Below are 43,682 nucleotides of genomic sequence, written 5' to 3' on the forward strand. Positions count from 1 at the left end.
GCGGGGGCCGGGCTCGACGGCGCCCTGTTCGGGGCGGGGACGAGCCCGCGCTTCGTCGCCGGGCCGCGGCTGTCGGACGTCGCCGGCCTGTCCTCGACCGAGGGCGATCCGGTGCCGCGCGTCTACGGCCGGGCGAAGCTGGGCGGCACCCTGATCTGGGCGACGCGGCCGCTCGAGGTCGCCAACACGGCCGTCGAGCGGGCGTCCTCCCCGGCGAAGGGCGGCGGCGGGCAGAAGACCGTGCGGACGCGCTACGCCTACTTCGCCAACCTCGCGGTCGGCCTGTGCGAGGGCGAGATCGCCCTCGTCCGGCGGATCTGGGCGGACGGGATCGAGCTCGACCGCACCGCGATCACCTGCCGGGTCCATGCCGGCGCGGCCGACCAGGCGCCCGATCCGCTGATCGTCGCCAAGGAGGGCGCCGACGCGCCGGCCTATCGCGGCCTCGCCTACGTGGTGTTCGAGGGGCTGCCCCTGGCCGATTACGGCAACCGCATCCCGCAATTCGCCTTCGAGGTGGTGCGGCCGGTCAACGGCGTCGCGCCGCTGATCCGCGCGGTGAACCTGATCCCCGGCGCGTCCGAGTTCGGCCTCGACCCGATGCCGGTCACGGTCGATCTCGGCCTCGGCCGGACGCGGGCCGCCAACCGGTTCCAGCTCCAGGCGGCGACCGACGTGGTCGCGTCGCTCGACGCGCTGCAGGCGTTGTGCCCGAACCTCGCCCGCATCGCGGTGGTGGTGGCGTGGTTCGGCGACGACCTGCGCGCCGGGCACTGCACGGTCGCGCCCCGCGTCGAGATCCGCGACAAGGCGACCACCGGCGACGGCTGGCTCGTGGCCGGCCTCGGCCGCACGCAGGTCGCGCCCGTCTCCGCCGCGCCGGACGGCACGCCGGCCTATGGCGGCACGCCCTCCGATGCCGGCCTCAGCCGCCTGATGGCGGAGCTGGCCCGGCGCGGCCTCGCGGTGGTGCTCTACCCGTTCGTGATGATGGACGTCGCCGCCGGCAACGCGCTGCCCGATCCCTACGCGCCCGGCAGCGTCGGCCAGCCGGCCTACCCCTGGCGCGGCCGCATCACCTGCGATCCCGCCCCCGGCCAGCCCGGCAGCCCGGACGGGACGGCGGCGGCCGAGGCGCAGGTGCTGGCCTACTTCGCCGGCGCGCAGGGCTATCGCCGGCAGGTGCTGCACTATGCCGACCTCGCGGCCGGCTGGGCGGCCGCCGGCACGCTGCTCTCCGGCTTCGTCCTCGCCAGCGAGCTCGTCGGCCTCACCCGCGTGCGCGGCGCGGGCGAGACCTGCCCGGCGGCAACGGCGCTGATCGACCTCGCCCGAACGGTGCGCCGGAGGCTCGGGCCGTCGGTGAAGCTCGTCTACGCCGCCGACTGGACCGAGTACGGCGCCCAGGTCCGCGACGGCGGCGCCAGCGTGCGCTTCCCCCTCGACGCGCTGTTTTCCGACCCGAGCATCGACGCGGTCGGGATCGACTATTATCCGCCGATCTCGGACTTTCGCGACACGCCCGCGCAGGCCGACCTCGCCGAGACCGACACGATCTACGACCGCGGCTTCCTCAAGGCCCGGCTCGGCGGCGGCGAGGCGTTCGACTGGTACTACGCCGACGACGAGGCCCGCGCCGCGCAGCGCCGCAGTCCGATCACCGACGGCGCCTACGGGAAGCCGTGGACGTTCCGGCCCAAGGACCTCGTCGGCTGGTGGTCGAGCGCGCACGTCGAGCGGGCGGGCGGGGTCGAGACCCGCGCCACGGCCTGGGTGCCGCGCGGGAAGCCGATCTGGCTCACCGAGATCGGCGTGCCGGCGGTCGACAAGGGCACCAACGGACCCAACGTCTTCCCCGACCCGAAATCCTCCGAGAGCGCCTTTCCGCCCGCCTCGCGCGGCCTGCGCGACGAGCTGATCCAGCTGCGCGGCCTGGAGGCGATCCTGTCGCGGTTCGATCCCGTCGCGGCGGGCTTCGCGGCCGCCGACAACCCGCTCTCGCCCGTCTACGGCGGGCCGATGGTCGACCCGGGCGCGGTCTTCGTCTGGGCCTGGGACGCGCGGCCCTACCCGGCCTTTCCCGACCAGGGCTCGGTCTGGGCCGATGCCGGCAACTGGCGGGTCGGCCACTGGATCACCGGCCGGATCGAGGGCTGCGACCTCGACCGGCTGATCGAGCGGATCCTGTCCGACCTCGGCGTCGCCGTGCCGATCGCGATCGAGGCCGCCGCCTACCTCGACGGCGCGGTGATCGACCGGCCGCTCTCGGCCCGCGCCGCCCTGGAGCCGCTGGCGCAGCTCTACGGCCTCGACGTGTCGGCGGTCGCCGGCACCCTGCAGCTGCGCGGGCCGCGGCGCGAGGCGGCGGTGATCATCGCCGACGACGACCTCGTGCGCGTCTCCGAGGACGAGGCGCCGCTGCGCCGGGTGCGCGCCGAGGAGAGCGGCCTGCCGCGCTCGATCGAGATCGGCTTCACCGATTCCGAGAACCCGGACTATCGCCGCGCGTCCGCCGCCGCGATCCGGCCGGCCGGCGGCCGGCGGCGCGAGACCCGGATCGAGGCGGCGGTCGTCACCCGGCGCGAGACCGCAGAAAACCTTGCCGAGGCGCTCCTCGACCGGGCCATCGCGGGCCGCGACACCGCCGGCTTGACGCTCAGCCCGCGCCGCCTCGATCTCGAGCCCGGCGACCTGCTGGCGACGCCGGCCGGCCTTCAGCGCATCGTGCGCATCGACGACGGGCCGGCCGGCCGCCGGCTCGAGACCCGCGGCGTGCCGCTGCACGGGCCGGGCACGCGGCCGGCGCGCCACGCGTCGACGACCCGGCCCGTCCGGCCTCCGCTGCTCGCCGGCGCCCCGTTCGCGCTCGCCCTCGACCTGCCCGCCGACCGCGGAACCCCGACCGCGCTGCAGTACCTCGCCGCGACCGCCGAGCCGTGGCCCGGTGCGCTGGCGATCTGGCGCTCGGACGGCGCGGGCGCGCCGCTGGCGCTCCACGGCACCGCCGACTACCCGGCCTGCCTCGGGCGGACGCTGACGGCGCTGCCCCCGGGGCCCCTCTGGCGTCTCGACCGCGCGACGCGCCTCGATGCGACCCTGCGCAACGCCGGCGCGCTCGGCAGCCTCGACCTGCCGGCGATGCTGGCCGGCGGCAACCTGTTCGCGGTGATCGCGCCGGACGGCAGCGTGGAGATGATCGCGGCGCAGGAGGCCGTGCTCGTCGGGCCCGAAACGTTCCGTCTCGGCCGGTTGCTGCGCGGGCTCGCCGGCAGCGAGGCGGCGGCCTCGCGCCCGGCCCCGGCCGGAAGCCTGATCGTGCGCCTCGACGACGGCGCGGTGATTCCCCTCGTCGACCGGCTCGACGAGGCCGGGCGCCGGTTCCGCTACCGGATCGGCCCGGCCTCGCGCGATCCCGGCGACCCGTGCTTCGTCGAGATCTTCGCCGCCGCCGGCCTCGCGGCGCTGGCGCCGTCGAGCCCGGTCCACCTCCGCGCCCGGCGCGAGCCCGGCGGCGTGCGCCTGTCGTGGATCCGCCGGGCGCGCCGCGACGCCGACAGCTGGGACGTCGCGGACATTCCCCTCGACGAGGCGGTGGAAGCCTACGCCGTCACCGTCTTCGCCGCCGACGGCCACGGGCTGCGCAGCCTCGCCGCCGCCGGGCCGAGCTTGCTCTACGCCGACGAGGCCGCGGATTTCGGCGGCCCGCAGGCGGTGCTCGACATCGCCGTCGCGCAGGTCGGGGCGGTGTTCGGGCCGGGCCCGGCCACCCGCGCGCGCGTCGCCGTGCGCCGGGGCTGACACCTCGATCCCTCGACGGAGCCCGCCGATGCCGGACACCACGCAGAACCTCGCGCTGCCGCTGATCGCGGCCAACCAGGCGCAGAAGCACGTCACCCACAACGAGGCCCTGGTGCAGCTCGACGCGCTGGTGCAGCTCGCCTGCCTCGACAAGGACCTCGCCGCGCCGCCGGCCGCCCCGGCCGAGGGCGACCGCTACCTTGTCGTCGCGGCCGCGCCCACCGGGGCCTGGGCCGGGCTGTCGGGCCAGGTCGCCTGCTTCCGGGACGGGGTCTGGGTCGGGCTCGCGCCCCGACCGGGCTGGCTCGCCTTCGTGGCCGACGAGGGCGACCTCTACATCTTCACCGGCAGCGCCTGGACGAGCTTCCGCGCCACCCTGGCGAGCCTCCAGAACCTCGCCCGCCTCGGGATCGGCACCGCGGCCGACGCCGTGAACCGGCTGGCGGTGAAGTCCGAGGCCGCTCTGCTCTCCTGGGACGACGCGACGCCGGGCTCGGGCAGCGTGCGGCTCACCCTCAACAAGCAGGCGGCGGCGCGCGATGCCGGCCTGGCGTTCCAGACCGGGTTCTCGACGCGGGCGCTGCTCGGCACCTTCGGCGCCGACGACGTGGCCCTGAAGGTGAGCCCGGACGGCGCGAGCTTCTCGACCGCGCTCTCGGTCTCGGCGGCGACCGGCCGGCTCGCCCTCGGGCGGATCGCCGGGCCGGTGGAGATCGGCACCCATGCCGGCGCGCTTCCCGACGCGCCGCCCCAGACGGTGCTGCGGGTCTCCGGCGCCGACGGGACGACGCCGCGGCTCGTCCTCGACGGATACGGCGCCAACGCCGCGGGACACCTCGCCTTCCGGGCCGCGGCCGGGAGCGCCGCCGCGCCGGCTGCCCTGCCGCCGGATGCCGCGATCGGGCAGCTCTCCGCATACGGCTACGGCGCCTCCGGCTACGCGTCGGCGCCGCGGGTGCAGGTCGCCTTCCTGGCCTCGGAGGCGTGGTCGGACGCGTCGCAGCCGACGCGGATCAGCCTGCGCACCACGCCGGCCGGCACCACGGCCACGGCCGAGGCGTTCGCCGTCGAGGCCAGCGGGGCGGTGCGCCTCGCGCCGCTGGCCGCCGACCCGACGACGGGGCTCGCGCAAGGGCAGCTCTACGCCGACAGCACCGCGACCGCGCTCAAGTGGTACACCGGCACGGGCTGGGCGCGGATCAGCAATTTCGCCAAGGCGGCGGCGACCACGAGCTTCGACAACTACGTCCCGGCCGGCGCCTGGACGAAGGTGCAGTTCAACATCGCCGACAGCAACGACCAGGGCGCGTTCGCGGCCGCGACGAACCGCTTCACCGCCCCCGAGGCCGGCCTCTATCGGGTCTCGGCCATGCTCACCTACAAGCGCAACAACGCGAGCGCGCCGACGGCCTTCGAGGTCCAGCTCTACCGGAACGGCGCCCCCGCCGGGCGCGGCCGCGCCGCCGCGACCGGTGCGCTGGTGGACGGGGTCACCGCCCTGTCGCTCGCCACGACCCTGAAGCTCGCGGCCGGCGACGGCGTCGAGGTCTGGGTGCGGTTCACGGGGGCCGACGGCTACGTGGCCGCGGCCGATGCGTCCTTCGGCGCGCAGCAGCTGGGCTGAGGCCGGGCGCCCGCCGCACCGACCGCCGTTCCCCGCCCCGGAGATCCCCATGAATCTCACCCTTATCGGCGAGGCGTGCCTCATCGCGCGCGAGGGACGGCGGCTGACGGCCTACCGCGATTCCGTCGGCGTCTGGACCATCGGCGTCGGCCACACCTCCGCGGCGGGGCGCCCCCGCGTCGTCCCCGGCCTCGCGATCACCGCGGCCGAGTGCGACGCGATCTTCGCGCGCGACGTCGCGACCTACGTCGCCGCGGTCCGCGACGGCCTGACGGCGGCGGTCGGGCCGCACGCCTTCGATGCCCTCGTCTCGCTCTGCTACAACATCGGCCCGGCGGCCTTCGCCGGCTCGACCGTCCTGAGACGGATCAACGCCGGCGACGCGGCCGGTGCCGCCGACGCGCTGCTGCTGTGGCGCAAGCCCGCGGCGATCCTGCCCCGCCGCCGCGCCGAGGCCGAGCAGCTCGTCACCGCCTACGCCGTCGCCCTGCCGCGCCCGACCGTGAACGCCGCGCGGCTCCGGATCGCGGCCCCCGTCGCCGCGGTCACGGACCCGGGCGTCGCGACCCCGGTCCTGGTGCCGACCGTGCCGCGGCCGGGTCGGCTCGCGCGGCTGCGGCACCGAATCGAGGCCTGGCTCGCCGCGGCCGCCGCGCCGGCGAAGGCCCGGGCCTGATCCGCCGCGCCCGATCCCAGATCCCGTGCCGGCCGGGTCCAGCCGCGCAACCCCAGCCGAAGGATTCGACCATGTCCCGCTTCTCCGCGGCGCCGGCGCTCGCCGGTGCCCTCTCGATCGGCCTCGCGGCCCCGCCCGCCCTCGCCGCGGCGGGGGGCGCCGTCGTGCTGCCCTGGGGCGACTGGATCGTCGGCTTCGCCACGACGGCGCAGGCGGTGCTGACGCCGCTCCTCGTCGCCCTGGCGACCGGGCTGATCGCCCGGTTCGCGCCGCTGCTCGGCTACGTCCTGTCGAAGTCCGTCGTGGAGGGCATGGTCCGCCGGGTCACCGACTACGCGCTCAACGCGGTGGCCGGCGCCGCCAAGGGGCAGGTGCTCACCGTGCCGGTCGGCTCGGCCGTCATCGCCGCGGCGGTGCAGCGGGCGTCCGACCAGGTGCCGGGCTTCGTCGTGAAGGCCGCCGGAGGCCTGCCCGGCATCGCCGAGAAGGTGTTCCGCCGCCTCGCGTTGGAAGACCGCGCGACCGCCGCCAACACGCTCGCGCCGGCCCTCGCCGCCGCCGGCCTCGCGGCGCGATAGCGCCGGAGCGACGGCCCCGTCCGCGGCCGGGACGCCCGTGCGGGTGCTCGAACGACACGCTGGCATCCGCGGAGGGACGGCATGGACGCGACACCACGAAGCCCGGCGGAGCGCGACCCCGCCTGCCGCCGGGCGGCCCTCGCGGCGATCGGCGAGGGCGTCGGCCGGGTGCTGCCGCCCCCCGACGACGGCCTCGGCGAGACCCTGATCCGCCGCGCCTACGCCGAGCGGGCCGCGACCGAGCCGGACGTAGACCGGCTGGTCGTCCGGTTCGGCACCGAGTGGCGCAGCTTCATCCGGCACCAGACGCCGGACCGCCTCGCCGCCCTCGACGCGGTGATCGACGACCGGATCGAGCGGCGGGCGCTGGCCCGGTACTACCGGCGGATGAAGCATGCGGCGGTCGCCGTCGCCGTCACGGCCTTCGCGCTGGCGCAGTTCGGGATCGACCGGCTGCCGCTCGTCCGCCAGATTTGGCGGCTGTTCCGGGGAGATCTGCGATGAGCGCCGCCCTCGACCGCTGGCTCACCCGGCTCTACCACGCGGTCGGCGGGAGCCTGTTCCTCGCGCTGTGCGCCTTCGTCTCCTACACCGCCGGCGACTGGCACGGGCCCTACCGCGTCCGCTCGACGGACCTGCTGACGCCCGAGGTCGCGCCCGGCGGCGCCCTGCGCCAGACGCGGGTGATCGCCTACGGCGCCGAATGCGCGCTGCACGTCACGTGGCGCCTGCAGAGCCTCGGCGCCGACGGGCGCCGGGTGATGCTCCCCGAGATCGCCTTCGATGCGCCGCCCTGGGACCGCGACGGCCGGCCCCAGACCATCGAGACCGAGATCCCGGCCGACTTCCCCTGCGGCCCCGCGATCCTGGTCGAGAGCCCGTCGGCCGCCTGCAACTGGCTTCAGCGCACCGTCTTCCGCCAGCGCCAGCCGGACGCGATCCCCCCCTTCCGGGTGACCTGCGGCGGGGTCACAGGTCCAGCATTCCGGGCGACGGCGCGTGCACCGTGAAGGCTGCCCCCTCGTGAACCCAGCTGCCGCCGGCCTGGGCCTTCTCGAAGGCCGCCGTCTCGGCGGTGCCGGCCGTGTAGTGGTGCTCGCCGGTCGCGGTGTCGAGGAAGCGCTGCACCGTCAGCGCGTCGGCGCCGGCCAGCGCCGGGTCGGCATAGGCCTGGAACGCCACGCCCTCGTCGTGGAAGCTCGGCATCATCGCGTCGATGTGGGCGCGCTCCGTGGGGCTCGCCGTATAGAAGTGCTCGCCCGTCCGCGTATCGACGAAGCGGAACACGTCCACCGTGTCCGCACTCGTGGCGGGCGCCATCCAGGCCACGCCCTCCGCGGTGTAGGACGGCAGGTTCTGCGCGACGTAGGCCCGTTCGCTCGCGCTCGTCGTGTAGAGGTCGTCGCCGGTGCTCGCGTCGCGGAAGTGGAAGGTGTCGCTCGGCGACGCCGCGGTCGGCGCGCTCGCATAGGCCCGGATGTAATCGATCGTCATCTGCGCCGACGCCGCGTCCGGGTCGCCGGCCCAGGCCCCGCCGACGGCGAGGTTGGCGATCAGGTACATCGGCTTGTTGAGATCGGCCGGCGTGGCGGCCTGGAAGGTCGGGTGCCCGTCGTAGTACCAGGTGATGGTGTCGGGCTCCCAGTCGACGCCGTAGGTGTGGAAGCCCGACGTCATGTCCGGCACGGCGACGTTCGCCTCGTCCAGGTAATGCGTCGCGTCGACCCGCTGGCTGCCCGAGACCTGGCTGTGGACGGTGTTGCGCAGGGTGTTCGGGTCGCCGCCGACCATCTCCATCACGTCGAGCTCCGGCGGCCAGCTCCCGTCCGCGGGCAGCATCCAGAACGCCGGCCACATTCCGTGGGCCGCGGGGAGCTGCGCGCGGATCTCGAAGTAGCCGTAGGTCTGGCTGAAGCTGTGGTAGGTGTTGATCATCCCCGACGTGTAGGTCTGCCCCTCGATCGAACCCTGGATGTCGGGGGCGGCCGGCGCGGCGGAGATCGTCAGCGCGCCGTCGGAGACCTGGAACGGGTCGGGCAGGCCGGCCGTGCCGCCCGCGGCGCCGTCCGCGCCGGCGACGTAATATTGCAATTCATCGTTGTATGGCATCGTCCCGGTCGCGCGGACCTTCGTCGACCATTGCGGCGCCCCGACCGTGTCGAGGCCCGTCGTGCCGTTCCACGGCGTGAACGCGTCGAACTCCTCGGCGAAGGTCAGCGTCGCGGTCTGCGACAGGTGGTTCGGATCGATCGCCATGACGGGTCCCGCCTCACGCGGGCGGCCGAAGCCGCCGCGCATGATGAATACAACTCAAAATAGAATAATCGGTTTACAAACTTGGTTCCGCGGTGCGCTGGGTCGTTTGCGGTCTTCGGCCGCCGCTTCGGGCGCCATCTGCGTCTTCGTTGGGCGGGTTCGCGTATAAACTACCGACGGCCTCGGCGTTCGACAGTCGTCGCGCGTGGCCTCTTCGTCGCCGATCCTCGCTCCGTCCGGCGGCGGCCGGACGCGCATCCCCGTGGATCGCACGGGGCGCGATGGAACCGCTGCGGTTCTCGGCCGTAACGCTTCGCAGCTTCCCACGGACCTTCGATGAGACCCGCCGCCGCCCGAGCCACCCTCCGCCCGCACGGCCCCGGCCATGGGTCCGCGGCCGGCGGCATTCAGGGCGCATTCAGTGCCTCGGGCCGACAGTCCCTCCCCATGCGCTACCCCCTCGCCCTCGCAGCGATCTGCCTGACCGCCGCGGCCCTTGCGGCGGGCGGCCTCGGCATATCGGCGGAGGAGACCCGCGAGGCGGCCCCGGCCGTCGCCGCGCCCGGCCCGCCGCAGCTGCGGGTCGAGGAGTGCCTGTCGCCCGCCGACATGCGCGAGGAGGTGTCCGAGCGCCGGGTGATCGCGCCGGTGACGGCGATCAAGGCCGCGCGCACGGTGATCCCGCGGGCCGAGATCCAGCGGGCGAGCCTGTGCCGCCACGCCGACGGCCTCGTCTACATGCTGACCGCCTTGCGTCGGGACGGCCACTTCGTGCACGTGATGGTCGACGCCAAGACCGGCCAGGTGGCGGGCCAGTACTGACGGCCGGGAAGGCCGTCGCTCGAGGGAGGGTGATCCGTGCGTCTGCTCGTGGTCGAGGATGACCGGGACATCAACCGGCAGGTGGTCAGCGCGCTGGAGGAGGCGGGCTACGTCGCCGACAAGGCCTTCGACGGCGAGGAGGGCGGCTACCTCGGCGAGAGCGAGCCCTACGACGCGATCATCCTCGACATGGGGCTGCCCAAGGCCGACGGCGTCAGCGTCCTGCAGAAGTGGCGCCGCGCCGGGATCAAGACCCCCGTCATCATCCTCACCGCGCGCGACCGCTGGTCCGACAAGGTCGACGGGTTCGATGCCGGCGCCGACGACTACGTCACCAAGCCGTTCCACATGGAGGAGCTGATGGCGCGCGTCCGCGCGCTGCTTCGCCGCGCCGCCGGCCACGCCACCAGCCAGATCGCCTGCGGCCCCGTCACCCTCGACACCCGCTCGGGGCGGGTGTTCGTCGACGGCAACCCGATCAAGCTGACGAGCCACGAATACCGGCTGCTCTCCTACCTGATGCACCACACCGGCCGCGTCGTCTCCCGCGCCGAGCTGACCGAGCATCTCTACGACCAGGATTTCGACCGCGATTCGAACACCATCGAGGTGTTCGTCGGCCGCCTGCGGAAGAAGCTCGCGGTGGACCTGATCCAGACGGTGCGCGGGCTGGGCTACCTGGTCGACCCGAGCCAGCCGCCGGCACGGGTGTGACGGAGCGGGCTACGACCGAGCGCGACCGTCATGTCGGCTCGAGGGGAAGCCTTCCCGCCGAGCCGGATCACGGTATCCCACCCGGCGGTCGGTCCCGCCGCCCGTGCCGCAGCATGCGCCACCCATGAACGCCGTCCTCAGCCTGTTCTCGCTCCGCCGTCGCTCGATCGCCGTGCGGCTCGCCGTCTCGGCGCTGCTCGCCAGCTCCGCGATCCTGCTGATCGCCGCCTGGATCCTGACGACGCTGTATCGCGAGACCACGGAGCGGGCCTTCGACAGCCGGCTGCTGGTCTTCGCCAACAACCTCGCCACCGACCTCGTCACCCCGAGCGACACCGAGAGCCGGGCCTTCACGCTCGGCGACCCCCGCTTCGACCTGCCGCTGTCGGGCTGGTACTGGCAGGTCGGCAAGCCCGACGCCCGGCCGCGGGACCTGCGCACCTCGCGCTCCCTGGTCGGCGTGCCCCTGAAGCCCGCCACCGATCCCGACGGCAAGGCGGGGGTCGGGCAGATCCGCCAGGGCTACGGGCGGGCGCAGGACGACCGGCTGCTCCGCATCATCGAGCGCGACGTCGACCTCGGCGAGGACGGGCGCTACACCGTGCGCGTCGCCGGCCCCGCCGACGAGATCGTCAACGACGTCGAGCGCTTCCGAAATTCCCTGTTCATGACCTTCGGCCTGCTCGGCCTGTCGCTCGCGCTGACGACCCTGCTGCAGATCCGCTTCGGCCTGGCGCCGCTGAAGAAGATGCGCGCGGCCTTGGGCGCGATCCGGCGCGGCGAGGCCGACCGGATCACCGGCACCTATCCGCGCGACATCGCCCCGCTCACCGGCGAGGTGAACCTCCTGATCGAGACCAACCGCGAGATCCTGGAGCGCGCCCGCACCCAGGTCGGCAACCTCGCCCACGCGCTCAAGACGCCGCTCTCGATCATCGTCAACGAGGTCGGCGCCTCCGACGCCCCGGCCGACCTCGCCGAGAAGATCCGCGAGCAGGCGGCGGTGATGCGCGACCAGGTGAACTACCACCTCGACCGGGCGCGCGCCGCCGCGCTCGCCGGCACGCTCGGGACCTCGACCGACGTCGAGCCGGCGCTCGCCGGCCTGGTGCGGACCTTCGGGAAGATCTATCGCGACAAGGACATCGCCTACGAGGTCCATGTGCCGCCGGGCCTGCGCTTCCGCGGCGAGCGCCAGGATTTCGAGGAGATGGTCGGCAACCTCGTCGACAACGCCTCGAAATGGGCAGCCGGCCGCGTCGCGATCCGGGCTGAGGCGGTGGATGCCCACGATTATCCCCACCTTCTCGTGGCGATCGAGGACGACGGCCCCGGCCTGCCGGAGGAGGCGCGCTCGGCGGTGCTCGGGCGCGGGCGGCGGATGGACGAATCGAAGCCCGGCTCCGGCCTCGGCCTCTCGATCGTCGCCGACCTCGCCACGCTCTATCGCGGCCGCTTCCGCCTCGAGCAGGCGGCGCTCGGCGGCCTGCGCGCCGTGCTCGAGGTGCCGGGCGACGTGCCCAAGGGCGCCGCCGGGCATTGAGCCCTGCGGCCGTGGCGGCGGCCGCCCCCGCCCCGTCGCTCCCGTCCCGTCGCCCTTGCCCTGTCTGCTCTCGTCCCGTCCGCCCTTGTCATCGCGAAAAACTTGCGTGACACCGTGACGCCGAGGGCGGGCATCGTGCCGCCCGTGCCCGCTCTCTACCATCGGCGGCACGGCCATTCGGCTCCAGCGGGGGCCGTCTTATCAATCGAAGGGATGGAGCTGCCGCGGCCTCGCCTTGCGCGAACCGGGACCGCTTCGAAGGTGCGATGACGGCGATCTGGTTCATTCTGGCGGCCATGACCGCCGCGGCCGTCCTGGCCCTGCTCTGGCCGATGTCGCGCCGCGTCGCCATCGTCCCCGATGCGGCCGGCACCGTCACCGAGACGGCGTTCTACGAGGACCAGCTCGCCGAGATCGAGCGCGACCTCGATCGTGGGCTGATCGCCCCGGCGGAGGCGGAATCCGCTCGCACCGAGGCCGCCCGCCGGCTCCTGCGCGCGAGCCGCGCGCCGGCCCCCGGAGAGGCGAGCGTGGCCGAGCCGCGCCTGCGCCAGCGCCGCGCGGCCTCGGCCTTCGCGCTCTCGACGATCCCCCTGGTCGCCCTGCTCGCCTACGGCCTCTACGGCTCGCCCGACCTGCCGGCCCAGACGCCGGCCGACCGCCAGGCGGTGCAGTCGGGCGCGCAGGACCTGATGAAGGCCGTCGGCCAGATCGAGGCGCGGCTGGCCGCCGACCCGAACGACGCGCGGGGCTGGGCCGTGCTGGCGCCGGTCTACATGCGGCTCGGGCGGTTCGAGGATGCCGCGCGGGCCTACGCGGCGATCGTCCGGATCAAGGGCGAGACCGCCGAATCCCTGTCCGACTGGGGCGAGGCGATGGTCGCGGCCGGCAACGGCATCGTGCCCGAGGAGGCCAAGGCCGCCCTCACCCGCGCCCTCGCCCTCGACCCGAAGGCGCCCAAGCCCCGCTTCTACCTCGCCCGTGCCGCCGAGCAGAACGGCGACACGGCCGAAGCGATCCGCCAGCTCACCGCCCTGAACGACACGAGCCCGGCCGACGCGCCCTGGCTCGGGCTGGTGCGCGAGAACCTAGCGCGGCTCAAGGGCGACCCCGCACCGCAATTGTCCGGGACGCCGTCGAAATCCGCCCCCGGGCTGCCGCCCGAGCAGCGCGCCGCGATCCAGGGCATGGTCGACGGCCTCGACGAGCGGCTCGCGGCCAAGGGCGGCAGCGCCGACGAGTGGCTGCGGCTCGCCCGCTCCCGCGGCGTGCTCGGCGAGCCCGAGCGGGCGCAGGCGGTGCTGGAACGCGCCCGCGTCGCGCTGAAGTCCGATCCCGCGGCGCTCGCGAGCCTGGAAGCGGGCGCGCGCGACCTCGGCCTGTCCGGCAGGCCGGCCGACGGCATGGCGCGCGATGGGCGCAGCGCCGCGCCTCCGGCCGCCCTGAACGCCACGACACCCGAATCCCGCGCCGAGACCGAATCGGCGGCCGCCGCGGTGTCGGCGATGCCGCCGGCCGAGCGCGACGCCGCGATCCGCGGCATGGTCGCCGGCCTCGATCGCCGGCTCGCGGCCAAGGGCGGCAGCGTCGACGAGTGGCAGCGCCTGGTGCGCTCCTACAGCGCCCTCGGCGATCCCGAGCAGGCCGGCAAGGTCCTGAGCCGCGCGCGGATGGCGCTCGCCGCCGACCCGGGCGCGGCCGAGAAGCTCGACACCCTGGCCAAGGAGCTCGGCCTTCCGGTCCGCCCCTGACGATCTGTCCCGGCACGGGCGACTTGACCCGGGACGCGCCGCGTCCGACATCCGAGGGACAAGAATGAGGACGGTCCCGCACCGGGCCGACCTCCGTGAGGTCGGCACCGGGGCCGGACCAACCCGCCGGGGACGGACCCACTCGTGACGCGCAAGAGCCGCCGCCTGATCCTGATCGCCGCCTGCGGCGCCGTCCTGGCGCTCGCCGTCGGGCTCATCCTGTCGGCGATGAGCGGCTCGATCGTGTTCTTCCGCTCCCCCAGCGAGGTGGCGGCACAGGGCGTCGGGCCGGGCACGCGCTTCCGCCTCGGCGGCCTGGTCAAGGACGGCTCGCTCCAGCGCGGGCCGAACCAGACGGTGGACTTCGCCGTGACCGACACCAACGCCACCGTCCAGGTCCAGTATACCGGCCTTCTGCCCGACCTGTTCCGCGAGGGGCAGGGCGTGGTCGCCGAAGGGACGCTCGAGCCGGGCGGCATCTTCCGCGCCGACACCGTGCTGGCCAAGCACGACGAATCCTACATGCCGCGCGAGGTCGCGGACGCGCTCAAGGCGCAGGGGCGCTGGCAGGAGGGCGGCAAGGACGGCAAGGGCTCCGTGAGAATGGACCCGCCGAAGGCCGCCGACGCCGCGCCCCCGAACCTCGGACCGCGCACCGAGCGCTGAAACCGATGTCCGAACGCCGAAAACCGATGTCATTGACTCGAGGAACCGCCGCTTGATCGTTGAGGTCGGACATTTCGCGTTGGCGCTCGCGCTGGCGCTCTCCCTGGTCCAGTCGGTGATGCCGATCTGGGCCGCCCGCTCGGGCGACGCCGCCCTGCGGCAGGTGGCGACGCCGGCCGCGCTCGGCGCCTTCGCCTGCGTGCTGTTCGCGTTCGCCGCGCTGACCTACGCCCACGCCACGTCCGACTTCTCGGTCCAGAACGTGGTCGAGAACTCGCACACGACGAAGCCGTTCATCTACAAGCTCTCCGGCGTCTGGGGGAACCACGAGGGCTCGATGCTCCTCTGGATCCTGATCCTCACCCTGTTCGGCGCGATGGTGTCGGTGGCGCGGGACTCGGTGCCGCCGGTGCTGCGGGCCAACACCCTGGCGGTGCAGGGCTTCATCACCTTCGTCTTCGTGCTGTTCGTGATCACCACCTCGAACCCGTTCACGCGGGCGGTGCCGGCGCCGGTGGAGGGCAACGACCTCAACCCGCTGCTGCAGGATTTCGGCCTCGCGGTGCATCCGCCGCTGCTCTACGTCGGCTATGTCGGCTTCTCGATCACCTTCGCCTTCGCCATCGCCGCGCTGATCGACGGGCGCATCGACGCCGTCTGGGCCCGCGCCGTGCGCCCGTGGACGCTGACTGCCTGGAGCTTCCTGACGCTCGGCATCGCGATGGGCAGCTACTGGGCCTATTACGAGCTCGGCTGGGGCGGCTGGTGGTTCTGGGACCCGGTCGAGAACGCCTCGCTGATGCCGTGGATCGCCGGCACGGCGCTCCTGCACTCGACCGTGGTGATGGAGAAGCGCGACGCGCTGAAGGTCTGGACGGTCCTGCTTGCGATCCTCACCTTCTCGCTCTCGCTACTCGGCACCTTCATCGTGCGCTCCGGCGTGCTCACCTCGGTGCATTCCTTCGCCACCGACCCGACCCGCGGCATCTTCATCCTCGTGATCCTGATCCTGTTCATCGGCGGCTCGCTGACGCTGTTCGCGTGGCGCGCCCCGATGCTGCGGCAGGGCGGCCTGTTCGCACCGATCTCGCGCGAGGGCGCGCTGGTGATGAACAACCTGTTCCTGGTGGCCGCCTGCGCCACCGTGCTCGTCGGCACGCTCTACCCGTTGCTGCTCGAGATGCTGACGGCGGAGAAGATCTCGGTCGGGCCGCCGTTCTTCAACTACACCTTCGTGCCGCTGGCGATCCCGCTGCTGCTGATCGTGCCGTTCGGGCAGACCCTGGCCTGGAAGCGCGGCGATGCGCTCGCTGCCTCGCAGCGCCTGTTCGCCGCGCTGGGCCTCGCCCTGGCGATCGGCCTCGGCACCCTGGCCTGGACCTGGGGGGGGCCGGCGATGGCGCCCGTCGGCGTGGGCCTGGGCGCCTACCTCATCGTCGGCTCCGTCCTGGAGATCGTCTCGCGGGCCCGCGGATACGGCAGCAGCCGCACCCGCGCGGTCGGCGTGGTCTGGCGCCGGGCGCTCGGCCTGCCGCGCTCGGCCTGGGGCACGGCCATCGCCCATGCCGGCGTCGGCGTGGTGGTGCTCGGCATCGCGGCGCAGGGCTGGGCCACCGAGGGCCTCGCCACCCTGAAGCCCGGCCAGACGCTGGCCACCGGCCCCTACGTCGCGACGCTCGATCGCGTCGCGCCGCGCCCCGGCCCGAACTACGAGGAGGTCGCGGCCTTCCTCACCATCCGCAACAAGGCCGGCGACGAGATCGGCCGGGTCGACACCGGCAAGCGCTTCTACCCGAGCCGCAAGATGACGGTGACAGAATCTGGCCTGCTCACCCGCGGCGTGAGCCAGGTCTATGCCAGCCTCGGCGAGATCGCGCCCGACGGCAGCATCGGCCTGAGGCTGTACTACAAGCCGCTGGTGCTGCTGATCTGGCTCGGCGCTGTGGTGATGGCCCTCGGCGGCGGCCTGTCGCTGACCGACCGGCGCATGCGCGTCGGGGCGCCCGCTCGCGCCAAGCTCAAGCCGGTTCCCCCGCACGCGGTCCCGGCCGAATGAGCCCCGCGCGCGCGCTCCGCCGCGTCCTGCTCGCCGGCCTCGTGCTCGGGGGGGCGACCGCGGCCCAAGCCGTGCAGCCGGACGAGGTGCTGAAGGACCCCGCCCTCGAGCATCGCGCGCGGGACATCTCGTCGGGCCTGCGCTGCCTGGTTTGCCAGAACCAGTCGATCGACGATTCGGATGCGCCGCTGGCCAAGGATCTGCGGCTGATCGTGCGCGAGCGGCTCAAGGCTGGCGACACCAACCAGGGCGTCGAGGATTACGTGGTGAACCGCTACGGCGAGTTCGTGCTGCTGCGCCCGGTCTTGGCCCTGCACACCGTCCTGCTGTGGCTGACGCCCCTGCTCGCGGTGCTGCTCGGCGGCTTCGGCATCTGGCGCCTGTCGCGCCGGAAGGCGCCGGCGCCGGAGCGCGGCCTGTCCGCCGCCGAGGAGGCCGACGTCGCGGCGCTGCTCCGCCGGGAGTGATCCGCGCGCCGTAGCGTCTCCCGAACGTCCGGCCCATGATGCACGCTGGCGGATTCGAGACGACGCGTCCGAAACGGCACGAGTCTTGGATCCGCCTTTCGCGAGAAGAACCCGCGAAGGGGAACGCGCATGGCCACGGCGACTCTCACCATCTCGAGCCGGAACTACTCGTCGTGGTCGCTTCGCGGCTGGCTGATCTGCAAGATGGCCGGTCTCGACTTCGAGACCGAGGTGCTGCCCGGCGGCGACGAGACCTCCCGCGCCGAGCTCCTCCACCTGTCGCCCTCGTTCCTCGTGCCCCGCCTGCACCACGAGGGCATCGTGGTGTGGGACACGCTGGCGATCGCGCAATACCTCAACGAGACCTTCCCCGAAGCCGGCTTCCTGCCGAAGGACGCCGCCGCGCGGGCGCATTGCCGCTCGATCAGCGGCGAGATGCATGGCGGGTTCATCAACCTGCGCTCGGCCCTGCCGATGAACCTGAAGGCCTTCCACCCGCGCTTCCGGGTGTTCAACGGCGCCAGGGGCGACATCGAGCGCATCGTCACGATCTTCGACGATTGCCTCGCCCGCTACGAGGGCCCGTTCCTGTTCGGCGAGCGCCCGACGCTGGCCGACGCGATGTACGCCCCGGTCTGCACCCGCTTCCGCACCTACGACGTGACCCTGCCGCCGCGCGCCACCGCCTACCGCGACGCGATCCTGCACTGGCCGCTGATGGTCGAGTGGGCGGAGGCCGCCGCCGAGGAGCCGGAGGAGATCGAAGAGCTCGACATGGAGTTCTGAGGACGGGCTTCTTCCCTCCCCCGCAGAGGGGGAGGGAAGGTCGCGCGCGAACCTGCCGAAGTGCCTAACCCTTCGGCCAGGCCCGGATGTCGACGAAGCGGCCCGCCACCGCCGCCGCCGCAGCCATGGCCGGGGAGACGAGGTGGGTGCGGCCGCGATGGCCCTGGCGGCCCTCGAAGTTGCGGTTCGAGGTCGAGGCGCAGCGCTCGTTCGGGCTGAGGCGGTCGGCGTTCATGCCGAGGCACATCGAGCAGCCCGGCTCGCGCCAGTCGAAGCCGGCGGCCTTCAGCACCGCGTCGATCCCCTCGGCCTCGGCCTGTGCCTTCACCAGCCCGGAGCCCGGCACCACCATCGCCGAGACGCCCGCGTGGACCTTCTGGCCCGCGACCATCTTGGCGACGATGCGCAGGTCCTCGATCCGGCCGTTGGTGCAGGAGCCGATGAACACCCGGTCGAGGGTGATGTCGGTGATCTTGGTGCCCGGCGTCAGCCCCATGTAGGACAGCGCCTTCTCCTTCGAGGCGCGCTTGTTCTCGTCGAGGATCGTCGCCGGATCGGGCACCGAGCCCAGCACCGAGATCACGTCCTCGGGGCTCGTGCCCCAGCTCACGATCGGCGGCAGGCTCGCGGCGTCGAGCCGGACCTCGCGATCGAAATGCGCGCCCTCGTCGCTGACGAGGCTCTCCCAATAGGCGCGGGCCCGTGCGAAGGCCTCGCCCTTCGGCGCCATCGGCCGGCCCTCGCAATAGGCGTAGGTCGTGGCGTCGGGCGCGACGAGGCCGGCGCGCGCGCCGCCCTCGATCGACATGTTGCAGATCGTCATCCGGCCTTCCATCGACAGCGCGCGGATCGCCTCGCCCGCATATTCGATGACGTGGCCGGTGCCGCCGGCGGTGCCGATCTCGCCGATGATCGCGAGCACGATGTCCTTGGCGCTGACGCCGGCCGGCAGCGCGCCGTCGACGGTGACGCGCATGTTCTTGGCCTTCTTCTGCAGCAGCGTCTGCGTGGCGAGCACGTGCTCGACCTCCGAGGTGCCGATGCCGTGGGCCAGCGCCCCGAACGCGCCATGCGTCGAGGTGTGGCTGTCGCCGCAGACGATGGTCTGGCCGGGCAGGGTGAAGCCCTGCTCGGGGCCGATGATGTGGACGATGCCCTGGCGGCGATCGAGCGCGTCGTAGAACTCGATGCCGAAATCCTGGACGTTCTGCGCCAGCGCCTCGAGCTGGATCCGGCTCTCCGGGTCCTCGATGCCCTTGGAGCGGTCCGAGGTCTGGACGTTGTGGTCGACCACCGCCAGCGTCTTCTCCGGGGCGCGCACCGTGCGGCCGGCCACGCGCAGGCCCTCGAAGGCCTGCGGGCTCGTGACCTCGTGGACGAGGTGCCGGTCGATGTAGAGCAGCGTCGAGCCGTCGGCCTCGACGTCGACGACGTGGTCGTCCCAGATCTTGTCGTAGAGGGTGCGCGGGCTCGTCATGGCTCTGGTCGCTTCGCGGCGTGTCTGTGGCCGGCCTCTAGCCGGCGCGGAGGTCTTTAGTAAGGTTCGAAACGCGATTTCGGAAGTGCTCGCCGGCCGGCCGCCGCAAATGGCTGACCGGCATCGGCTGCAGGGGGGGCGGCCGGCCGCCTCCGGTCACGGCCGCCAGAACGGCTTGTCGGCCTCCGCGCGAACGGCACGGCGGTCGAGGCCGGCGTCGCGCAGCTGGTCGTCCCGCAGGCCGGCGAGCTCGCGGCGCGCCCGGTGGCGCCGGATCCAGGTCCGCACCACGGACGGATCGAGACCGAAGATCCGCCAGCGGTCGGAGGCGGATGGCGACTGGGGTAGGGATGTGGCGGCGGGCATGATCAGCGGTCCGAAGCGGGGAGGGGAAAGCGATCCGGCCGGGATTGCCCGGGCAGGATTGAACCGATACGAATCTCGGTTCAATATGTTTATTGGCCTCGGATCAATTTAGCGGATGACCGATTACCGGAGCGTCGCCGACGCGGTCGCGGCGGAGATCGCCAGCGGGCAGATCAAGCCGGGCCATCGCCTGCCGCCGCAGCGCGCCTTCGCCTACGAGCGCGGCATCGCGGTCTCGACGGCGAGCCGCGTCTACGCCGAGCTGGCCCGGCGCGGCCTCACCCTCGGCGAGGTCGGGCGCGGCACCTACGTCCGCTCGGACCTGAGCGCCCCGGTCCGGATGCAGCCGGAGCCGGCCCCGGGCGCGGTCGACCTCCAGCGCACCCATTCCAACCTGCCGGAACAGGACGTCGTGCTGACCGAGGGGCTGGCCGCCCTCTCGCGGGCCGGCGCCACGGGCGCGGCCCTGAACCAGTACGGACCGGCGGGCACGCCCCGGGCGCGGGCCGTCGCCGCCCGCTTCCTCGCACGCGGCGATTTCGCCCCCGATCCCGACGGCGTCCTGTTCACCGGGAACGGGCGGCAGGGCTTGGCTGCGGTCCTGGCGGCGCTGGCGCGGCCCGGGGACCGCATCGGCTGCGAGCCGCTGACCTATCCGGTGGTGAAGGGCATCGCCGCCCGCCTCGGGATCGCCCTCGTCCCGCTCGCCCTCGACGCGGAGGGCATCCGGCCCGACGCGATCCTGCAGGCGCATCGTGCCGCCCCCTTGAGCGGCCTCTACCTCCAGCCGACCCTTCAGAACCCCCTGGGCCTTACCATGGGGCCGCATCGCCGGTCCGAGATCGCGGCGGTGCTGGCCCAGACAGGCCTCGTCGCGATCGAGGACGCGGTCTACAGCTTCCTCTCGGATGCGGTGCCGCTGGCGGCCCGGGCGCCGGGCCGGACGATCGTGATCGACAGCCTGTCGAAGCGCGTCATGCCGGGGCTGACGGTCGGCCTGATTGCGTCGCCGCCCGATTGGACCGACCGCCTCTCGGCCTCCGTCCGCCAGGGCGGATGGGCCGCGACCGGGTTTCCGCTCGCCGCCGGAACCCACTGGATGGGCGACGGCTCCGCCGCGCGGCTCGCCGTGGTCAAGCGCGCGGACGCGGTCGCGCGGCAGAACCTGGCCCGCGATTGCCTGGGCGACCTGTCGATCGGCGGCGACCCCTGCGCCTATCATCTCTGGCTCGACCTGCCCGAGACCTGGCGCGCCGAGGCCTACGCGACGGCGGCCCTGCGGCAGGGCATCGCCATCACGCCGGCCTCGGCCTTCGCCATCGTCCCGGGGCATGCCCCGAACGCCGTGAGGCTCGCGCTCGCCGCGCCGCCGCGCGACGACCTGCGCCGCGCCCTCACGGCGCTGCGCCGCCTGGTCGACGTGCGCGACGACCAGATGATCGACGAGATGGGATAGCCTGGACCCGGAGCCGCGCGGCCCGTACGGCCTTGTCGCCACCGCATGGGGCGCCCATCATCGCGCCGGAACCACGCCCCGACGGCGCTAGGAGCCGACCTTTGAGCCTTCGACCCGAACTCCTGATGCTGAAGCCGATGCTCGCGAGCGTCGGCGAGGCGTTGACGCCCGCCTTCGACCTGCACCGGCTCGACGCCGCGACCGACCGCGACGCGTTCCTCGCCGAGGTCGGCCCGCGCATCCGCGGCCTCGCCGTCAACGCCCAGGCCGTGGTCGACGGGCCGCTGCTGGACCGGCTGCCCAACCTGGAGATCGTCGCCAATTTCGGGGTCGGCTACGACACCATCGCTGCGGCCGAGGCCGGGCGGCGCGGCGTCGTCGTCACCAACACGCCGGACGTGCTCACCGACGAGGTCGCGGACCTGGCGATCGGCCTGCTGCTCGCCACGGTGCGGCAGATCCCGCAGGCGGACCGGTATCTGCGCGCCGGGCGCTGGCCGGAGAAGCCGTTCCCGCTCACGGCGTCGCTGCGCGGGCGCCGGATCGGCATCCTCGGGCTCGGGCGGATCGGGCGGGCGATCGCGAGGCGGCTCGAAGGCTTCGGCGTCGCGGTCGCCTATCACGGGCGGCGCCCGCAAGGCGACGTGCCCTACGCCTATCATCCGACCCTGGTCGGGCTGGCGCAGGCCGTCCACGTGCTGATGGTGGTGGCGCCGGGCGGCGCCGGCACGGACGGCCTAGTCGATGCCGCGGTGCTCGCCGCCCTCGGGCCGGAGGGCCTCCTGATCAACGTCGCCCGCGGCAGCGTGGTGGACGAGGCGGCGCTGGTCGCGGCGCTGGAGGCCGGCACGATCCACGCGGCCGGCCTTGACGTCTTCGCCGCCGAACCGCACGTGCCGGAGCGGCTCGTCGCCCTCGACCGGGTGGTGCTGCTGCCGCATGTCGGATCGGGCACGCACGAGACCCGCGCCGCCATGGGGCAACTCGTCGTCGACAACCTGATCTCGTGGTTCGAGGGCCGCGGGCCGCTCACGCCGGTGGCGGAGACGCCCTGGCCGGCAGCGGGCGCCCGGGCATGAATCCGGCCCGGAACACCGTCTGCCTGCGGCTGGCCGCCGGGGCCTGGCTCGCGCTGGTCGGCGCGGCCGCCGGGCAGGATGCTCCCGCCCCGTCCGCTCCTCCGGCCTCGCCTGCATCCGAGCCTCCGGCCGCGCCCGCACCCTTCGCGATCACCCTGCCCGAGGGGCGCGGCGGCGTGCCCGGCACCTGGGACCTCTCGCGCGACGGCACCAACCGGCGCTGCGTGATGACGCTGGCCTCCGAATCCGGCGAGGCCGGGCAGAAGGTGTACTTCCCGGCCGGGTGCCGGCGGTCGGTGCCGGTGGTGGGCGCGGTCGCCGGCTGGCTCTTCGCCGACGGCGTCGTCCGCCTCGTCGACCGCAACGTCCGCCCGGTGCTGGCCTTCGCCAAGCGGCCCGACCAGCGCAGCTACGTCGCTACCGCCGAGGCGGGCGAGAGCTACAGCCTGGTGCCCCTCGAGATCGCGGCGATGCGTGCGTCGAGCCCCCTCGACCCGATGGCAATCGCCGCGGCGCCGCCCGAGGCCGCGCCCGATCCGGTGCCGGCGCAAGCTCCGCGGTCGGCCCCGGGGCCCGGGGCGCCGGCGGGGATCTACGCGCTCGACCGCCTGCTCAACCGCGACGTCTGCCGCCTCGATCTCGGCGACGGGCCGGGTGCGCCGGTGCGCCTCCTCCCGGGCTGCCGCGACAGCGGGATCGAGGTGTTCGATCCGGCGACGTGGCGCACGAGCGAAGGCCGCATGACCCTGGTGGCCAAGCGCGGGCACGTGGTGAACCTCGTGCCCGCCGGCGACGGAACCTGGCGGCGCGACCCGGAGACCGGCGTCGCCTTCGTGCTCCGCCGGGTCGCGCCCTGAGGCTTGCCGCCGCCGGGCTCGTCCGCTGCTCGCGACGGGCCTTTACTTGGCAGCGTCCGCCTTGCCGGCATCGTCCTTCGGCTTCTCCTTGCCGAGGTAGATGTATTCCGGCGCCGCGCGGAGCTGGTCCTTGTCGGTGTTGATCATCGCCCGCAGCGCCTTGCCATCGACGCGCTGCAGATGCATCGCGCTCGGGTCGACCGCGACGTACTTGGTGCCGATCCCGAGGAAGCCGCCGACGCCGACGACCCAGGCCTTCACCTTGCCGTCGAAGCCGATCACCACGTCGGCGATCTCGCCGATGGTCTCGTTGGCGCCGTTGATGATGGTCTGGCCGACGAGCTTCGAGCTGACCATGTCGTCGGGCGACTGCGCGACGAAGGTCGGCCGCAGGTTGTCGGTGAAGGTCGCGGGCTGCCCCGGCACCGCCTCGACCGGCTTCATCGGCGCCGCCGACGCGTCGGGCTTCACCGGATCGGGCTTGACGACGTCGGGCTTGACGGAGTCGGGCTTGGGCGCATCCGGCGAGGCCGTCGCTGGCTTCTCGGGCGGCACGGCCTGGGTGCCCGGCGCGGCCGTGGTCGGGGACGACGTCTGCGCGAGCGCGAGGCTCGGTCCCAGGACGGTCGTGCCCAGGGTGAGGAGGACCGTTCCGGCAATCAGGCTGCGCATCGCGTCTCGTCTTTCCATCGTCGCCCCGAGCCCGATCCGGCCCGGGGTCTACAGTGAAGCTCCCCCGCAAAAGGCCCGCCGCATCAGAAGGTTCCACCGTGCCCGCATGGTGCGCCGGCTCCGGAAAACGCGAGGGGGCCGCCCTGGACCTCGCGGCCGCGTGCGCCATCTGGTCGTGGGCCGAGCCCGCGACCGCTCCGGAGGCCGTACCCGCCCATGACCCTGCTCCGCCGCGAAGCCCTCACCCTCCTCGGTGCGGCCATGAGTGCCGCCGCCGGCAGCGCCCACGCCCTCGATGCCGGGACGCGCGCCACCGCCTTCGCCTTCGACGGGCCGGAGGGCGGGGCGATGCCGCTGTCGGCCTATGCCGGGCGGCCGATCCTGGTGGTCAACACCGCCACCGCGTGCGGCTATGCCGGGCAGCTTACCGGGCTGCAGACGCTGTGGACGCGCTTCCAGGAACGCGCGCTGACGGTGATCGGCGTGCCCTCGCCCGATTTCGGCAACCAGGAGCCCCTCGATGGCGCCGCCATCGCCGAGGCCGCCCGCAAGAACCACGGCGTCACCTTCCCGCTCACCGCCAAGACGCGGGTGAAGATGCCGGGCGCCCACCCGTTCTACCAATGGGCGGCGCTGGAGAAGCCCGGCGAGACGCCGCGCTGGAACTTCCACAAGTATCTCGTGGCCCGCGACGGAACGCTGGCCGCCGCCTTCGCGACCCAGGTCGAGCCGACCGACCCGCGGGTGATCAGCGCGATCGCCGCGGCGCTCGACAAGGCTTGAGCGTCACGGCCTGAGGCTCACGCCGCCGGCGCCTTCTCCCGGTCGGCCCCGCGCGACACCTTCAGCAGCGCGTCGAGCTCGCGTCCTGCCGCCTCGATGCGCGCGGCCACGGTCGCGTCGGCGACGACGCCGTCCGCGATCTCGTCGCCGCCGGCATAGACCGAGGTCGGCGCGATGTGCGCGGAGAAGAACCCGAACAGCGGCCGGAGCGAGTGCTCGACCACCAGCGCATGGCGCAGGCCGCCCCCCGTGGCGGCGAGCGCCACCGGCATGCTGACGAGGGCCTCGGCGTCGACGAAATCGAACACGTGCTTGAACAGGCCGGAATAGGCGCCCTTGTAGACCGGCGTCCCGACGATCAGCGCGTCGGCCCCCTCGATCGCCGCGACCAGCGCCTCGGCCGCCGGCGGGAGGCCGTCGCGCGTGAGCGCGCCGAGGCCCGGCCCGGCATCGATCAGGTCGATCACGCTCAGGTCGATGCGGCGATGGCGGCCGAGCTGCGCGCCGATCGCCTCGACGAGCGTGCGGGTACGCGAGGGCCGGTTGATGCTCGCCGAGAACGCGACGACGCGGGGCAGGGGCACGGATGGAACCTCGGGACTCGCCGGAGCGCCCCGGCCCGTGGAGGCCGGCGGCGCGATCGGTCCGTTGTGACCGGTCCGGCGACGCTTGGGAACCACCGCGGGCCGCGACTCCGGCACCGTGTCAGGGCCTGTCCGTCCGCTCCCTGGGGGCCCCGACGGAAGACCCGAGGTCATGGCGTCGGTTCTTCGAGCGCGGGGGACGATCCGGCGGAGCGCCGGATCGGAGGCTGAGGACGGCGCCCACGAGACCGGGACCGGTCGGCCCGTGCTTCGGGCCGAAGCCGCGCAGCCGCCGGAACCGGACCGCGCGGGGGGGGCGAGCCGGTGCGCAGGGCGACGACCGCCTCGATGCGGTCGACATCCGATAAGGATCGCGACGTCGACCAGCGCCGGCCGCCACAGCCGCGGCGCGACCGCCCACGCGATGCCGAGCTTGCCCGCTCGGGCGGAGAACGGCTCCGGTCCGCCCGCCGCACGCTCCTTGGCCCGTGCCATCGGGGCGGTTCGTAGCGGGACGCCGAAGGCGACGTGCTTCGCGATCATCGTCACCGCGAGCGCCGCCGTCGTCGAGACCGGAACCAGCGGCATCGTTCCCCCGAGCGTCGCCCCAAGGCCGGAAGCGTTGCACGCGCCGGTTGGTATTTCCTGAACCGGCGCGGGCGCGCGGGCGGCGTTCCGTTCCGCAAATGCGAAAGCTTGACAGGCGGGGCGAAGTCCTCGCGATGGTGCCTCCCCGAAGCGTCGGAGACCCGTCCTCCCATGAACTCGCTCGTCCCGCGCCTGAACGGCTACGCGCCCTACGCCCTGTCGCTGCTGCGCGCGGTGACCGGCCTCGTGTTCCTGCAGCACGGCACGCAGAAGTTGCTCGGGCTTCCGCCGCGGACGATGCCGGCGCCCGAGCTGCTCTCGCTCGCCGGTGCCGCGGGCCTGCTCGAGCTGGTCGGCGGCACGCTGATCGTGCTCGGGCTGTTCACCCGGCCGGTCGCGTTCTTGCTGTCGGGCCAGATGGCGGTGGGCTACTTCCTCGTCCACGCACCGAAATCGCTGTTTCCGGCGGTGAACGGGGGCGATGCCGCGATCCTGTTCTGCTTCGTGTTCCTCTACCTCGTCTTCGCGGGCGCCGGCCCCTTGAGCGTGGACGCCGCCCGCGCCGGCCGCCGCTACTGAGCGAGGCCGTCGACCGGGTCGGCATCGATCCGCACCCGCAGGATCGCGTAGGGCGGCTCCTGCAGGTCGCGGCCGTGGTTGTACTCGGGCCGGCGGTTCACCTGGGCGGCCGAGATGTAGAGCCAGCGGTCGGCGGTGATCCAGAACGTGTCCGCCCAGATCAGCCGCGGATCGGAGGCGATCACGGTGATCGTCCCGTCGGGGTCGCGCCGCCCGACGGCGTTCTGCTCCTGCAGGCTGAGATAGACCCGGTCCTTGGAATCGGTGGTGAGGCCGCCGGTCATCCCCTTCTCGCCGAGGTCCTTCACGGTCGCGGCCACCTCGGCATCCGAAACCTTCGGGTCGAGCAGGCCCGCCGTCTCGACCGAATACAGCCGGCGCGCCATCAGCGGCGCGTAGTACAGGCGGCTGCCGTCGGGGCTAAGCGCGATGCCGTTGGCGCCGCCCTTCAGGTGCTGCGGCGGGCCGTCGCCCTTGGTCTGCATCACCGGGCGCTCCTCGACGAACTTCACCACCCCCTTCTGCGACTTGGTGCTGGCATGCTCGGCCAGCCGCCGCGCCACCTGGCCGGTGGCGAGGTCGACGGCGAGGATCGCCCCGTCCTCCCCCTGGCCCTGGTCGGTGATGTAGGCGCGCTGGCGCCCAGGCCTGATCTCGACGCGCAGGTCGTTCAGCGACGAGGTCGGCACGATGCCGGCCTCGAGCGGGATCATGCGGACGATGCGGTTCGTCGCCAGGTCCATCTGGACGAGCTTCGCCCCGCCCGGCACCGGCGCGCCCTTGCCCTCGGGCAGGCCGGAATCGAGCAGCCACAGGCTGTCGTCGGGGGCGAAGACGCCGTTCGGAACGTGGAAGAACGTCGCCTGCGGCCGGCCCGCGTCGGGGGTGTTGGTGGCTTGGTCGGGATAGGGCTTCACCGAGCCGTCGGGCAGCACCTCGCCGATGGTGACCGTCTCCTTGCCGGTGAAGCGCGGCATCATCACGAAGACGCGGCCCCCGTGCGAGATCGCCAGGCCCGTCGGCGTCGAGGGCGCGTGCGCGGCGAGCGCCAGCTCCATCCGCGGCGCGGTCCGGCTCGCCACCGCGGTGCCGCCCGGCGCGGGCGAGCCCGTCTCGGCCGCGGCCGCGGGCAGGGCGAGGGCGGCGAGGCCGCCGGCGAGGAGGTGGCGTCGGACGAGGGGCATGGAGCTTACCGTTTCAGCCGCGAGGCGCGACGCGCAGGTCGATGGCGAGGATGGCGTGGCCGGCGGCGACGAACAGCCGCCGCCCGTCCGATCCGCCGAAGGCGAGGTTCGCGGCCGGCGTCGGCGTGGCGATGCGGCCGAGCGGCGTGCCGTCGGGAGCGAAGATGCGGATGCCGTCGCCGCAGGCGGCGTAGACCCGCCCGGCGCCGTCAACCTTCAGGCCGTCGGGCACGCCGGCCTCGATCGGCGCGAAGGTCCGCGGCGGCCCGAGCCGGCCGTCCGCGCCGACGGAGAACGCCATCACGGCCCGGCCGGCCTCGGGGTTGAGCGACGCGCCGGATTCGCTGACGTAGAGGGTGCGCCCGTCGGGTGCGAAGGCGAGGCCGTTCGGCTGGTCGAGGGCGTCGGTCATCGCCTCGACCTTGGCCGCCGGCGTGCCCGGCGCGGTGACCCGGTAGACGCGGCGCGCACCCTGCTCGGGCTCGGCCAGGATGCCCTCCTCGGGCTGGGTGATGCCGAAGACCGGGTCGGTGAACCACACCGCCCCGTCGGCGGCGACCACCGCGTCGTTGGGCGAGTTTAAGCGTCTGCCGGCGAAGGCGTCCGCTAGCACGATCTTCGTCCCGTCCGGCTCGCGCCGCACCACCCGCCGGGTGCGGTGCTCGCAGGTAATCAGCCGCCCCTGCCCGTCGAGCGTGTTGCCGTTGCCGTTCTCGGAGGGGTCGAACAGGGTTTTCACCGACCGGTCGTCGGCGAGCACGCGGATGCGGTTGGCCTTGGTGTCGCTGAACACCAGCCCGCCGAGCCCGGGTGCCCAGCACGGCCCCTCGCACCAGCGCCCGTCGTCGAACAGCGTCCGGATCGGGGCGGCGGGATCGATCAGGGCGTCGAGCCGCGGATCGTCGACCCGCACCACCGCGCCCGCTGCCCGCACCGTCGAGGCCGCGAGCAGGCCGAGGCCGGCCGCGAGGACGACGCGTCTGTGAAGGTTCGGCATGGCATTCCAAGGACCCGAGCCCATCACCCGGGACCGGGTGAACGCCCAAGGCCCGCAAGCGATCCCGGATCCGATCCGCGCCCGCATCCGGGACCGACGCGTGCCGCGCGGACCTTCGGAATGCGTGGGGATCCTCGGGCTGGCGGTCGTGCGCATTCGGCATGGCCGACGGCCGAGAACCGCTGGCATATCCGACTATCCTCCCATAAGCACCTCCCTGCGGGCAGGTGGCGGAATGGATTCCTGTGGCGAATCGGTCCCACCCCGCTCGCCTCCGCGAAGGTCGCGGACGGCCGCGGAGCACGACCGCGCCGCGCATGGATCGAGATCGAACGGGCGGGACGCACATGGCCCTCGAAGGATCCCACCCGCATCCGCCGATCGGGAGCGGCTTTCTGCGGCCCCGGGTCGTGGCCGTCGCGGTGCAGAAGGGCGGCACCGGCAAGACGACGCTCGCAGCCTCGTTGGCCGTCGCCGCGGCGGAGGCGGGCGAGCGCGTGATCGCCCTCGACCTCGATCCGCAGGGCTCTCTCGCGTCCTGGGGGGCGATGCGCGCGACGGGCTCGGTCGCGGTCGACCGCATCCAGCCCTGGGAGATCGGGCAGCTCGACGACGTCCTCGTTCAAGCCGCCGACGACGGCGCGACGCTCGCCGTCGTCGATACCGCGGGCGCCATGGCCGGGGTCGCCCACGCCTTGCGGATCGCCGACCTGGTCTTGATGCCGGTGCGTCCCTCCCGCCTCGATCTCATCGCGGCCGGGCCTACGCTGCAGGCCCTGGTCGGCCTGGGGATGCGGCGGAAGCTGGCCTTCGTGCTGAACCAATGCCCGCCGCCGCCATCGCCGCGGACGGAGGCCTATGCCGCGCAGATGCGGACGCTCGGCGTGCTCGCCGAGCCGAGCATCATCCAGCGGGTCGACCACCAGGATGCCCTGGCCATGGGCCTCGGCGTCACCGAGCGCGCCCCGGGGGGCCAGGCCGCCGCCGAGATCCGCGCGCTCTGGGCGTGGATCGACGCGAAGATGGGGCATCCGGTGCCGGCAGACTGACCCCGTGCCCCGCCGCGCGCGCGGCGGTCAGCCCCGTCCGAGCGCCGACAGGATGCGCGCCCACGAGCGCGTGCCCTTGTGGAAGCTGCGCAGGTCGTACTTCTCGTTCGGCGAGTGGATGCGGTCGTCGTCGAGGCCGAAGCCGATAAGCAGGGTGTTGCGGTCGAGCAGGCGCTTGAAGTCGCCGACGATCGGGATCGAGCCGCCGGCGCCCACCGTCACCGCGGGCACGCCCCACTCGTCGGCGAGCGCGGCGCGGGCGGTCTCGAGCTCCGGCATGTCGAAGGGCAGGCTGATCGCGCGCGAGCCCTTGTAGCAGATCACGTTCACCGAGCAGTCGGCCGGGATGCGCTGGCGCACGAACGCCTCGAAGGTCTCGGCGAGTCTCTGCGGGTCCTGGTCGTCCACGAGGCGGAACGAGACCTTGGCGCTTGCCTTGCCGGCGATCACCGTCTTGGTGCCCTCGCCGGTGTAGCCGCCGATGATGCCGTTGACGTCGCAGGCCGGCCGGGACTGCACCAGCTCGATCAGCAGCCGGCCGCGCTCGCCGGCCGGCTCCGACAGGCCGATCGGGCCGAGGAACTTCTCGGGCGTGAAGTCGAGGCCGCGCCACTGCTCCAGCACCTCGGGCGGGCGCTCGTGCACCCCGTCGTAGAAGCCCGGCAGCGTCACCCGGCCGTCGGCGTCGTGCAGGTCGGCGAGGATCCGCGACAGCACGTGGATCGGGTTGCGCGCGGCGCCCCCGAAGAAGCCCGAATGCAGGTCGCGGTCGGCGCAGGTCACCTCGACCTCGAAGTACGCGAGCCCGCGCAGGGACGAGGTGATCGCCGGCGTCGTCGGGTTCCACATGGAGGTGTCGCAGACCAGCACGACGTCGGCGCCGAGCCGGTCCTTGTTCTGCGCCACCCATTCGGGCAGCCCCTGCGAGCCGTTCTCCTCGGCGCCCTCGATCAGGATCGTGACCGCGCAGGGCAGCTCGGCGTTCATCGCCAGATGCGCCCGGCAGGCCTCGACGAAGGTCATCACCTGGCCCTTGTCGTCCGAGGCGCCGCGGGCGACGATGGTCTTGTTGCCCTTGGCGTCGGTGGCGATCCGCGGCTCGAACGGCGGCGTCTCCCACAAGGCCAGCGGATCGACCGGCTGCACGTCGTAGTGCCCGTAGAACAGCACGTGCGGCGCCCCCGGCTTCGGCTTGTGCGCCAGCACCACCGGATGGAGCGAGGTCTCCTCCACCGAGGTCTCGAACCCGAGCGCCGTCAGGTCCGCGGCGAGCCAGGCCGCCGCCTCGCGGCACGGGCCGGCATAGGCTGGATCGGTGGAGATCGACGGGATCCGCAGGAAGGCGAACAGGCGCTCCAGGGCGTTGTCGAGATCCTTGTCGATGTCGTTGAGGACGGAATCGAGGGCGGCCATCGGGGCTCCTGGGACGGTTCGGCTGTCCGGCCCAGGGTTAGCCGAGGCGTGCGCAAACGGAAACCGTTTCGCCCGCAGCGCGATCGCCCGCCCCGGGGAACAGCCGCAGATTGGAACCGTTATCGGGAGGAACGGCGGCCGTCGCGCAGCCTGGCCGGACGCAAGTCCTGCGATACGTCCCGCGACCCGTCGCGAGACCGGGCGGTGCCCGACGTCGGTCGCCCTCCCCCGCGCGGTTCGTGCGGAAACCCCTTTTTCTTGGAACGCCCCATGCTCATCGAAAGCGGCTCGCCCGTCGCGGCGGACAACCGGATCGGCATCCGCCTCACCATCAACGGCCAGCCGCGCGAGCTTCAGGTCGCGCCCTGGACCACCCTGCTCGACCTGCTGCGCGAGCACCTCGACCTTACCGGCACCAAGAAGGGCTGCGACCACGGCCAGTGCGGCGCCTGCACGGTGCTGGTCGACGGCACGCGGGTGAATTCCTGCCTGGCGCTGGCGGTGATGAAGGACGGGGCCGAGATCACCACCGTCGAGGGCCTCGCCGGCATCGCCAACGCGGGCGCCGGCTCGAACGGGCTCCACCCGATCCAGGAGGCCTTCATCGAGCACGACGCGTTCCAGTGCGGCTACTGCACGCCCGGCCAGCTCTGCTCCTCGGTCGGCCTGATGAACGAGGGCCACGCCCACTCGCGCGACGAGATCCGCGAGGCGATGAGCGGCAACATCTGCCGCTGCGGCGCCTACACCAACATCGTCGACGCGATCGAGGACGTGATGCAGGGGGAAGCCCGATGAACCGCTTCGACTACGTCCGCGCCGACACCGTGGCCGAGGCGGTCCAGGCCTTCGCCGCCGCGCCCGGGGCCCGCTTCATCGCGGGCGGCACCAACCTGATCGACCTGATGAAGTACGACGTCGAGCGGCCCGGCCGCCTCGTCGACATCACCCGCCTGCCGCTCGGCGAGATCGTCGAGCACGACGGCGGCCTGCGCCTCGGCGCGCTGGCGACGAACGCCACCGTCGCCTACGACGCGCGCGTCCGCGCCCGCTACCCGCTGCTGTCGAACGCGATCCTGGCCGGCGCTTCGGCGCAGCTGCGCAACGCCGCCTCGACCGGCGGCAACCTGCTCCAGCGCACCCGCTGCTATTATTTCTACGACACGTCCACGCCGTGCAACAAGCGCCAGCCCGGTTCCGGCTGCCAGGCGATCGGCGGCGTCACCCGCATCCACGCGATCTTCGGCACCAGTCCGAGCTGCATCGCGACGCACCCTTCCGACATGTGCGTGGCGCTGGCCGCGCTGGAGGCGGTGGTGCAGGTGAGCGGGCCGGACGGCGACCGGGCGATTCCCTTCTCCGAGTTCCACCGCCTGCCGGGCGACGCCCCGGAGCAGGACACCACGCTGAAGCCCGGCGAGATCGTCGTGGCGGTCGACCTGCCCGAGCGCGATTTCGGCCAGCACGTCACCTACCTGAAGCTGCGCGACCGGCTCTCCTACGCCTTCGCGCTGGTCTCGGTCGCCGCCGCCCTCGAGCTCGACGGCGACACGGTTCGGACCGCCCGCCTCGCGCTCGGCGGCGTCGCCCACAAGCCCTGGCGCAACCGCGAGGCCGAGGCGCTGCTGCAGGACAAGCCCGCCACCCGCGAGAGCTTCCAGGCGGCGGCCGACCTGATCGTGGCCGAGGCCCAGCCGCAGGCGGGCAACGCCTTCAAGGTCGAGCTGGCGCGGCGCGCCATCGTGCGCGGCCTGGAGCAGGCCGCCGCCGGCACGCCGCAATCGATCACCGACAAGCGCATCCAGTGAGCCCCCGATGACCCAGACCTTCTCCTCCACCGGCCGGGACACGTTCGTCGGCAGCGCCCGCAGCCGCGTCGACGGCCCCGCCAAGGTGACGGGCCTCGCCAAGTACGCGGGCGAGTTCGCCGCCCCCGACCTGCTGCACGGCTACGTGGTGTCGAGTGGCATCGCCAAGGGCCGGATCAGGACCATCGACACCGGCAAGGCCGAAGCCGTGCCCGGCGTCGTCAAGGTGCTGACCCACGAGAACCGCACCCGCACCGCCTGGCTCGACTACAATTACCAGGATCAGGTCGCGCCCCCCGGCTCGCCCTTCCGCGCCCTGTACGACGACAAGATCCACTACAGCGGCCAGCCGATCGCCCTGGTGCTGGCCGAGGATTTCGAGACGGCCCGCCACGCCGCGGCGCTGGTGGCGGTCGACTACGAGGTCGAGGAGCCGCTGACGGATCTCGAAGCCGCCAACGCCTTCGCCTACGAGCCGCCGATGCGGCGCAACGGCATCAAGCCGCCGCCCAAGCCCTGGGGCGACGCGGATGCGGCGTTCGACGCCTCGGCGATCCAGCTCAAGCAGGAGTATCGCCTCGCCACCGAGCATCACAACCCGATGGAGCCCCACGCCTCGACGGTGATCTTCGAGGGCGACGGCAAGTACACGGTCTACGACAAGGTCCAGGGCGTCTCGAACAGCCATGCCTACCTCGCGAAGGTGTTCGGTATCGCCAAGGACGACCTGCGGGTGCTCAACCCCTATCTCGGCGGCGGCTTCGGCTCGGGCCTGCGCCCGCAATACCAGCTCTTCCTGGCGATGCTGGCCGCGCGCGACCTCGAGCGCTCGGTGCGCGTGGTGCTGACCCGCGACCAGATGTGGAGCATCACCTACCGGCCGGAGGCGCTGCAGACCATCAGCCTCGGGGCCGAGCGCGACGGCACGCTCCTGGCGCTGCGCCACGACGCGGTCGGCGCGACCTCGACCTTCGAGGACTACCAGGAGGTGGTCGTGAACTGGTCGGGCGTGATGTACCGCTGCGACAACGTCCTCTTGACCTACAAGATCGCCAAGCTTGACACCTACACACCCGGCGACATGCGCGCGCCCGGCGCCGTCACCGGCGTCTTCGCGATCGAGACCGCGATGGACGAGCTTGCCTACGCGAGCGGCCTCGACCCGATCCAGCTCCGCCTGAAGAACTTCACCGAGGCCGACGCCACCGCCGAGAACAAGCCCTTCGGCTCGAAGGCGCTGAAGAGCTGCTTCTCGGAGGGCGCCGCGCGCTTCGGCTGGGACCGGCGCAACCCGGAGCCGCGCTCGATGCGCGAGGGCCGCGAGCTCGTCGGCTGGGGCATGGCGTCGGGCGTCTGGGAATCGATGATGATGCAGACGAGCGCCCGCGCCATCCTCACCCCCGACGGCAAGCTCGAGGTCGGCAACTCGACCGGCGACATCGGCACCGGCACCTACACGATCCTCACCCAGATCGCCGCCGACACCCTCGGCCTGACGATGGAGGACGTGACGACGAAGCTCGGCGACACCGCGCTGCCCGAGGCGCCGGTGGCGGGCGGCTCCTGGACCGCGGCCTCGTCCGGCACCGCCGTGATGAAGGCCTGCCGCGACGTCGGCGAGCAGGTGTTCAAGCTCGCCCGGCAGATGGAGGATTCGCCGCTGGCCAACGTCGACTTCGAGCGCGTCGCCTTCGCCGACGGGTGCATCGCGGTGGCGGGCGACCCCGCGCGCAGCGTCGCTCTGGTCGACGTGCTGCGGGCTTCCGGCGTCGACAAGGTCGAGGCCACGGCCAACGCCGCCCCCGACAAGGACTTCAACGCCAAGTACGAGGCCTACACCCACTCGGCGATCTTCGTGGAGGTGAAGGTGGACGAGGAGCTGGGCCAGGTCCGCGTCACCCGCGTCGTCTCGGCGATCGCGGCCGGAAAGGTGCTGAATCCCAAGACCGCGCGCAGCCAGATCCTCGGCGGCGTGGTGATGGGCATCGGCTCGGCGCTGGAGGAGGAGTCGATGATGGACGACCGCATCGGCCGCTTCATGAACCACAATCTCGGCGAGTATCACGTGCCGGTGAACGCCGACATCCACGACATCGACGTGATCTTCGTCGACGAGGAGGACAAGGCGAACCCGCTCGGCGTGAAGGGGCTCGGCGAGATCGGCATCGTCGGCACCGCGGCGGCGGTGGCCAACGCCGTGTTCCACGCCACCGGCAAGCGCATCCGCAACCTTCCGATCACGGTCGACAAGATCCTGGGCTAGCGGACCCGGCCCGAGCGACGTCCGCTCGGCGACGGTCCGGTCGAGACGGCCTCGGCCGCGGCACCCGCCGCGGCCGAGGCCGTTCGCCTGCGAGGAGATCGCGACGGGCCCCGGGCGCCCGTCCGAAGCCGGCGGCCCGGATGCGGGCCGTCGCCGCGGTCCCGAATGTGCTACGGCGCCCGCTCCGAATCCTCGGGCCGTGCGGTCGTCATGAACCTCTTCCTCGTCTTCGTCGGTGCCGGGATCGGCGGCGTGGCGCGCTACGGCGTCAGCACCGCGTCCCTGCGGCTCGGGTCGGGCTTTCCCTACGGCACCATGGCGATCAACATCGTCGGCTCGGTGCTGATGGGCCTGTTCACCGGCTGGTTCGCCCTGCGGGGCGGCGGGCAGCCGCTGCGGCTGTTCATCGCCACCGGCGTGCTCGGCGGCTTCACCACCTTCTCGTCCTATTCGCTTGAGGCCGTGATGCTGCTGGAGCGCGGCCAGGCCGGCGCGGCGGCGATCTACATCGTCGGCTCGGTCGTGCTCGGCCTCGCCGGCCTGTTCGCCGGGCTGCTGCTGATGCGCGCGATCCTGTGACGGGCCCGGCGTGATGTTAGCCTTGATGCAGTCCTGGCGCTTCTGGGCGCTGCTCTCGGCGGCCTTCGCCGCGCTCACCGCGATCCTGGCCAAGGTCGGCGTCGCCGGCGTGCCGTCGGACGTCGCCACCCTCGTCCGCACGGTGGTGATCCTCGGCCTCACGGCGGCGATCGTGGCCGTCACCGGCCAGGCGGCCGACCTCGCGCGGATCCCGGGGCGGAGCGCGGTCTTCCTCGTCCTGTCGGGGCTCGCCACCGGCGCCTCGTGGCTCTGCTACTTCCGCGCCCTGTCCCTGGGCGATGCCGCCCGCGTCGCGCCGATCGACAAGCTCAGCGTCGTGCTGGTGGCGATCTTCGGCGTGGTCCTGCTCGGCGAGACGCTGAGCCCGACCAACTGGCTCGGCGTGGCGCTGATCGCCGCCGGCGCCGTCCTGGTCGCGATCGGTGCATGACGGCTGCGGCGTACCATGGAATCGTTTCAACTATAAACTTCGATATCGCCCGACGAAGATTGAAATTACAACGTTTCCAATATTGTCGACGTCGCTTGATTGTCGATTTCCATCCCTGCTAGAGCGTTCTCCGGCGATGTACTTCCGCCTTGCTTTCAAGGTGGCGTGCCCGCCGAGCGCTGGAGGCCGGAATGGGACGGGTGATGGACCTGATCGATGCCTGCGTGACGGTGGCGTGGTGGGACGGCTCATGTCTCGGCCTGCGCCTGCACCGCCTGCCGGACCTGATCGACCACGTCGCGGCGAGCCCGCAGCCGAAGCGGGGGCGCCGCCTCGGAGGCCGCCGATGATCGCCGAATCGAATCGGTGCCGCTGCGACGAGTCCCGCGGGCAGGCGGCGGTCGAGCAGGCGCTGACGCGGGCGTTCTGGCACGCCCTCGATGGTCAGGGCCTGTCGGTGATGGCCGCCCTCGAAGCCGCGTCGCGCACCATCGGCGTGCTCTACGGCCAGATCGCCGCGGCGCACGGCGCCGGCACGACCTGCACCTGCGGCTGGGTGCCCGACCCGGACACCGACCTGATCGTGCTGGAAGCGCATCTCGCCGCCGCCTTGCTTCAGCCGCGTGCGCCGGACCTCGCCCGGATGGAGGCCGCCGGCAGCGCCTGACGGCCCGACCCGCCCCGGCGCACGGCGCCCGCCGGCCTTCCCCCGGGGAAGCCGGGCGGGCGGACGTTACGGTTCGCTTAACCCACCCGCGCGATCATCGCCCCCTGACGCGAGGTCGGAGCTCGGGCGATGGACGCATTCTACCACGGCCTCGAAACGTCGCTGCTGGCCTTCGGCTTCGCCCTGAGCGTCGCCGCCTTCGCGCTGCTCGCGAGCCCGCCCGCGCCCGCCGGCACGATCACGCTGCCGATGCTCACGGTCGACGTCCCGCAGAACGCCCGCTGATCCGGCTGCGTCGCGGCTCCTGCGTGACACGACGAAGACGTGGGACAGACGTGGTCATGCGTCCGGGACGGCATGGACATGCCGGATTCAAGGGAGACCATCGCGCAGCCTTGCGCTATCAGCCGGGACAGCCCTGATCGGCCTGCGACTACGCGGCGGTGTCACCGACGGCCCTGAGCGGATACCTTCCGGTCGCGGTCCCGGCGCACGCCTCGCGTCGATCGCCGCACCGCGTCACCGTCGTCATCGAGCAAGCCGGCTGTCCGACATGATCCCTGAGCCCGCCCTGGCAAACTCCTCGCCCCTCGAGCGCGACGCGCACCTCGTCTCGACCGACCACAAGGTCGCGCCGGGAGAGATCGCGGCCGGCGTGGTGATCGGCCGGGCCTCGGAATATTTCGACTTCTTCGTCTACGGCATCGCCTCGGTGCTGGTGTTCCCGAAGGTGTTCTTCTCGTTCGAGCCGGATGCGCTCACGGCCACGCTGTACTCCTTCGCGGTGTTCTCCCTCGCCTTCATCGCCCGGCCGATCGGCTCGGTGATCTTCATGGCCGTCGACCGGCGGCACGGCCGCGGCGTCAAGCTGACGATCGCGCTGTTCATGCTCGGCGGCGCCACCGCGGCGGTGAGCTTCCTGCCGAGCTACGCCAGCATCGGCCACGCCTCGATCTGGCTGCTGGCCGGCCTGCGCATCCTCCAGGGCCTCGCGCTCGGCGGCGCCTGGGACGGGCTCGCCTCGCTCCTGGCGCTGAACGCCCCGCGCGAGCGCCGCGGCTGGTTCGCGATGATCCCCCAGCTCGGCGCACCCCTCGGCTTCATCGTCGCCAGCGCCCTGTTCTCGTTCTTCCTCGTCAACCTCGATTCGGCCGACTTCCTCGATTGGGGCTGGCGCTTTCCGTTCTACTGCGCCTTCACCATCAACGTCGTGGCGCTGTTCGCCCGCTTGCGGCTGGTGGCGACCGACGAGTTCGTCCGCCTGATGGAGAAGGGCCGGCTCGAGCCGGTGCCGGTGATCGAGGTGGTGCGCCACCATGCGGTGGACGTGTGGATCGGCGCCTTCGTGCCGCTGGCCGCCTTCGCGCTGTTCCACCTCGTGACGATCTTCCCGATCAGCTGGCTGACCCTGTTCACCGATCGCTCGCCCGGCGAGTTCCTGATCGTGCAGTGCTCGGGCGCCATCGTCTGCGCCGGCGCGGTCGCGGCCTCCGGGCTGATCGCCGACCAGATCGGCCGCCGCAACGCGCTGCTGCTCAGCTCCGGCCTGATCGCCGTCTTCGCTCTCGGCAGCATCATCGCGCCCCTGGTGTTCGGCGACAGCGCGATCGGCCAGACCATGTACGTCACCATCGGCTTCATGCTGATGGGCCTCGCCTACGGCCAGACCGCCGGCGCGGTGACGGCGCGGCTCGGCGCGCGCTACCGCTACACCGGCGCGGCGCTGACCTCGGATCTGGCGTGGCTGTTCGGCGCAGGCTTCGCCCCGCTGGTCGTCCTCTGGCTCTCGTCCCGCTACGGGCTGTGGATGGTCGGCCTCTACCTGCTCTCGGGTGCGGCGGCATCGCTCCTTGCCCTCACCCTCGACCGTTCCGAGATGCGTCAGATGTAGTCGGGAGGCCCGCGTCGTCCCTCACCCCGTTCCGATACATGTTCGCGCCGAACGGCCCCAGGGCCCGCCGGCCAGGCAAACCGAGTTGATCGCCGTGGCACGCTCCGCCTCACCTTCCCGTCCCCCGGCCCGCACGGCCGCCCGGCTCCTGCGCGGCCTCTGCGCCGTGTCGCTCTCCGGGCTGCTCGCCGGCTGCAACCTCGTGGTGATGCAGCCCTCGGGCGACGTCGCCCTGCAGCAGCGGAACCTCGTCCTCGCCTCGGTCGGGCTGATGCTGCTGATCGTGCTCCCGGTGATCGCGCTGACGCTGATCTTCGCCTGGCGCTACCGGGCGACCAACGAGTCGGCCCCCTACGATCCGGACTGGCACCACTCGACCCAGCTCGAGGTGGTGATCTGGACGGCGCCGCTGCTGATCATCATCGCGCTCGGCGCGCTCACCTGGATCAGCACCCACACCCTCGACCCGTTCCGGGCGCTCCGGCGGATCGACTCCAGCCGCCCCGTGGCGGCCGGCGTGAAGCCGCTCGCCGTCGAGGTCGTCGCCCTCGATTGGAAGTGGCTATTCTTCTACCCGGAATACGGGATCGCCACCGTCAACGAGCTCGCCGCCCCCGTCGACCGGCCGATCGACTTCAAGATCACCGCCTCCTCGGTGATGAACGCCTTCTACGTCCCCGCGCTGGCCGGGATGATCTACGCGATGCCCGGCATGCAGACGCAGCTCCACGCGGTGATCAACAAGCCGGGCGAGTATGCCGGCCTGTCCTCGCACTACAGCGGCACCGGCTTCTCGCGGATGACGTTCAAGTTCCATGGCCTCGACGATGCCGGGTTCGACGCCTGGGTCGCCAAGGCGAAGGCGCAGGGCTCCGACCTCACCCGCGAGGACTATCTCAAGCTCGAGAAGCCGAGCGAGGCCGAGCCGGTGAAGTACTACAAGTCCGTCGCCGACGGGCTGTTCGACACCATCGTCAACATGTGCGCCGTGCCGGGCAAGATGTGCATGAGCGAGATGATGACCATCGACGCCAAGGGCGGCGCCGGCAAGGACTCCACCGAGAACCGCGAGCGCCTCCGCTACGACAACCGCCACATCGAGCAGGGCGACGAGGCGCCGGGCGCCACAGCACCCGCGTCCGGCCGCACCCCGCACGGCCAGGAGCAGCCGCAGGGCATGAAGCCCGACGGCAACAACCCGCACGTCCACGAAAACGGAACGAAACCCGAGAACCAGATGCCGGCGCCGGAGCGGGACTCGGTCGCCCCGTCGCAGCTCAACAACAAGTAGGACCGGCGCCCCGCCGCCGAACCACCCTCAACGGATCGAACCCATGTTCTCCAATCCGGATCTCCAGAAGCTCGTCTTCGGACGGCTCTCGCTGGAAGACATCCCCTACCACGAGCCGATCCTTCAGGTGACCTTCGCCATGGTGGCGCTGGGTGGCCTCGTCGTGCTCGGCGCGATCACCTACTACCGCTTCTGGGGCCCGCTCTGGCGGGACTGGCTGACCTCGGTCGACCACAAGAAGATCGGCGTGATGTACATCGTGCTGGCCTTCGTCATGCTGCTGCGCGGCTTCGCCGACGCGCTGATGATGCGCGCGCAGCAAGCGGTCGCGTTCGGCGCCAACGAGGGCTACCTGCCGCCGCACCACTACGACCAGATCTTCACGGCGCACGGCGTGATCATGATCTTCTTCGTGGCGATGCCGTTCGTCACCGGCCTGATGAACTACGTCGTGCCGCTGCAGATCGGCGCCCGCGACGTGGCCTTCCCATTCCTCAACAACTTCAGCTTCTGGATGACGGTCTCGGGCGCCATGACGATCATGGCCTCGCTGTTCGTCGGCGAGTTCGCCCGCACCGGCTGGCTCGCCTATCCGCCGCTCTCAGGCGCGGACATGAGCCCGGGCGTCGGCGTCGACTACTACATCTGGGCGCTGCAGATCGCCGGCATCGGCACGCTGCTCTCGGGCATCAACCTGATCGCGACCATCGTGAAGATGCGCGCGCCGGGCATGACCATGATGAAGCTGCCGATCTTCGTCTGGACCTCGCTCTGCACCAACGTGCTGATCACGGCGGCCTTCCCGATCCTCACCGCCGTCCTCGCCCTGCTGTCGATGGACCGCTACGTCGGCACGCACTTCTTCACGAACGACCTCGGCGGCAACCCGATGATGTACTTCAACCTCATCTGGATCTGGGGCCACCCGGAGGTCTACATCCTCATCCTGCCGGCGTTCGGCATCTTCTCGGAGGTGACCTCGACCTTCTCCGGCAAGCGCCTGTTCGGCTACGCCTCGATGGTCTACGCGACCGTGGTCATCACGATCCTCTCGTACCTCGTCTGGCTGCACCACTTCTTCACGATGGGCTCCGGCGCCGACGTGAACTCGTTCTTCGGCATCACGACGATGATCATCTCGATCCCGACGGGCGCGAAGATCTTCAACTGGCTGTTTACGATGTATCGCGGCCGGATCCGGTTCGAGCTGCCGATGATGTGGACCGTGAGCTTCATGGTTACCTTCACCATCGGCGGCATGACCGGCGTGCTGCTCGCCGTGCCCCCGGCCGACTTCGTGCTGCACAACTCGCTGTTCCTGATCGCGCACTTCCACAACGTCATCATCGGCGGCGTGCTGTTCGGGAGCTTCGCCGGCGTGACCTACTGGTTCCCGAAGGCCTTCGGGTTCAAGCTGGACCCGTTCTGGGGGAAGATGTCGTTCTGGTTCTGGACGGTGGGGTTCTACTTCGCCTTCATGCCGCTCTACGTCCTCGGCCTGATGGGCGTGACGCGCCGCGCCAACCACTTCGACGATCCGTCGCTGCAGATCTGGTTCGTGATCGCCGCCTTCGGCGCGGTGCTGATCCTGCTCGGCATCCTGTCGATGATCGTCCAGTTCGTGGTCTCGATCCGCAACCGCGAGGCGCTGCGCGACCTCACGGGCGATCCCTGGAACGGCCGCACCCTCGAGTGGTCGACCGCCTCGCCGCCGCCGGACTACAACTTCGCCTTCACCCCGGTCATCCACGATCTCGACGCGTGGTCCGACATGAAGAAGCGCGGCTACGAGCGCCCGCTCAAGGGTTACAAGCCGATCCACATGCCGAAGAACACCGCCACCGGCGTGATCCTCGGCGTGGTCTCGATCGGCTTCTCGTTCGCGATGATCTGGTACATCTGGTGGCTCGCGGCCGCGACCTTCGCGACGATGTTCCTCGTCACCGTGATCCACACCTTCAACTACAACCGCGAGTTCTACATCCCCGCCGCCGACGTGGTGCGGGCCGAGGGGCAGCGGACGAGCGTGATGGCGGGACGGGCCTGAGCCGATGATGCACACCGACACGGCCCCGCCGGGCACCGAGGCTCCGGCCTTCTACCTCGACGAGGACCACGCCCACGAGTCGAGCACCATGCTCGGCTTCTGGATGTACCTGATGAGCGATTGCCTCATCTTCGCGGTGCTGTTCGCCACCTACGGGGTTCTCGGCCGCAACTACGCGGCCGGGCCCTCGCCGCGCGACCTGTTCGAGCTGCCGCTGGTGGCGCTCAACACCTCCATGCTGCTCCTGTCCTCCATCACCTACGGCTTCGCCATGCTGGAGATGGAGAAGGACAACGTCCGGACGATGCAGGTCTGGCTCGCGATCACCGGCCTGTTCGGCGCGTGCTTCATCGGCATCGAGCTCTACGAGTTCGCCCACCTGATCCACGAGGGCGCGACGCCGCAGCGCTCGGCCTTCCTGTCCTCGTTCTTCGCCCTGGTCGGCACCCACGGCCTGCACGTCTCGCTCGGCATCGTCTGGTTGATCGTGCTGATGGTGCAGACCGCCCAGAAGGGGCTGATCGTCGAGAACAAGCGCCGGCTGATGTGCCTGTCGATGTTCTGGCACTTCCTCGACGTCGTCTGGATCGGCGTCTTCACCTTCGTGTACCTAATGGGAGTGCTGCAATGAGCTCGGCGACGGGGGCGGGGCACCACGCCGAACCGCACGGTCACGGCCACGACGCGCACGGCCACGACGCGCACGGCCACCCGGCCGGGGCGCACGGCTCGTTCAAGAGCTACATGACCGGCTTCGTGCTCTCGGTGATCCTCACCGCGATCCCGTTCTGGCTGGTGATGAGCGACGTGCTCGGCAACGCCGTGCACACCAGCCTGATCATCATGGCCTTCGCGGTGGTGCAGATCGTGGTCCACATGATCTACTTCCTGCACATGAACACGAAGTCCGAGGGCGGATGGACGATCCTGGCCCTGATCTTCACGCTGACCCTCGTCGTGATCACGCTGACCGGCTCGATCTGGGTGATGTATCACCTGAACACCAACATGATGCCGACGTCGCCGCACGACCTGATGCACCACAAGCCCTGAGGACGTCCCGCCTCGGCCTGGCGGCCTTCAACCTCGCGAGCGCGCTGGCGGTCGCGGGGCTCGTCGCCCTCGGGATCTGGCAGGTCGAGCGCCGGGCATGGAAGCTCGACCTGATCGCGCGGGTCGAGGCCCGAATCGGCGCGGCCCCGGTCCCGGCGCCCGGGCCGGCGGCGTGGCCGAGCGTGACCGAGGCCGCCGACGCCTACCGCCACGTCCGGGTGGCGGGCCGCTTCCGCCACGAGTCCACCACGCTGGTCCAGGCGGTGACGGTGCTCGGCGGCGGGTTCTGGGTGCTGACGCCGCTGGTCGCCGACGGCTTCACGGTGCTGGTGAACCGCGGCTTCGTTCCCTCCGATCGCCGCGATCCTGCCGGCTGGCGCCGGCCCGAGGGCGAGGTCGACGTCACCGGCCTGTTGCGCCTCACCGAACCCGGCGGCGCGTTCCTGCGCAGCAACGCGACCGCCGAGGATCGTTGGTATTCCCGCGATGTCGCCGCGATCGCTTCGGCCCGGGGGCTCTCCGGCATCGCGCCCTACTTCATCGATGCGGATGCGTCGGCGGATGATCGCTTGCCCGTCGGCGGGCTGACGGTGGTCGCCTTCCACAACAACCACCTCGTCTACGCGCTGACCTGGTTCACCCTCGCCGCGATGACGCTGGGGGCCGCGATCTACGTGAACGTGGAGCGGCGGAGGTGAGGGGCCTGCTCGTCGGGTTCGGGGGGGGAGCTGCCGCATTCTTCCTCCCCCCTTAAGCGGGGGAGGGTGGCCCGCTAAGCGGGTCGGGAGAGGGGAGCGACGGTGCCTGAAAG

At 72.1% G+C, this 43,682-nt stretch carries 42 protein-coding genes; 34 read left to right on the forward strand and 8 right to left on the reverse strand.

The annotated features are described in order from the left end of the window. The 6 genes from FV227_RS15280 to FV227_RS15305 form a co-directional block, all read left to right on the forward strand. Positions 1-3,798: glycoside hydrolase/phage tail family protein (locus FV227_RS15280; RefSeq protein ID WP_147859376.1), on the forward strand; the 3,798-nt coding region annotated here is incomplete at its 5' end. A 28-nt stretch (positions 3,799-3,826) separates the two neighbouring features. Beyond that, positions 3,827-5,422, forward strand: coding sequence for a DUF2793 domain-containing protein (locus FV227_RS29520; protein WP_210246721.1), 1,596 nt, complete (start codon positions 3,827-3,829; stop codon positions 5,420-5,422). Positions 5,423-5,471: 49 nt separating this feature from the next. Beyond that, positions 5,472-6,098: a lysozyme gene (locus FV227_RS15290; protein ID WP_147859377.1), complete on the forward strand. Its 627-nt coding sequence runs from the start codon at positions 5,472-5,474 to the stop codon at positions 6,096-6,098. A gap of 71 nt (positions 6,099-6,169) precedes the next feature. Beyond that, entirely contained in the window at positions 6,170-6,676 is a 507-nt protein-coding gene (locus FV227_RS15295; RefSeq protein WP_147844812.1) for a hypothetical protein, read from the forward strand. A gap of 81 nt (positions 6,677-6,757) precedes the next feature. After that, positions 6,758-7,180, forward strand: coding sequence for a hypothetical protein (locus tag FV227_RS15300; RefSeq protein ID WP_147859378.1), 423 nt, complete (start codon positions 6,758-6,760; stop codon positions 7,178-7,180). Beyond that, the gene (locus tag FV227_RS15305; RefSeq protein ID WP_147729442.1) at positions 7,177-7,686 is read left to right on the forward strand and encodes a hypothetical protein; all 510 of its coding nucleotides are present in this window, start codon (positions 7,177-7,179) and stop codon (positions 7,684-7,686) included. The genes FV227_RS15300 and FV227_RS15305 overlap by 4 nt, the downstream gene beginning before the upstream one ends. Here FV227_RS15305 and FV227_RS15310 read toward each other — a convergent pair. Next, positions 7,646-8,932 (reverse strand): family 16 glycosylhydrolase, encoded by a 1,287-nt coding sequence (locus FV227_RS15310; RefSeq protein WP_147729443.1) that lies wholly within the window; start codon positions 8,930-8,932, stop codon positions 7,646-7,648. The genes FV227_RS15305 and FV227_RS15310 overlap by 41 nt on opposite strands. Positions 8,933-9,379: 447 nt before the next feature. On the opposite strand from FV227_RS15310, the gene FV227_RS15315 reads away from it, so the two are divergent. From FV227_RS15315 to FV227_RS15350, 8 genes are all read left to right on the forward strand, one after another. Further along, the gene (locus FV227_RS15315) at positions 9,380-9,754 is read left to right on the forward strand and encodes a PepSY domain-containing protein (protein ID WP_147844218.1); all 375 of its coding nucleotides are present in this window, start codon (positions 9,380-9,382) and stop codon (positions 9,752-9,754) included. A gap of 36 nt (positions 9,755-9,790) precedes the next feature. Further along, positions 9,791-10,468, forward strand: coding sequence for a response regulator transcription factor (locus FV227_RS15320; protein ID WP_147729507.1), 678 nt, complete (start codon positions 9,791-9,793; stop codon positions 10,466-10,468). A 124-nt stretch (positions 10,469-10,592) separates the two neighbouring features. Continuing rightward, entirely contained in the window at positions 10,593-12,011 is a 1,419-nt protein-coding gene (locus FV227_RS15325; RefSeq protein WP_147729508.1) for a sensor histidine kinase, read from the forward strand. A gap of 266 nt (positions 12,012-12,277) precedes the next feature. Further along, positions 12,278-13,762, forward strand: coding sequence for a c-type cytochrome biogenesis protein CcmI (gene ccmI / locus FV227_RS15330; protein ID WP_147859379.1), 1,485 nt, complete (start codon positions 12,278-12,280; stop codon positions 13,760-13,762). 144 nt (positions 13,763-13,906) lie between these two features. Further along, entirely contained in the window at positions 13,907-14,428 is a 522-nt protein-coding gene (ccmE, locus tag FV227_RS15335; protein ID WP_147729140.1) for a cytochrome c maturation protein CcmE, read from the forward strand. A 52-nt stretch (positions 14,429-14,480) separates the two neighbouring features. Further along, entirely contained in the window at positions 14,481-16,484 is a 2,004-nt protein-coding gene (locus tag FV227_RS15340) for a heme lyase CcmF/NrfE family subunit (protein ID WP_147729139.1), read from the forward strand. After that, positions 16,481-16,951 (forward strand): cytochrome c-type biogenesis protein, encoded by a 471-nt coding sequence (locus tag FV227_RS15345; protein WP_147859380.1) that lies wholly within the window; start codon positions 16,481-16,483, stop codon positions 16,949-16,951. The genes FV227_RS15340 and FV227_RS15345 overlap by 4 nt, the downstream gene beginning before the upstream one ends. Before the next feature lie 129 nt (positions 16,952-17,080). Then, on the forward strand, positions 17,081-17,737 hold the full coding sequence (locus FV227_RS15350) for a glutathione S-transferase family protein (RefSeq protein ID WP_147728451.1): 657 nt from the start codon (positions 17,081-17,083) through the stop codon (positions 17,735-17,737). 64 nt (positions 17,738-17,801) lie between these two features. Here FV227_RS15350 and leuC read toward each other — a convergent pair whose 3' ends face one another. Next, the gene (gene leuC / locus FV227_RS15355; protein WP_147728450.1) at positions 17,802-19,214 is read right to left on the reverse strand and encodes a 3-isopropylmalate dehydratase large subunit; all 1,413 of its coding nucleotides are present in this window, start codon (positions 19,212-19,214) and stop codon (positions 17,802-17,804) included. A gap of 156 nt (positions 19,215-19,370) precedes the next feature. Then, positions 19,371-19,580 (reverse strand): DUF1127 domain-containing protein, encoded by a 210-nt coding sequence (locus FV227_RS15360; RefSeq protein WP_147728449.1) that lies wholly within the window; start codon positions 19,578-19,580, stop codon positions 19,371-19,373. Between the two features lie 115 nt (positions 19,581-19,695). Between FV227_RS15360 and FV227_RS15365 the strand changes: the two genes are divergently transcribed. The 3 genes from FV227_RS15365 (at position 19,696) to FV227_RS15375 (ending at position 22,972) form a co-directional block, all read left to right on the forward strand. Then, positions 19,696-21,036 carry a PLP-dependent aminotransferase family protein gene (locus FV227_RS15365; protein WP_147859381.1) on the forward strand — a complete coding sequence of 447 codons (1,341 nt, stop codon included), beginning with the start codon at positions 19,696-19,698 and terminating at the stop codon, positions 21,034-21,036. Positions 21,037-21,161: 125 nt separating this feature from the next. Further along, a complete protein-coding gene (locus FV227_RS15370) occupies positions 21,162-22,115 on the forward strand; it encodes a 2-hydroxyacid dehydrogenase (protein ID WP_147859388.1) in 954 nt (317 codons plus the stop codon). Beyond that, on the forward strand, positions 22,112-22,972 hold the full coding sequence (locus FV227_RS15375) for an AprI/Inh family metalloprotease inhibitor (protein WP_147859382.1): 861 nt from the start codon (positions 22,112-22,114) through the stop codon (positions 22,970-22,972). Before FV227_RS15370 ends, FV227_RS15375 begins: the two co-directional genes overlap by 4 nt. 42 nt (positions 22,973-23,014) lie before the next feature. Here the strand turns inward: FV227_RS15375 and FV227_RS30450 are convergent, their stop codons facing one another. After that, on the reverse strand, positions 23,015-23,644 hold the full coding sequence (locus FV227_RS30450) for a PRC-barrel domain-containing protein (RefSeq protein ID WP_313899222.1): 630 nt from the start codon (positions 23,642-23,644) through the stop codon (positions 23,015-23,017). A 216-nt stretch (positions 23,645-23,860) separates the two neighbouring features. On the opposite strand from FV227_RS30450, the gene FV227_RS15390 reads away from it, so the two are divergent. Beyond that, entirely contained in the window at positions 23,861-24,427 is a 567-nt protein-coding gene (locus FV227_RS15390; RefSeq protein ID WP_147728620.1) for a glutathione peroxidase, read from the forward strand. A gap of 17 nt (positions 24,428-24,444) precedes the next feature. Here FV227_RS15390 and FV227_RS15395 read toward each other — a convergent pair whose 3' ends face one another. After that, positions 24,445-25,005: an NAD(P)H-dependent oxidoreductase gene (locus tag FV227_RS15395; RefSeq protein WP_147728623.1), complete on the reverse strand. Its 561-nt coding sequence runs from the start codon at positions 25,003-25,005 to the stop codon at positions 24,445-24,447. Between the two features lie 765 nt (positions 25,006-25,770). On the opposite strand from FV227_RS15395, the gene FV227_RS15400 reads away from it, so the two are divergent. Then, the gene (locus FV227_RS15400) at positions 25,771-26,178 is read left to right on the forward strand and encodes a DoxX family protein (protein ID WP_147859383.1); all 408 of its coding nucleotides are present in this window, start codon (positions 25,771-25,773) and stop codon (positions 26,176-26,178) included. Here the strand turns inward: FV227_RS15400 and FV227_RS15405 are convergent. Then, complete coding sequence (locus tag FV227_RS15405; RefSeq protein ID WP_147859384.1) at positions 26,172-27,362, reverse strand: L-dopachrome tautomerase-related protein; 1,191 nt, start codon at positions 27,360-27,362, stop codon at positions 26,172-26,174. The two genes, FV227_RS15400 and FV227_RS15405, sit on opposite strands and share 7 nt — an antisense overlap. Before the next feature lie 13 nt (positions 27,363-27,375). Next, complete coding sequence (locus tag FV227_RS15410) at positions 27,376-28,359, reverse strand: SMP-30/gluconolactonase/LRE family protein (RefSeq protein WP_147859385.1); 984 nt, start codon at positions 28,357-28,359, stop codon at positions 27,376-27,378. Between the two features lie 347 nt (positions 28,360-28,706). Between FV227_RS15410 and FV227_RS15415 the strand changes: the two genes are divergently transcribed. Beyond that, positions 28,707-29,408: a ParA family protein gene (locus FV227_RS15415; protein ID WP_147859386.1), complete on the forward strand. Its 702-nt coding sequence runs from the start codon at positions 28,707-28,709 to the stop codon at positions 29,406-29,408. 27 nt (positions 29,409-29,435) lie between these two features. Here FV227_RS15415 and FV227_RS15420 read toward each other — a convergent pair whose 3' ends face one another. Further along, entirely contained in the window at positions 29,436-30,821 is a 1,386-nt protein-coding gene (locus FV227_RS15420) for a M20/M25/M40 family metallo-hydrolase (RefSeq protein WP_147727411.1), read from the reverse strand. Positions 30,822-31,091: 270 nt separating this feature from the next. On the opposite strand from FV227_RS15420, the gene FV227_RS15425 reads away from it, so the two are divergent. From FV227_RS15425 to FV227_RS15485, 14 genes are all read left to right on the forward strand, one after another. Continuing rightward, positions 31,092-31,619: a (2Fe-2S)-binding protein gene (locus FV227_RS15425; RefSeq protein ID WP_147727412.1), complete on the forward strand. Its 528-nt coding sequence runs from the start codon at positions 31,092-31,094 to the stop codon at positions 31,617-31,619. Next, the gene (locus FV227_RS15430) at positions 31,616-32,629 is read left to right on the forward strand and encodes a xanthine dehydrogenase family protein subunit M (RefSeq protein WP_147727413.1); all 1,014 of its coding nucleotides are present in this window, start codon (positions 31,616-31,618) and stop codon (positions 32,627-32,629) included. Before FV227_RS15425 ends, FV227_RS15430 begins: the two co-directional genes overlap by 4 nt. A 7-nt stretch (positions 32,630-32,636) precedes the next feature. After that, positions 32,637-34,892 (forward strand): xanthine dehydrogenase family protein molybdopterin-binding subunit, encoded by a 2,256-nt coding sequence (locus tag FV227_RS15435; RefSeq protein WP_147727414.1) that lies wholly within the window; start codon positions 32,637-32,639, stop codon positions 34,890-34,892. Positions 34,893-35,102: 210 nt separating this feature from the next. Next, the gene (gene crcB / locus FV227_RS15440; protein WP_147727415.1) at positions 35,103-35,471 is read left to right on the forward strand and encodes a fluoride efflux transporter CrcB; all 369 of its coding nucleotides are present in this window, start codon (positions 35,103-35,105) and stop codon (positions 35,469-35,471) included. Positions 35,472-35,484: 13 nt separating this feature from the next. Then, positions 35,485-35,922 (forward strand): EamA family transporter, encoded by a 438-nt coding sequence (locus tag FV227_RS15445; RefSeq protein ID WP_147727417.1) that lies wholly within the window; start codon positions 35,485-35,487, stop codon positions 35,920-35,922. Positions 35,923-36,125: 203 nt separating this feature from the next. Continuing rightward, the gene (locus FV227_RS29065; protein ID WP_187274827.1) at positions 36,126-36,272 is read left to right on the forward strand and encodes a hypothetical protein; all 147 of its coding nucleotides are present in this window, start codon (positions 36,126-36,128) and stop codon (positions 36,270-36,272) included. Next, a complete protein-coding gene (locus FV227_RS15450; RefSeq protein WP_147859387.1) occupies positions 36,269-36,589 on the forward strand; it encodes a hypothetical protein in 321 nt (106 codons plus the stop codon). Before FV227_RS29065 ends, FV227_RS15450 begins: the two co-directional genes overlap by 4 nt. 129 nt (positions 36,590-36,718) lie before the next feature. Next, positions 36,719-36,874 (forward strand): hypothetical protein, encoded by a 156-nt coding sequence (locus tag FV227_RS29070; protein WP_187274828.1) that lies wholly within the window; start codon positions 36,719-36,721, stop codon positions 36,872-36,874. Between the two features lie 268 nt (positions 36,875-37,142). Then, positions 37,143-38,480 carry an MFS transporter gene (locus FV227_RS15460; protein WP_147728166.1) on the forward strand — a complete coding sequence of 446 codons (1,338 nt, stop codon included), beginning with the start codon at positions 37,143-37,145 and terminating at the stop codon, positions 38,478-38,480. A 148-nt stretch (positions 38,481-38,628) separates the two neighbouring features. Then, positions 38,629-39,771: a ubiquinol oxidase subunit II gene (gene cyoA, locus FV227_RS15465; RefSeq protein WP_187274830.1), complete on the forward strand. Its 1,143-nt coding sequence runs from the start codon at positions 38,629-38,631 to the stop codon at positions 39,769-39,771. Between the two features lie 43 nt (positions 39,772-39,814). Beyond that, positions 39,815-41,818 carry a cytochrome o ubiquinol oxidase subunit I gene (gene cyoB / locus FV227_RS15470; protein WP_147728168.1) on the forward strand — a complete coding sequence of 668 codons (2,004 nt, stop codon included), beginning with the start codon at positions 39,815-39,817 and terminating at the stop codon, positions 41,816-41,818. A 4-nt stretch (positions 41,819-41,822) separates the two neighbouring features. After that, positions 41,823-42,449, forward strand: coding sequence for a cytochrome o ubiquinol oxidase subunit III (gene cyoC, locus FV227_RS15475; RefSeq protein WP_147728169.1), 627 nt, complete (start codon positions 41,823-41,825; stop codon positions 42,447-42,449). Continuing rightward, the gene (gene cyoD / locus FV227_RS15480) at positions 42,446-42,871 is read left to right on the forward strand and encodes a cytochrome o ubiquinol oxidase subunit IV (RefSeq protein WP_147728170.1); all 426 of its coding nucleotides are present in this window, start codon (positions 42,446-42,448) and stop codon (positions 42,869-42,871) included. Before cyoC ends, cyoD begins: the two co-directional genes overlap by 4 nt. A 17-nt stretch (positions 42,872-42,888) precedes the next feature. Next, entirely contained in the window at positions 42,889-43,569 is a 681-nt protein-coding gene (locus tag FV227_RS15485) for an SURF1 family protein (protein WP_210246722.1), read from the forward strand. Positions 43,570-43,682 lie beyond the last annotated feature (113 nt).

Origin of the sequence: Methylobacterium sp. WL119 (assembly GCF_008039875.1) — a bacterium.
GTDB lineage: Bacteria > Pseudomonadota > Alphaproteobacteria > Rhizobiales > Beijerinckiaceae > Methylobacterium.

What these genes read in the sequence shown, in the direction of transcription:
- FV227_RS29520 (WP_210246721.1), top strand. Translation starts at nt 3,827, where the DNA reads ATGCCGGACACCACGCAGAACCTCGCGCTGCCGCTGATCGCGGCCAAC.
- FV227_RS15290 (WP_147859377.1), top strand. Translation starts at nt 5,472, where the DNA reads ATGAATCTCACCCTTATCGGCGAGGCGTGCCTCATCGCGCGCGAGGGA.
- FV227_RS15295 (WP_147844812.1), top strand. Translation starts at nt 6,170, where the DNA reads ATGTCCCGCTTCTCCGCGGCGCCGGCGCTCGCCGGTGCCCTCTCGATC.
- FV227_RS15300 (WP_147859378.1), top strand. Translation starts at nt 6,758, where the DNA reads ATGGACGCGACACCACGAAGCCCGGCGGAGCGCGACCCCGCCTGCCGC.
- FV227_RS15305 (WP_147729442.1), top strand. Translation starts at nt 7,177, where the DNA reads ATGAGCGCCGCCCTCGACCGCTGGCTCACCCGGCTCTACCACGCGGTC.
- FV227_RS15310 (WP_147729443.1), bottom strand. Translation starts at nt 8,932, where the DNA reads ATGGCGATCGATCCGAACCACCTGTCGCAGACCGCGACGCTGACCTTC.
- FV227_RS15315 (WP_147844218.1), top strand. Translation starts at nt 9,380, where the DNA reads ATGCGCTACCCCCTCGCCCTCGCAGCGATCTGCCTGACCGCCGCGGCC.
- FV227_RS15325 (WP_147729508.1), top strand. Translation starts at nt 10,593, where the DNA reads ATGAACGCCGTCCTCAGCCTGTTCTCGCTCCGCCGTCGCTCGATCGCC.
- ccmI (WP_147859379.1), top strand. Translation starts at nt 12,278, where the DNA reads ATGACGGCGATCTGGTTCATTCTGGCGGCCATGACCGCCGCGGCCGTC.
- FV227_RS15345 (WP_147859380.1), top strand. Translation starts at nt 16,481, where the DNA reads ATGAGCCCCGCGCGCGCGCTCCGCCGCGTCCTGCTCGCCGGCCTCGTG.
- FV227_RS15350 (WP_147728451.1), top strand. Translation starts at nt 17,081, where the DNA reads ATGGCCACGGCGACTCTCACCATCTCGAGCCGGAACTACTCGTCGTGG.
- leuC (WP_147728450.1), bottom strand. Translation starts at nt 19,214, where the DNA reads ATGACGAGCCCGCGCACCCTCTACGACAAGATCTGGGACGACCACGTC.
- FV227_RS15360 (WP_147728449.1), bottom strand. Translation starts at nt 19,580, where the DNA reads ATGCCCGCCGCCACATCCCTACCCCAGTCGCCATCCGCCTCCGACCGC.
- FV227_RS15365 (WP_147859381.1), top strand. Translation starts at nt 19,696, where the DNA reads ATGACCGATTACCGGAGCGTCGCCGACGCGGTCGCGGCGGAGATCGCC.
- FV227_RS15370 (WP_147859388.1), top strand. Translation starts at nt 21,162, where the DNA reads ATGCTGAAGCCGATGCTCGCGAGCGTCGGCGAGGCGTTGACGCCCGCC.
- FV227_RS15375 (WP_147859382.1), top strand. Translation starts at nt 22,112, where the DNA reads ATGAATCCGGCCCGGAACACCGTCTGCCTGCGGCTGGCCGCCGGGGCC.
- FV227_RS30450 (WP_313899222.1), bottom strand. Translation starts at nt 23,644, where the DNA reads ATGCGCAGCCTGATTGCCGGAACGGTCCTCCTCACCCTGGGCACGACC.
- FV227_RS15390 (WP_147728620.1), top strand. Translation starts at nt 23,861, where the DNA reads ATGACCCTGCTCCGCCGCGAAGCCCTCACCCTCCTCGGTGCGGCCATG.
- FV227_RS15400 (WP_147859383.1), top strand. Translation starts at nt 25,771, where the DNA reads ATGAACTCGCTCGTCCCGCGCCTGAACGGCTACGCGCCCTACGCCCTG.
- FV227_RS15405 (WP_147859384.1), bottom strand. Translation starts at nt 27,362, where the DNA reads ATGCCCCTCGTCCGACGCCACCTCCTCGCCGGCGGCCTCGCCGCCCTC.
- FV227_RS15410 (WP_147859385.1), bottom strand. Translation starts at nt 28,359, where the DNA reads ATGCCGAACCTTCACAGACGCGTCGTCCTCGCGGCCGGCCTCGGCCTG.
- FV227_RS15415 (WP_147859386.1), top strand. Translation starts at nt 28,707, where the DNA reads ATGGCCCTCGAAGGATCCCACCCGCATCCGCCGATCGGGAGCGGCTTT.
- FV227_RS15420 (WP_147727411.1), bottom strand. Translation starts at nt 30,821, where the DNA reads ATGGCCGCCCTCGATTCCGTCCTCAACGACATCGACAAGGATCTCGAC.
- FV227_RS15425 (WP_147727412.1), top strand. Translation starts at nt 31,092, where the DNA reads ATGCTCATCGAAAGCGGCTCGCCCGTCGCGGCGGACAACCGGATCGGC.
- FV227_RS15430 (WP_147727413.1), top strand. Translation starts at nt 31,616, where the DNA reads ATGAACCGCTTCGACTACGTCCGCGCCGACACCGTGGCCGAGGCGGTC.
- FV227_RS15435 (WP_147727414.1), top strand. Translation starts at nt 32,637, where the DNA reads ATGACCCAGACCTTCTCCTCCACCGGCCGGGACACGTTCGTCGGCAGC.
- crcB (WP_147727415.1), top strand. Translation starts at nt 35,103, where the DNA reads ATGAACCTCTTCCTCGTCTTCGTCGGTGCCGGGATCGGCGGCGTGGCG.
- FV227_RS15445 (WP_147727417.1), top strand. Translation starts at nt 35,485, where the DNA reads ATGTTAGCCTTGATGCAGTCCTGGCGCTTCTGGGCGCTGCTCTCGGCG.
- FV227_RS29065 (WP_187274827.1), top strand. Translation starts at nt 36,126, where the DNA reads ATGGACCTGATCGATGCCTGCGTGACGGTGGCGTGGTGGGACGGCTCA.
- FV227_RS15450 (WP_147859387.1), top strand. Translation starts at nt 36,269, where the DNA reads ATGATCGCCGAATCGAATCGGTGCCGCTGCGACGAGTCCCGCGGGCAG.
- FV227_RS29070 (WP_187274828.1), top strand. Translation starts at nt 36,719, where the DNA reads ATGGACGCATTCTACCACGGCCTCGAAACGTCGCTGCTGGCCTTCGGC.
- FV227_RS15460 (WP_147728166.1), top strand. Translation starts at nt 37,143, where the DNA reads ATGATCCCTGAGCCCGCCCTGGCAAACTCCTCGCCCCTCGAGCGCGAC.
- cyoB (WP_147728168.1), top strand. Translation starts at nt 39,815, where the DNA reads ATGTTCTCCAATCCGGATCTCCAGAAGCTCGTCTTCGGACGGCTCTCG.
- cyoC (WP_147728169.1), top strand. Translation starts at nt 41,823, where the DNA reads ATGATGCACACCGACACGGCCCCGCCGGGCACCGAGGCTCCGGCCTTC.
- cyoD (WP_147728170.1), top strand. Translation starts at nt 42,446, where the DNA reads ATGAGCTCGGCGACGGGGGCGGGGCACCACGCCGAACCGCACGGTCAC.